General features: G+C 68.4%; 58 protein-coding genes and 1 tRNA gene (2 of these 59 only partly in view). 29 read left to right on the top strand and 30 right to left on the bottom strand.

Annotated elements, in window-relative coordinates:
• The 3 genes from IM776_RS04735 to IM776_RS04745 all read left to right on the top strand — a co-directional run.
• A protein-coding gene (locus tag IM776_RS04735) for an AAA family ATPase (RefSeq protein WP_194421867.1) crosses the window boundary here: on the top strand, window positions 1–567 show its final stretch. It extends 3,096 nt beyond the left edge of the window; the window shows 567 of its 3,663 coding nt (coding positions 3,097–3,663); the start codon falls outside the window, past its left edge; it ends in the stop codon at window positions 565–567.
• Window positions 560–772, top strand: coding sequence for a hypothetical protein (locus IM776_RS04740; RefSeq protein ID WP_194421868.1), 213 nt, complete (start codon window positions 560–562; stop codon window positions 770–772). The genes IM776_RS04735 and IM776_RS04740 overlap by 8 nt, the downstream gene beginning before the upstream one ends.
• A 151-nt stretch (window positions 773–923) precedes the next feature.
• Window positions 924–1,862 (top strand): hypothetical protein, encoded by a 939-nt coding sequence (locus IM776_RS04745; protein WP_194421869.1) that lies wholly within the window; start codon window positions 924–926, stop codon window positions 1,860–1,862.
• Between the two features lie 106 nt (window positions 1,863–1,968).
• Here the strand turns inward: IM776_RS04745 and mscL are convergent, their stop codons facing one another.
• Genes mscL through IM776_RS04760 form a run of 3 tightly spaced genes read right to left on the bottom strand, consistent with a single transcriptional unit; the run spans window position 1,969 to window position 3,306 of the window.
• Complete coding sequence (mscL, locus tag IM776_RS04750) at window positions 1,969–2,394, bottom strand: large conductance mechanosensitive channel protein MscL (protein ID WP_194422506.1); 426 nt, start codon at window positions 2,392–2,394, stop codon at window positions 1,969–1,971.
• Window positions 2,395–2,420: 26 nt separating this feature from the next.
• Window positions 2,421–2,693 carry an FmdB family zinc ribbon protein gene (locus IM776_RS04755; protein WP_194421870.1) on the bottom strand — a complete coding sequence of 91 codons (273 nt, stop codon included), beginning with the start codon at window positions 2,691–2,693 and terminating at the stop codon, window positions 2,421–2,423.
• A 16-nt stretch (window positions 2,694–2,709) separates the two neighbouring features.
• Entirely contained in the window at window positions 2,710–3,306 is a 597-nt protein-coding gene (locus IM776_RS04760) for a 5-formyltetrahydrofolate cyclo-ligase (protein ID WP_194421871.1), read from the bottom strand.
• 51 nt (window positions 3,307–3,357) lie between these two features.
• On the opposite strand from IM776_RS04760, the gene galU reads away from it, so the two are divergent.
• The 4 genes from galU to IM776_RS04780 all read left to right on the top strand — a co-directional run bounded on the left by galU (window position 3,358) and on the right by IM776_RS04780 (window position 5,974).
• A complete protein-coding gene (galU, locus tag IM776_RS04765) occupies window positions 3,358–4,245 on the top strand; it encodes a UTP--glucose-1-phosphate uridylyltransferase GalU (protein WP_194421872.1) in 888 nt (295 codons plus the stop codon).
• A gap of 22 nt (window positions 4,246–4,267) precedes the next feature.
• Complete coding sequence (locus tag IM776_RS04770; protein WP_194421873.1) at window positions 4,268–4,897, top strand: GNAT family N-acetyltransferase; 630 nt, start codon at window positions 4,268–4,270, stop codon at window positions 4,895–4,897.
• Between the two features lie 74 nt (window positions 4,898–4,971).
• Window positions 4,972–5,844 carry a hypothetical protein gene (locus tag IM776_RS04775; protein ID WP_194421874.1) on the top strand — a complete coding sequence of 291 codons (873 nt, stop codon included), beginning with the start codon at window positions 4,972–4,974 and terminating at the stop codon, window positions 5,842–5,844.
• 54 nt (window positions 5,845–5,898) lie between these two features.
• Window positions 5,899–5,974 (top strand) — tRNA-Ala (locus IM776_RS04780).
• 172 nt (window positions 5,975–6,146) lie between these two features.
• Here the strand turns inward: IM776_RS04780 and IM776_RS04785 are convergent.
• The 4 genes from IM776_RS04785 to IM776_RS04800 form a co-directional block, all read right to left on the bottom strand.
• The gene (locus IM776_RS04785; RefSeq protein ID WP_194421875.1) at window positions 6,147–7,970 is read right to left on the bottom strand and encodes a thiamine pyrophosphate-requiring protein; all 1,824 of its coding nucleotides are present in this window, start codon (window positions 7,968–7,970) and stop codon (window positions 6,147–6,149) included.
• Entirely contained in the window at window positions 7,967–8,272 is a 306-nt protein-coding gene (locus IM776_RS04790) for a hypothetical protein (RefSeq protein ID WP_194421876.1), read from the bottom strand. Before IM776_RS04790 ends, IM776_RS04785 begins: the two co-directional genes overlap by 4 nt.
• 86 nt (window positions 8,273–8,358) lie before the next feature.
• Window positions 8,359–9,264, bottom strand: a complete 906-nt coding sequence (locus IM776_RS04795; protein ID WP_194421877.1) for a metallophosphoesterase — start codon at window positions 9,262–9,264, stop codon at window positions 8,359–8,361.
• 30 nt (window positions 9,265–9,294) lie between these two features.
• Window positions 9,295–10,215, bottom strand: coding sequence for an AEC family transporter (locus IM776_RS04800; RefSeq protein WP_194421878.1), 921 nt, complete (start codon window positions 10,213–10,215; stop codon window positions 9,295–9,297).
• Window positions 10,216–10,359: 144 nt separating this feature from the next.
• Between IM776_RS04800 and IM776_RS15900 the strand changes: the two genes are divergently transcribed.
• A complete protein-coding gene (locus IM776_RS15900; protein ID WP_267237934.1) occupies window positions 10,360–10,494 on the top strand; it encodes a hypothetical protein in 135 nt (44 codons plus the stop codon).
• 88 nt (window positions 10,495–10,582) lie between these two features.
• On the opposite strand, the gene IM776_RS04805 is transcribed toward IM776_RS15900, so the two are convergent.
• A complete protein-coding gene (locus IM776_RS04805) occupies window positions 10,583–11,347 on the bottom strand; it encodes an IclR family transcriptional regulator (RefSeq protein ID WP_422730936.1) in 765 nt (254 codons plus the stop codon).
• A 52-nt stretch (window positions 11,348–11,399) separates the two neighbouring features.
• Between IM776_RS04805 and hutH the strand changes: the two genes are divergently transcribed.
• The 3 genes from hutH (at window position 11,400) to hutI (ending at window position 15,809) form a co-directional block, all read left to right on the top strand.
• Window positions 11,400–12,944, top strand: a complete 1,545-nt coding sequence (gene hutH, locus IM776_RS04810; RefSeq protein ID WP_194421879.1) for a histidine ammonia-lyase — start codon at window positions 11,400–11,402, stop codon at window positions 12,942–12,944.
• Window positions 12,941–14,581: a urocanate hydratase gene (gene hutU, locus IM776_RS04815; RefSeq protein WP_194421880.1), complete on the top strand. Its 1,641-nt coding sequence runs from the start codon at window positions 12,941–12,943 to the stop codon at window positions 14,579–14,581. The genes hutH and hutU overlap by 4 nt, the downstream gene beginning before the upstream one ends.
• A gap of 85 nt (window positions 14,582–14,666) precedes the next feature.
• Window positions 14,667–15,809 carry an imidazolonepropionase gene (hutI, locus tag IM776_RS04820; protein WP_228479917.1) on the top strand — a complete coding sequence of 381 codons (1,143 nt, stop codon included), beginning with the start codon at window positions 14,667–14,669 and terminating at the stop codon, window positions 15,807–15,809.
• Here hutI and IM776_RS04825 read toward each other — a convergent pair.
• The 5 genes from IM776_RS04825 to IM776_RS04845 all read right to left on the bottom strand — a co-directional run bounded on the left by IM776_RS04825 (window position 15,806) and on the right by IM776_RS04845 (window position 18,972).
• Complete coding sequence (locus IM776_RS04825; protein WP_194421881.1) at window positions 15,806–16,177, bottom strand: hypothetical protein; 372 nt, start codon at window positions 16,175–16,177, stop codon at window positions 15,806–15,808. The genes hutI and IM776_RS04825 overlap by 4 nt on opposite strands.
• A 2-nt stretch (window positions 16,178–16,179) precedes the next feature.
• Window positions 16,180–16,449: a hypothetical protein gene (locus IM776_RS04830; protein WP_323741053.1), complete on the bottom strand. Its 270-nt coding sequence runs from the start codon at window positions 16,447–16,449 to the stop codon at window positions 16,180–16,182.
• Window positions 16,446–16,679 carry a hypothetical protein gene (locus tag IM776_RS04835; RefSeq protein WP_194421882.1) on the bottom strand — a complete coding sequence of 78 codons (234 nt, stop codon included), beginning with the start codon at window positions 16,677–16,679 and terminating at the stop codon, window positions 16,446–16,448. Before IM776_RS04835 ends, IM776_RS04830 begins: the two co-directional genes overlap by 4 nt.
• Before the next feature lie 105 nt (window positions 16,680–16,784).
• Entirely contained in the window at window positions 16,785–17,693 is a 909-nt protein-coding gene (locus tag IM776_RS04840; RefSeq protein WP_194421883.1) for an agmatinase family protein, read from the bottom strand.
• A gap of 1 nt (window position 17,694) precedes the next feature.
• Entirely contained in the window at window positions 17,695–18,972 is a 1,278-nt protein-coding gene (locus IM776_RS04845; RefSeq protein ID WP_194421884.1) for a DUF445 domain-containing protein, read from the bottom strand.
• Window positions 18,973–19,123: 151 nt separating this feature from the next.
• Here IM776_RS04845 and IM776_RS04850 point away from each other — a divergent pair, with 151 nt between their 5' ends.
• Window positions 19,124–19,396: a metal-sensitive transcriptional regulator gene (locus IM776_RS04850; protein WP_147039656.1), complete on the top strand. Its 273-nt coding sequence runs from the start codon at window positions 19,124–19,126 to the stop codon at window positions 19,394–19,396.
• A gap of 76 nt (window positions 19,397–19,472) precedes the next feature.
• Here the strand turns inward: IM776_RS04850 and IM776_RS04855 are convergent, their stop codons facing one another.
• The 4 genes from IM776_RS04855 to IM776_RS04870 form a co-directional block, all read right to left on the bottom strand.
• A complete protein-coding gene (locus IM776_RS04855; protein ID WP_194421885.1) occupies window positions 19,473–20,630 on the bottom strand; it encodes an acyl-CoA dehydrogenase family protein in 1,158 nt (385 codons plus the stop codon).
• The gene (locus tag IM776_RS04860) at window positions 20,627–21,382 is read right to left on the bottom strand and encodes an alpha/beta fold hydrolase (protein WP_194421886.1); all 756 of its coding nucleotides are present in this window, start codon (window positions 21,380–21,382) and stop codon (window positions 20,627–20,629) included. The genes IM776_RS04855 and IM776_RS04860 overlap by 4 nt, the downstream gene beginning before the upstream one ends.
• A 143-nt stretch (window positions 21,383–21,525) precedes the next feature.
• Entirely contained in the window at window positions 21,526–22,452 is a 927-nt protein-coding gene (locus IM776_RS04865; RefSeq protein ID WP_194421887.1) for a sugar kinase, read from the bottom strand.
• A complete protein-coding gene (locus tag IM776_RS04870) occupies window positions 22,449–23,663 on the bottom strand; it encodes an MFS transporter (protein ID WP_194421888.1) in 1,215 nt (404 codons plus the stop codon). Before IM776_RS04870 ends, IM776_RS04865 begins: the two co-directional genes overlap by 4 nt.
• A gap of 367 nt (window positions 23,664–24,030) precedes the next feature.
• On the opposite strand from IM776_RS04870, the gene nrdH reads away from it, so the two are divergent.
• From nrdH to nrdF, 4 genes are read left to right on the top strand one after another with little or no spacing between them, the layout of a single operon-like run.
• Window positions 24,031–24,264, top strand: coding sequence for a glutaredoxin-like protein NrdH (nrdH, locus tag IM776_RS04875; RefSeq protein WP_120228032.1), 234 nt, complete (start codon window positions 24,031–24,033; stop codon window positions 24,262–24,264).
• Window positions 24,265–24,273: 9 nt separating this feature from the next.
• A complete protein-coding gene (gene nrdI / locus IM776_RS04880; protein ID WP_194421889.1) occupies window positions 24,274–24,723 on the top strand; it encodes a class Ib ribonucleoside-diphosphate reductase assembly flavoprotein NrdI in 450 nt (149 codons plus the stop codon).
• Window positions 24,720–26,864, top strand: coding sequence for a class 1b ribonucleoside-diphosphate reductase subunit alpha (gene nrdE, locus IM776_RS04885; protein WP_194421890.1), 2,145 nt, complete (start codon window positions 24,720–24,722; stop codon window positions 26,862–26,864). Before nrdI ends, nrdE begins: the two co-directional genes overlap by 4 nt.
• Window positions 26,865–26,900: 36 nt before the next feature.
• Entirely contained in the window at window positions 26,901–27,878 is a 978-nt protein-coding gene (nrdF, locus tag IM776_RS04890) for a class 1b ribonucleoside-diphosphate reductase subunit beta (protein ID WP_194421891.1), read from the top strand.
• Between the two features lie 55 nt (window positions 27,879–27,933).
• On the opposite strand, the gene IM776_RS04895 is transcribed toward nrdF, so the two are convergent.
• Window positions 27,934–28,854 carry an alpha/beta fold hydrolase gene (locus IM776_RS04895; protein WP_194421892.1) on the bottom strand — a complete coding sequence of 307 codons (921 nt, stop codon included), beginning with the start codon at window positions 28,852–28,854 and terminating at the stop codon, window positions 27,934–27,936.
• A 172-nt stretch (window positions 28,855–29,026) separates the two neighbouring features.
• Between IM776_RS04895 and IM776_RS04900 the strand changes: the two genes are divergently transcribed.
• From IM776_RS04900 to IM776_RS04910, 3 genes are all read left to right on the top strand, one after another.
• A complete protein-coding gene (locus tag IM776_RS04900; protein WP_194421893.1) occupies window positions 29,027–29,236 on the top strand; it encodes a hypothetical protein in 210 nt (69 codons plus the stop codon).
• Between the two features lie 3 nt (window positions 29,237–29,239).
• On the top strand, window positions 29,240–30,169 hold the full coding sequence (locus IM776_RS04905) for an aldo/keto reductase (protein ID WP_194421894.1): 930 nt from the start codon (window positions 29,240–29,242) through the stop codon (window positions 30,167–30,169).
• A gap of 143 nt (window positions 30,170–30,312) precedes the next feature.
• Window positions 30,313–32,718: a glycoside hydrolase family 3 protein gene (locus IM776_RS04910; protein WP_194421895.1), complete on the top strand. Its 2,406-nt coding sequence runs from the start codon at window positions 30,313–30,315 to the stop codon at window positions 32,716–32,718.
• A gap of 55 nt (window positions 32,719–32,773) precedes the next feature.
• Here IM776_RS04910 and IM776_RS04915 read toward each other — a convergent pair whose 3' ends face one another.
• Together IM776_RS04915 and IM776_RS04920 are read right to left on the bottom strand one after the other, a co-directional pair.
• Window positions 32,774–33,388, bottom strand: a complete 615-nt coding sequence (locus IM776_RS04915; RefSeq protein WP_194421896.1) for a flavodoxin family protein — start codon at window positions 33,386–33,388, stop codon at window positions 32,774–32,776.
• A 74-nt stretch (window positions 33,389–33,462) separates the two neighbouring features.
• The gene (locus IM776_RS04920) at window positions 33,463–34,056 is read right to left on the bottom strand and encodes a GNAT family N-acetyltransferase (RefSeq protein WP_194422510.1); all 594 of its coding nucleotides are present in this window, start codon (window positions 34,054–34,056) and stop codon (window positions 33,463–33,465) included.
• Window positions 34,057–34,101: 45 nt separating this feature from the next.
• Between IM776_RS04920 and IM776_RS04925 the strand changes: the two genes are divergently transcribed.
• Window positions 34,102–34,479, top strand: a complete 378-nt coding sequence (locus IM776_RS04925) for a PLD nuclease N-terminal domain-containing protein (protein WP_194421897.1) — start codon at window positions 34,102–34,104, stop codon at window positions 34,477–34,479.
• On the opposite strand, the gene IM776_RS04930 is transcribed toward IM776_RS04925, so the two are convergent.
• Genes IM776_RS04930 through IM776_RS04960 form a run of 7 tightly spaced genes read right to left on the bottom strand, consistent with a single transcriptional unit; the run spans window position 34,476 to window position 41,099 of the window.
• The gene (locus tag IM776_RS04930; RefSeq protein ID WP_194421898.1) at window positions 34,476–35,438 is read right to left on the bottom strand and encodes an epimerase; all 963 of its coding nucleotides are present in this window, start codon (window positions 35,436–35,438) and stop codon (window positions 34,476–34,478) included. The genes IM776_RS04925 and IM776_RS04930 overlap by 4 nt on opposite strands.
• Window positions 35,435–36,007, bottom strand: a complete 573-nt coding sequence (locus tag IM776_RS04935) for a DUF4166 domain-containing protein (RefSeq protein WP_228479919.1) — start codon at window positions 36,005–36,007, stop codon at window positions 35,435–35,437. Before IM776_RS04935 ends, IM776_RS04930 begins: the two co-directional genes overlap by 4 nt.
• Before the next feature lie 49 nt (window positions 36,008–36,056).
• Window positions 36,057–37,022 (bottom strand): NYN domain-containing protein, encoded by a 966-nt coding sequence (locus tag IM776_RS04940; RefSeq protein WP_194421900.1) that lies wholly within the window; start codon window positions 37,020–37,022, stop codon window positions 36,057–36,059.
• A complete protein-coding gene (locus IM776_RS04945; protein WP_194421901.1) occupies window positions 37,015–38,010 on the bottom strand; it encodes a Gfo/Idh/MocA family protein in 996 nt (331 codons plus the stop codon). The genes IM776_RS04940 and IM776_RS04945 overlap by 8 nt, the downstream gene beginning before the upstream one ends.
• A 4-nt stretch (window positions 38,011–38,014) precedes the next feature.
• Window positions 38,015–39,073, bottom strand: coding sequence for an LLM class flavin-dependent oxidoreductase (locus IM776_RS04950; RefSeq protein ID WP_228479920.1), 1,059 nt, complete (start codon window positions 39,071–39,073; stop codon window positions 38,015–38,017).
• Between the two features lie 32 nt (window positions 39,074–39,105).
• Entirely contained in the window at window positions 39,106–40,419 is a 1,314-nt protein-coding gene (locus IM776_RS04955; protein ID WP_194421902.1) for an O-acetylhomoserine aminocarboxypropyltransferase/cysteine synthase family protein, read from the bottom strand.
• On the bottom strand, window positions 40,416–41,099 hold the full coding sequence (locus IM776_RS04960) for an alpha/beta hydrolase (protein WP_194421903.1): 684 nt from the start codon (window positions 41,097–41,099) through the stop codon (window positions 40,416–40,418). Before IM776_RS04960 ends, IM776_RS04955 begins: the two co-directional genes overlap by 4 nt.
• A gap of 120 nt (window positions 41,100–41,219) precedes the next feature.
• Between IM776_RS04960 and IM776_RS04965 the strand changes: the two genes are divergently transcribed.
• The 6 genes from IM776_RS04965 to IM776_RS04990 are packed head-to-tail and all read left to right on the top strand — an operon-like array spanning window position 41,220 to window position 47,369.
• The gene (locus IM776_RS04965; RefSeq protein ID WP_194421904.1) at window positions 41,220–42,740 is read left to right on the top strand and encodes an ABC transporter substrate-binding protein; all 1,521 of its coding nucleotides are present in this window, start codon (window positions 41,220–41,222) and stop codon (window positions 42,738–42,740) included.
• Complete coding sequence (locus tag IM776_RS04970) at window positions 42,740–43,684, top strand: ABC transporter permease (RefSeq protein ID WP_194421905.1); 945 nt, start codon at window positions 42,740–42,742, stop codon at window positions 43,682–43,684. The genes IM776_RS04965 and IM776_RS04970 overlap by 1 nt, the downstream gene beginning before the upstream one ends.
• Complete coding sequence (locus tag IM776_RS04975; protein ID WP_194421906.1) at window positions 43,681–44,544, top strand: ABC transporter permease; 864 nt, start codon at window positions 43,681–43,683, stop codon at window positions 44,542–44,544. The genes IM776_RS04970 and IM776_RS04975 overlap by 4 nt, the downstream gene beginning before the upstream one ends.
• Window positions 44,537–45,433, top strand: a complete 897-nt coding sequence (locus IM776_RS04980; protein ID WP_194421907.1) for an ABC transporter ATP-binding protein — start codon at window positions 44,537–44,539, stop codon at window positions 45,431–45,433. The genes IM776_RS04975 and IM776_RS04980 overlap by 8 nt, the downstream gene beginning before the upstream one ends.
• Window positions 45,430–46,221: an ABC transporter ATP-binding protein gene (locus IM776_RS04985; protein ID WP_194421908.1), complete on the top strand. Its 792-nt coding sequence runs from the start codon at window positions 45,430–45,432 to the stop codon at window positions 46,219–46,221. Before IM776_RS04980 ends, IM776_RS04985 begins: the two co-directional genes overlap by 4 nt.
• 29 nt (window positions 46,222–46,250) lie before the next feature.
• Window positions 46,251–47,369, top strand: coding sequence for an LLM class flavin-dependent oxidoreductase (locus tag IM776_RS04990; protein ID WP_194421909.1), 1,119 nt, complete (start codon window positions 46,251–46,253; stop codon window positions 47,367–47,369).
• An 18-nt stretch (window positions 47,370–47,387) separates the two neighbouring features.
• Here the strand turns inward: IM776_RS04990 and IM776_RS04995 are convergent, their stop codons facing one another.
• On the bottom strand, window positions 47,388–48,332 hold the full coding sequence (locus IM776_RS04995; RefSeq protein WP_194421910.1) for a quinone oxidoreductase family protein: 945 nt from the start codon (window positions 48,330–48,332) through the stop codon (window positions 47,388–47,390).
• A 9-nt stretch (window positions 48,333–48,341) separates the two neighbouring features.
• Window positions 48,342–52,280 carry an ATP-dependent RNA helicase HrpA gene (gene hrpA, locus IM776_RS05000; RefSeq protein WP_194421911.1) on the bottom strand — a complete coding sequence of 1,313 codons (3,939 nt, stop codon included), beginning with the start codon at window positions 52,278–52,280 and terminating at the stop codon, window positions 48,342–48,344.
• A gap of 54 nt (window positions 52,281–52,334) precedes the next feature.
• Here hrpA and IM776_RS05005 point away from each other — a divergent pair, with 54 nt between their 5' ends.
• From IM776_RS05005 to IM776_RS05015, 3 genes are all read left to right on the top strand, one after another.
• Window positions 52,335–53,171, top strand: coding sequence for an aldo/keto reductase (locus IM776_RS05005; protein WP_194421912.1), 837 nt, complete (start codon window positions 52,335–52,337; stop codon window positions 53,169–53,171).
• Window positions 53,172–53,262: 91 nt separating this feature from the next.
• Window positions 53,263–53,829, top strand: a complete 567-nt coding sequence (gene msuE, locus IM776_RS05010; protein WP_194421913.1) for an FMN reductase — start codon at window positions 53,263–53,265, stop codon at window positions 53,827–53,829.
• 24 nt (window positions 53,830–53,853) lie between these two features.
• The gene (locus IM776_RS05015; protein ID WP_194421914.1) at window positions 53,854–55,656 is read left to right on the top strand and encodes a thioredoxin domain-containing protein; all 1,803 of its coding nucleotides are present in this window, start codon (window positions 53,854–53,856) and stop codon (window positions 55,654–55,656) included.
• Between the two features lie 102 nt (window positions 55,657–55,758).
• Here IM776_RS05015 and IM776_RS05020 read toward each other — a convergent pair whose 3' ends face one another.
• A protein-coding gene (locus IM776_RS05020; RefSeq protein WP_194421915.1) for a dolichyl-phosphate-mannose--protein mannosyltransferase crosses the window boundary here: on the bottom strand, window positions 55,759–55,834 show its final stretch. The gene runs 1,475 nt beyond the window's last position; the window shows 76 of its 1,551 coding nt (coding positions 1,476–1,551); its start codon lies off the right edge, out of view; the stop codon is at window positions 55,759–55,761.

Consider the following 55,834-nt stretch of genomic DNA (forward strand, 5'->3'; position numbering starts at 1 on the left):
AAGCACGGTCGTGTGCTCAGCGACTTCGGCGATCTCTCCACGCCGGACGGCGAGCGGCTGCTGACCGTCGGCATGACCAGGGCGCGTCGTTCCATGGTTCTCGTGTCCTCCATCCGTCCGTCGTCGTTCGACGATGGACGGCTCGCGCACGGTGCATCCACCCTCATGTCGATCCTGGGCGGCCTGGCGGCTCGAGGGAGGGACTCGCGCCTCGAGGACCTCGCCGATCCGCTGACGCTGGCACTGGCGCGCGAACTGCGCCGCCTGGGCGCGTCCGTCGATGTCGACTACCGCGGACTGCTGCCGCTGGTCGCCCAGCACAACGGCAAGGCCGTCGTCATCGAGTCGGATCCAGAGACTCTGGGGGAGTCGCTGCGCGAGACGCTGCGCCTGCGTCCGCACGTGCTGCGGCGCCTGGGCTGGCATTACGTGCGCGTGCACGCCTTCGACCTGTACAGCGACCCGGTGACCGCGGCATCCCGGATCGCAGCCGTGCTGGGAATCTCGGCCGACGCGGTGCGCGCCGAGACCGACACCCAGCCGATCGACCTGCCGGGCGATGTCTGAGCCGTATGCCGACGATTCGGATGCCGCTGCGAAGCAGCGTCAGCGGATCGAGAAGGTGCCTGGGCGCCGTCGCGCGCGTCTGACCCCTGCCCCCGGCACTGATCCGTCTCCGGAGGTCGCGCCCAAGACGGACGAACCGGCGCGTCCGGCGGGGAGGGGCCCGAACGACGAGCAGCTGCTGCGCGACATCCCGCCGCACTACTGAACGCGCTGACCTGACCTCCGGCGGCCGGCGAAGACCGCGAAAGGGCGGCTCAGCACTGTACGCGTCGTGGTGACCATGCTCAACCGCCCTCTCGGGGTCGGGCTGTGGAAGGATTCGGCGGGGATGCCGTCGAATCCGGGATGCTCGGACCATGAGCGCACGCAGGCCGCTGCCGTACTTCCTGGCGACAGGTGCGTTCGCCACGTCGACGGCGAGCGAGTTCGGAATCTCGCGGGGACGAATGCGGGCCGCCGACCTGGCCACGCCGTTTCGCGGTGTGCGTTCGGTAGGGCTCGACCTGTATGACCTGGTGCAGCGGAGCCGCGCAGCCGCAGTGTTCATGGGTGAGAACGAGGCGTTCTGCCACAGCACAGCGCTCGGGCTCTGGGGTGCCCCGCTCCCTCTCGCGCTGGAACTCGTGGACAGTGCACTGCACATCGGTACCCGGGGCACGACCCGTCGTCGACGAACGGGAGTCATCGGCCATCGCATCTCAGCAGACACATCCATGTGCCTGAGCCCGGACGGGCTGCGCACAGTCGTCCCCGCGACAGCATGGTGTCAGTTCGCCTCACAGCGCGATGGCCGGACAGACGCCGAGATGCTGCTGGCGCTGGTGTCGGCTGCCGATCATCTCGTCACGGGGCGTCGCAGGAGTGGCGGCCGAGAGCCCGCGATCTGCACGACGGATGACCTGGTCGCGGCCGTCGCCGCCTACGGTTCGGGTCGAGGTGCACGGATGCTCGCACAAGCGTTGTCGCTCGTGAGGAGCGGAGTGGACTCGCCGAAGGAGACGGAACTGCGTCTGATGCTGGGCGACGCAGGACTGGATGAACCGGTCGTCGGGCACGTGGTGCAGACACGGCTCGGCCCGCTCGAGCCCGACCTCGCCTACCCGCATCGGCGCGTGCTGATCGAGTACGAGGGAGATGCGCATCGCGAGAATCGTCGTCGCTGGCGCGGCGACTTCGAACGAGTGCGTGCGTTCCAGGAGGCGGGGTGGACCGTGATCCGTGTGAACGCGGACGACCTCGCAGACGAACGTCGTCGCGCCGCGCTGATCCTTCAGCTGCGGGCTCTGCTCTCGTAGCCCCACGACCGGAGAGTCAGCATCCGCGATGCGAAAGGGCGGTCCGGCACGGTCCGCGATGCGGGAACCGTGCCGAACCGCCCTCTCGGTCCGGGCGAGATGCGCGTCAGAGGCCGGTGCCGGTGCCCGTGCCTGCGCCCTTGCGCAGCGCGTCGCGGATCTCGATGAGCAGCTCCTGCTCGCTGGGCAGGGTCTCCTCTTCGACGGCCGGGTTCTTGGCGGCCTGGCGCTCCTTGTACGTGTTCATCGGCAGGACGAAGACGAAGTACACCACGACCGCGACGGCGAAGAAGCTGATGATGGCCGAGACCAGCTCGCCCAGCGGGAAGGTCACCGGGTCGCCGTAGATGCTCGTCAGCTGCGGACCGAAGTTGCCGGCGGCATCCGCTTTGAAGAAGAGCGAGACGAGTGGGTTGATGATGCTCGACACGACTGCGTTGACGATGGCCGTGAAGGCGCCGCCGATGACCACGGCGACCGCGAGATCGATGACATTGCCCTTGGTGATGAACTCTTTGAAGCCCTGGAACACGGGTACCCCCATCTTTCGAAGCCGCCTCAACTCGAGGCGGGAGCGGCCGCGGGTGCCGGGCTGGCGCTCGTCGACGTCTCCGACTTCGATGATGCCGATGAACTGGGCTTCTCACCACCGCCACTCCGAGAGTCCGTGCGATAGAACCCGGATCCGTTGAACGTCACCCCGATCGAGCCGTACTGCTTGCGCAACGATCCGCCGCATTCGGGGCAGAGGGTGAGGGCGTCGTCGGTGAAGGACTGGACTGCGTCGAAGGCGTGATCGCACGACGTGCAGGCATAGGCGTAGGTGGGCATGTGCTTCTCAGGGTGTTCAGGGTCGCTCGTGCGACAGGTGGAGCGTGCGAGTGGGCGTCACGACGCCGGTGACCGGCTGATCATGGAGCTCTCGCGGGAGGGAGTCGAGTACCTCGGAATCATAGGTCACGGCGTACACCGGAGGGCAGTTCTCCATCGAGCCGATGGTCTTGTCGAAGTAGCCGCGGCCCCAGCCGAGTCTGGTGCCCGCGGAATCCACGGCGGCCGCGGGAATGATCATGAGGTCGACATCGTTGACGGCGATCGGGCCGAGCACCTCGCCGGTCGGCTCCGGCAGGCCGAAGAGGCCTTCTGCGACGTCTTCGGTGTCGTCGGCGACAGCCCAGTCGAGCAGGCCGTCGGCCCGCGTGATCGGCAGCAGCACGCGGATGCCGCGCCGCACAGCATTGATGATGAACTCGCGGGTGTCCGGTTCGGTGGTCGTCGACAGGAAGCAGGAGATCGATCGGGCGTCATGAGACGCGACCAGTGCGTCGAGCTGTTCGGTGATCCCGGATGCCGCGACTTCGCGCTGCTGGTCGGACAGCAGCTGGCGGCGCTCGCGCAGGTCGGCGCGCAGTGCGCGCTTCTCTTGTTCGATGTCAGACGACATGCTGCGATTCTACGTGGCGGTCCTGCGCGGGACCCCCAGTAAGCTGGCCAGATGGGACATCAGTCAATCAAGGCAGTCATTCCGGCAGCGGGTCTGGGCACGCGCTTCCTGCCCGCCACGAAGGCGATGCCGAAGGAGATGCTGCCGGTCGTCGACAAGCCGGCGATCCAGTACGTGGTCGAAGAGGCCGCCTCGGCCGGCATCGATGACATCCTCGTGATCATCGGCCGCAACAAGAACATGATCTCCAATCATTTCGACTCGGTTCCCGAGCTCGAGGTCAAGCTCACCGAGAAGGGCGACATGCAGCGCCTGGAGCGGGTCATGAAGTCGAGTGACCTCGCAGACATCCACTACCTCCGCCAGGGCGAGCCGAAGGGGCTCGGTCACGCGGTGCTGCGCGCCAAGACGCATGTCGGCGACAGCTCGTTCGTCGTCATGCTCGGCGACGACCTCATCGATGAGCGCGACGAGCTGATCACGACGATGATGGCCGAGCATGAGCGCACCGGCGCCACCGTGGTGGCCCTCATGGAGGTCGACCCGGCGCACATCCACATGTACGGCGCCGCTGCGGTGGAGCCCACCGACCAGGACGGCATCGTGCGCGTCACGGGTCTCGTCGAGAAGCCGGCGCAAGAGGATGCCCCGTCGAACCTCGCCATCATCGGCCGGTACGTGCTGCCGCCCGCGGTGTTCCCGATCCTCGAGCGCACCGAGCCCGGCAAGGGCGGCGAGATCCAGCTGACGGATGCGCTGCAGGAGCTTGCGGCCGAGCCCGAAGGCCCCGGCGTCGTCGGCGTGATCTTCCGCGGACGCCGCTACGACACCGGTGACCGCGTCGACTACATCAAGGCGATCGTCCAGCTCGCGACCGATCGCGACGACCTGGGCGCCGACCTGCGCCCGTGGCTGAAGGAGTTCAGCGCGAGCCTCTGAGCGCGCGGACTGCGGGGATCGCATGGAACTGCTGCAGGGGCACCGTCACGGCCCGGTCGAGCTGAGGCTCATCCGGTCTCGTGACGCGCGCGTCCTCCAGCAGGAGCTGCTGGACAATCGTTCCTGGCTGCAGCGGTGGGAGGCGACGATCCCCGGCGGCGCGACGAGCTTCGACATGCGCCTGAGCATCCGCCGGCTCCTGCAGCAGTACCGCGACGGCGGCGGATACCCCTTCGTGATGCTGTATGACGGCGAGATCGCCGGCCAGCTGAATGTGTGGGGCGTGGCCCGCGGATCGCTGTGCTCTGCGACCATCGGCTACTGGGTCAGTGAGCGGTTCGCGGGACACGGCATCACGCCGACCGCCGTCGCCCTCGCCACCGACGCCTGCTTCACCGATTACGGGCTGCACCGGATGGAGATCTGCATCCGCCCCGAGAACGCAGCGAGCCTGCGGGTCGTGCAGAAGCTCGGCTTCCGCTACGAGGGATTCCGGCGCCGCTTCATCCACATCGACGGAGACTGGCGCGACCACTACGCGTTCGCGCTGACACGCGAAGACGTGCCGGAGGGCGTGCTGTCGCGCTGGCTGAGCGGGAACGCTCCGCAGGATGCCGCCAGCATCCCGCCCTCGGATCGTCTTCCGATCTGAATTTCCCGCATGTCGGATCCGACACGCGTTGCAACTGAGGGGCGCATGCCGCGCGGTCGCATACCGTTGAGGCTATGAATGGGCCGGTGCTGAGCGGGGGCGTCATCGTCCTTGTCGCGGTGCTGCTCTGGATGCTGTATCTGCTGCCCTCGTGGCGAGGCCGGTATCAGTACAACGCCGCCGAGCGGAACGCCGTGCGCCTGAACCAGGCGCTGCGCGTGCTCGCCGAGACCAGCGAGACGCCGGACGAGGTCCGGCTCGAGCTCAACGCCCGCACCGCGCTCGCACAGCAGAAGCTCGCCAAGCGCCTGCAGTCCGAGAAGGAGGCGGGTGAACTCGTCCGTCTTCGCGCCGAGCTCGCCGCGACGCGCGCGGATCCGGTGATGCGCCAGGCGCGCGCTCGCCGCCGCGTGCGGATCGCTGCTGCTTCGGTTCTGATCCTCGGGCTCTCGATCGCCGGGCTCGGCGTGTGGCAGCTCGTCAGCGGCGGTGCGCAGGTGCTGATCTGGATCGGGGGTGCCCTCGCCGTCGTGGCTGCGGTCGCGCTGCAGAAGATGGCATCCGTCGCCCGGCGCAGCCTGAGCCGACCCGCTGCGGAGGTTCTGCCAGAGCCCGCCCCGCGCATCTCGCCGCCGCTGCACGACCAGGGACGGGCATCGTGGACGCCGCGCCCGCTGCCGGCCCCGATGGTGCAGGTCACCGGATCGCTCGCTCATACCGCCCGAGCCGAGATCGAGGCCGCGCAGGAGCTGCGTCGTACTGAGCGGGTCGCCGAGCTGCGCAGGCGTGCGGCGCAGATGGCTCCGCCCGAGCCCGTCGCGCTTCCTGCCCCGCCCGCTCCTGCCGCTGCGCAGGAGGCGTCGCCGTACGCGCGGATGGGCTTCGTGGATGACGCGGAGATCGAACAGCACGTGCGCCAGATGCTGCAGCGTCGTGCCGCGGGCTGACCGCCGCCTCGGCGCATCGTGCCTTTGCGGCGTGATAATCTAGCTGAGGTTCATGGGCCTATGGCGCAGTTGGTAGCGCGCCTCGTTCGCATCGAGGAGGTCAGGGGTTCGAATCCCCTTAGGTCCACCAACGTGACACGGCTCCGGGCGAATGCCCGGGGCCGTATCGCGTTAATCGGCTGAGCGATTCGGGGAGGAGTCGCGGCGCAGCCGCAACGACGGAGTCCGCTTAGGTCCACCAACGTGATGCGGCTCCGGGCGAATGCCCGGGGCCGCATCACTTTCTCCGCGGTACGCGCGATTCACTCGCCCCTCTCGATGCGCACGTACTCCTCCAGCAGCCTGCGTGCACGGTCGCCGATGTCGCCCGGCTCCGAGTCGAGCGCCGAGCGCATCGTGTCGAGCTTGGATGCCGCCTGCGCCAGCGGCGGCACCATCGGCGCCGCCGGGTCCGTGACGATGTCGAGGACGTATGGTCGATCCGCGGCAAGAGCGCGCTGCCACGCGGCATCCAGCCTCGTAGGATCCGTCACCCGCTCGCCGTCGAGACCGAGCAGATTGCCGTACTCCGAATAGGGCACGTCCGGAAGCGCCTGCGTCTGACGGAAGCGCGCCATCCCCTCCATCTCGCGCTGCTCCCAGCTCACCTCTGCGAGATCCCTGTTGTTCAGGACGGCGATCACGAACCGGGGATCGGCCCAGGACTGCCACCGCGAAGCGACGGTGACGAGTTCGGCGAGCCCGGTCATCTGCATCCCGCCGTCACCGGAGAGGACGATGACGGGTCGCTCCGGGAATGCGAGCTTCGCAGCGATCCCGTATGGAATCCCGCATCCCATGCTCGCGAGTGTTCCGGAGACGTGCGCGGGCACGTCGATCGGAAGGCGCAGCTGTCGCGCGTACCAGTAGACGACGCTGCCGACATCCAGGGCCACCTGTGCGTCGTCGGGAACATGGGCGGAGAGGGCGCGGATCGCGGACTCGGGATTGATCGGGTCCATCGGCACATCGGCGCGTTCGCCGCGCACCCGATGCCACTCGGACACGAGATCGCGCACGCGACCAGCCCATCCCGCTCCCGACTTGTCCTCCAGCAGATCGAGCAGCGCCGTCAGCGTGCCCGACGCCTCGCCGGTGAGCCCCACCTCGACCGGATAGCGGTTGGCTATGCGTGAGGCCCGGATGTCGATCTGCACGGTGCGGGCCTTTCCTGGCGCCGGGTAGAACTCCGTCCAGGGGTCGTTCGAGCCGACGATGAGCAGCGTGTCGCATTCGGCGAACACCGCAGCGCTCGCCGTCGTCCCGAGATGGCCCATGACGCCGGCGGCATCCGGGCGCGATTCGTCGACGTACGGCTTGCCGAGCAGACTCGTGACGATCGCAGCGCCCAGCCGATCGGCGACCGCCTCGACCTGGATGCGGGCCGTGGCAGCGCCCTTGCCGACGAGCAGCGCGACGCGGTCACCGGCGTTGATGACATCGGCGGCGTTCTGCAGCTGCGCCTGAGACGGCCGAACGAGAGGGGGTGCGAACTCGGTCGACGTCACGATGACGCCATGTGTGTGCGGGAGATCGGGCGCGGGTGATGACTGCACGTCGTGCGGGACGATCACGACCGCGGGCGAGCGGGTGTCAAGGGCGGTCCGGAACGCACGGTCGATCGCCATCGGCACCTGATCGGGCGTCGTCACCTCCGTGATGTATTGCGAGGCGACATCCGAGAAGAGGGTGCGCAGGTCGATCTCCTGCATGTAGCCGGAGCCGAGGACGCTGCGGTGCTGCTGGCCGATGATGGCGACGACAGGAACGCCGTCGAGCTTCGCGTCGTAGAGACCGTTGAGGAGATGAACGGCCCCCGGCCCCTGGGTCGAGACCATGACGCCGACACCGCCGGCGTACTTCGCATGGCCGACGGCCATGAATGCGGCATTCTCCTCGTGCCGGGCCTGGACGAACTCGACGGCCCCGTCGGTCTTCTTGAGGGCCGCCAGGATCCCGTTCACGCCGTCACCGCTGTAGCCGAACACGCGGCGGACATTCCAATCGCCCAGGCGCTCGACGATGACGTCCGCGACGGTGGCTTCCGGATGCTGGTTCGTCGTGGTCTCCGGTCGCTGCGCGCTCATCGCGGCTCGTCGCTCGGGGCGTCGGCGTCGGGTGCGTCGATGTCGGGGGTGCTGTGCGGCAAGGGGGCATCGGGGTCATGAGGCGCCGGGTCGGCGGTCATCCTGGCCTCGGGATCCTCCTCGTTGCGCGTCGACCCGTCCGGCTGCCCAGATTCGCCCTCCGTGCCGACGGGGTCCGTATCGGGATTGTCGGCCGGGGCGACCGCGTCGCCGCCGAAACCCCTCTTCCGCGCAACATCGCTCGGGGTGACGTCGGTGGCGTGCGCAGCCGATTCGCCTTGGTTCTCGTCTTGATCGCTCATTGCTCGCTCCTTCTCTCGGGAGCAAGCGTGGTCGACGTGTGATGCGTACGACAGGGGGTGGATGCTGCGGAGGTGCTGACGTATCCTCAGGGCGCGAGAGACTCCGCGGGCTCCACCGGCCGCCCGGCATCCCGGATGATTTCGGCGACGACATCCGCGTCGAAGTGGAAGACGAGGTCGTCGGGCGTCAGTCGCTCGAGGAACGGCACGACGCGCACGCGGTCTTCCTCCACCGTCACGACCGATCCGCCGTAGCCGTCGATCGCCGCCTCCTCGGCGGGGTCGCCGAACGCGCACGAGATGTTCGTCACGCCCGGCGCCACGGTCACCGGGACACCGGCCACCAACTCCGTCACCGGCAGGTGGTAGTGGCCGGCGAGGACCACGCGCACATCCGAGCCGCGCACGATGTCGATGAGCTCGTGGCCGTCCTGTTCATCCAGCGCGAGCGCCTGCAGCAGATCGGTCTGCGCCCGTACCGGCGGGTGATGCACGACCACGACGGTGCCATGCTCGGCGGGGACGGCGAGAGTATCGCGCAGGAACTGCTTCTGCTCATCTTCGAGAGCGCCGTAGCCGACGCCGGGAATCGAGCTGTCGAGCACGATCACCCGCCAGCCGTCGTGCGTGGCGACGGATGCCACGGGGCGGTCCAGGTCGATCCCCGGGAGCTCGTGCTCACCGGCATCCGGTTGTCCACCACCCAGCACGGTGCGGAACGGCTCGCGCTTGTCATGGTTGCCCATCGCGAACACGACGCGCGCTCCGCGCGCCTGCGCCCACGGCGTGAGGTGCTCCTTGACGGATCGATACGACTCCTCGGTGCCGTCCTCGCTGACGTCGCCCGAGACGACCACGAGGTCGAACAGCAGATGCCCCACACGTGCGAGTGCGCGGCGGAGATGCTCGACCGTGTCGACCACCCCGTAGTGGCGCCCGCCGTCGCCGGAGAAGTGCGTGTCGCTGAGATGAAGGATGCGCAGACCGCTCATGCGTTCACTCTGCCAGAAGGGACCGACATCTCACCCGAGAATCAGTGTCGCGGCGAGCAGCACGGGAATGCATCCGACGGTCGTGATGAACACGGTGTCGCGCGAGATCGACTCGCCGATGTCGTAGCGCTGAGAGTAGTTGAAGACGTTCTGCGCGGTGGGGAGCGCGGCCAGCACCACGACGATCAGCACCTCGTGAGCTGAGAGACCGAACACGAACTCCGCGGCCACCCATGCGATCACCGGCATCACGAGCAGCTTCAGCGTGCTCGCCAGCAGCACGTCGCGGCGGTGCCCCGAGGTGCCGAGAACCTTCTGCCCGAACAGAGAGATGCCGTAGCTGATCAGCAGCACCGGCACGCACGCGTTCGCCAGCAGGGTCGCCGGCTCCATGACGATGGGCGGCAGCTGGATGCCGAGCACGGAGACGAGGGTGCCGAGAGCCGACCCGAGGATGATCGGGTTCGTGGCAGTGCGCAGGAAGGTGCGCCACGCCGAGGTCCGACCGCTGGTCACGGCGTCGAGGATCGTCAGGGAGATCGGCGTGAAGACCAGCAGCTGCAGGAGGATCACCGGTGCCGGGTAGGCGGCGCTGCCGAGCAGATACAGCGACAGGGGGATGCCGATGTTGTTCGAGTTCACCTGGCCTGCGGACAGCGCGCCGATCACGGTCTCGCCGACGTCGCGCCTCCAGAGCAGTTTCGCGACGAGCGCGTACAGGCCGATGACGGCAACCGCGGCGATCGCCGAGACCGGCAGCAGTGACGAGAACAGCACCCGCGCGTCCGCCTGCGCGAGCACCGTGAACAGCAGGAAGGGGGAGAGGACGAAGAACGTCAGCCGGCCCAGCACATGGCGGGCGTGCGGGCCGAGCAGATCGATGCGCCCGATGATGTACCCGACGGCGATGGCGAGCCCCACCACGGCGAATCCGGTGAGAGTCTCGAGCACTTTCCGAGCCTAGCGCTCGGCGGTTCCGGCATCCGGCAGAGGAATCCATTTTTTCCTTCTCACCGGGAAATTTGACTTCCCTGGGGAACCGGCTATGGTCGGGGTCACACCCGCCAGCCGATACGAGAGGGGAAGCGAGTCCCGATGGCAGGAAAGACACCGACAGCGAAGACAGGGAAGAAGACCGCGCAGCTGACGCTCAAGGAGAAGCGGGCAGCCAAGCGCGCCAAGCAGGAGCCGGAATCATTCATCAAGCCACGCAAGGGCGCGGCCGGCTGACCAGACGAAGATCCGGCCCCTGAGGGGTGAGGGAGCTGCGGGCGGGTGACCTGCGGCTCCCTCTTCCTCGTTCTAGCGCTTCCTCGTTCTAGCGAAGGCGACGCTGCAACTCGACCGCCGTCTCCGTCACGGCGGCCGCGGCATCCGCCTCCGTCGGTCCGGTGCCGCTCGACCATGTCACGGCGACCGCCGCGAGCGGCCACCCCGAGGTGTCGAGCACGGCGGCCCCGACAGAGCGCGTCCCATCGGTCACCTCACCGTCCTCCGACGCGTGGCCCGCGGCGCGGATGCTGCGCAGCAGCTCCCGCAGCTCACCGGGTCTGCCCGGTCCTTGACCGGTGCGCGTCGAGAACGCCGACGCGTTCGGATACAGGGCCCGCACCTGCTCGCGCGGGAGTGCCGCGAGCATCGCGCGTCCCGTCGCGGTGAGATGCGCCGGAAGGCGCACGCCGACATCCGTCACGAGGGCCGGACGACGCGGAGCGCGCTCCTCGACGATGTAGACCACATCCGATCCGCTCAGCACGCCCAAGTGCGTGCTCTCGCCCAGACGATCGGCCAGCGCCGCGACGAGCGGACGGCCGAGCCGCGCCAGGGGCTGCTGCCGGGCGAAGCCGCCCGCGAGCTCGGATGCTGCCGTGCCCAGCGCCCACCGGCGCTCCTCGCGCAGGTGCAGCACGAATCCGTGGTCGGCGAGGGTGTTCAGCAGGTGATGCACGGTCGAGCGGGGGATCTCCAGGTCCCTGGCGACGGCGGATGCCGCGACCGGCGCCGGGCGCGTGGCCAGGTGCCGCAGGATCCGCAGGGTCTGGTCGGCGGCCGGCACCTGCGGATTATCTGGGATCACAGACACAGGATGCCACGCGGCCCTGTCCGCCGCCACTGTGGGGGTGTGGAATCAGGTCATGCCTCATCACATCCGCATCGGCGCCGAAGTCCTCACCCCCGCAGACGTGGTGGCGGTCGCCAGGGACGGCGTGCAGGTCGAGCTCGCCGAAGAGGCGCTGGACCGCATCACCGAGACCCGCGGCGTCATCGACGGCCTCGCCGCCGACCCGCACCCGCACTACGGCGTCTCGACGGGGTTCGGCGCGCTCGCCACGACCTTCATCGCCCCGGAACGGCGCCGACAGCTGCAGGCGAGCCTGATCCGCTCCCACGCCGCCGGCACCGGTGCCGAGGTCGAGACCGAGGTCGTGCGCGCGCTGCACCTTCTTCGCCTGCAGACCCTCGCCTCCGGACGCACGGGCGTGCGGCCGATCGTCGCCGAGACGTACGCCGCGATGCTCAACGCGGGCATCACTCCGACTGTGCGGGAGTACGGGTCGCTGGGCTGCTCGGGCGATCTCGCCCCGCTCGCGCACATCGCACTCGCCGCGATGGGGGAGGGCGAGGTGCGCGTCGACGGTGCGCTCGTCCTGGCATCCGACGCGCTCGCCGCAGCCGGCATCGACCCGCTCGTCCTCGAGGAGAAGGAGGGGCTGGCGCTCATCAACGGCACCGACGGGATGCTCGGCATGCTGCTGCTCGCCCTGCACGACCTCGAGACGCTTCTCACCACTGCCGATCTCGCGGCGGCCATGTCGATCGAGAGCCAGCTCGGCACGGACGCCGTTTTCGCCGCCGATCTCATGGCGCTGCGTCCGCAGACCGGGCAGGCTGTCTCCGCCGCCAACCTGCGCGCGTTCCTCGCGGACTCGCCGATGGTCGCCAGTCATGCGGGGCCCGAGGACGGGCGCGTACAGGACGCATACTCGCTGCGCTGCGCGCCGCAGGTGCACGGCGCGGCCCGCGACACCATGGCGCATGCCGCGACGATCGCCGCGCGGGAACTCGCGAGCGTCATCGACAACCCCGCGGTCATGATCGACGGGCGGATCCAGTCCAACGGAAACTTCCACGGCGCGCCCGTCGCGGCCGTGCTCGACTTCCTCGCGATCTCGGTCGCCGATGTCGCCTCGGTGTCGGAGCGCCGCACCGACCGCGCACTCGACCCCGCGCGCAGCCACGGACTGCCGCCGTTCCTCGCGCACGAGGTGGGCGTGGACTCCGGCCTCATGATCGCGCAGTACGCCGCCGCCGGGATCGTCTCCGAGCTCAAGCGGCTCGCTGTTCCGGCATCCGTCGACTCGATCCCGTCGTCGGCGATGCAGGAGGACCACGTCTCGATGGGCTGGTCGGCGGCTCGCAAGCTCCGCCGCGCGATCGACGGACTGGCCCGTGTCCTGGCCATCGAGGTGCTCACCGGTGCCCGCGCCCTCGATCTGCGCGTGTCGCTCGAGGCAGGGTCCGTCACCGGAGCCGTCCGCGACCTCGTCCGCACTGTGGCCGAGGGCCCCGGCCCCGACCGGTTCCTCTCGCCCGAGATGGAGGCCGTGGCCGAACTCGTCCGATCGGGCGCCGTCGCCCGCACCGCAGTCGACGCCCGCACCGCCAAGGAGAACTCATGACCCGTCAGATCACGGCCGCACGCGGTCCCGAGCGAATCGCCAAGAGCTGGGGCGCCGAGGCCGCCAAGCGGATGCTGATGAACAATCTCGATCCGGAGGTCGCCGAGCACCCGGAGGATCTCGTCGTCTACGGCGGCACGGGCCGCGCGGCCCGCAGCTGGGAGGCGTACGACGCGATCGTGCGCACTCTCGACGAGCTCGAGCCCGACGAGACGCTGCTCGTGCAGTCCGGCAAGCCCGTCGGGGTGTTCCGCACCCACGAGTGGGCGCCGCGCGTGCTCATCGCGAACTCGAACCTCGTGGGGGACTGGGCGACCTGGCCGGAGTTCCGCCGGCTCGAGGCGCTCGGACTCACGATGTACGGACAGATGACTGCGGGGTCTTGGATCTACATCGGCACGCAGGGCATCCTGCAGGGGACCTACGAGACCTTCGCGGCCGTCGCACGGTCGCTCGAGCGCGACTCGCTGGCCGGCACCCTCACGCTCACGGGCGGCGCCGGTGGCATGGGCGGCGCGCAGCCTCTCGCCGTGACGATGAACGGGGGAGCGGTGCTCATCGTCGACGTCGATGAGACGCGGTTGGCCCGCCGCGTCGAGCACGGGTACCTCGACCGTTACACGGCCGACCTGGACACGGCCGTCACAGATGTCCTCGCCGCCAAGGACGCCGGCGAGGCGCTCTCCGTCGGGATCGTCGGCAATGCCGCCGACGTGTTCCCCGAGTTGATGCGCCGCCGCATCCCGATCGACATCGTCACGGATCAGACCAGCGCGCACGACCCGCTCGCGTACCTTCCACAGGGCGTCTCCCTCGCCGACTGGAAGGCCGAGGCGGAGCGCGACCCGGAGGAGTTCACCCGCCGCGCGCGCGCCTCGATGGCCGAGCACGTGGCCGCGATGGTCGGCTTCCAGGATGCAGGGGCCGCGGTCTTCGACTACGGCAACTCGATCCGGCGCGAGGCCGAGCTCGGCGGGTTCGAGCGCGCGTTCGCATTCCCCGGATTCGTGCCCGCGTACATCCGGCCGCTGTTCGCCGAGGGCAAGGGACCGTTCCGCTGGGTCGCGCTGTCCGGAGATCCGGCGGACATCGCTGCGACCGATCGCGCCGTGAAGGAGCTCTTCCCCGAGGATGCGGCCCTGCACCGCTGGCTCGACCAGGCCGCTGAGAAGGTGCGCTTCGAGGGGCTGCCGGCCCGTATCTGCTGGCTGGGCTACAAGGAGCGGCACCTCGCCGGGCTGAAGTTCAACGAGATGGTGGCCTCAGGCGAGCTGAAGGCGCCGATCGTGATCGGCCGCGATCACCTGGATGCCGGTTCCGTCGCCTCGCCGTACCGTGAGACCGAGGCGATGGCCGACGGCTCCGACGCGATCGCCGACTGGCCGCTGCTGAATGCGCTGCTGAACACGGCATCGGGAGCGTCGTGGGTGTCGCTGCACCACGGCGGCGGGGTCGGGATCGGGCGCAGCATCCACGCCGGCCAGGTGACCGTCGCCGACGGCACGGCGCTCGCGGCCGAGAAGCTCGAGCGCGTCCTTACCAACGATCCGGGCACCGGCGTCATGCGTCACGTGGATGCCGGGTACGAACGCGCCCGCGAGGTCGCCCGCACCCGCGGTCTGAAGATCCCGATGTAACCGCCTCCCCGTTCCGCGAGACTTCACATGTGTCTCGCTCCAGGGGCGAGCTCGTGACATATGTGAAGTTTCGCGGGAGGTAGATGTGCTCATCACCAACATCGGAGAGCTCAGCACGAATACACGGGCGGGCGTGCTGCGCGATGCGGCGGTTCTCGTCGAGGACGGTCGGATCGTGTGGGTGGGAACGGCTGCGGACACTCCTTTCCGGGCGGATGAGGTCGTCGACGCCGGCGGCCGCGCGGTCATCCCCGGGTTCGTAGACAGCCACAGCCACATCGTCTTCGGCGGCGACCGCGCGGAGGAGTTCGAGGCGCGGATGGCGGGCGAGAAGTACGCAGCCGGCGGCATCCGCTCCACGGTCTCGGCCACGAGAGACGCCACAGACGAAGAACTGGGCGCTCGACTGCGCGGATTCATCGACGAGATGCGCGCGCAGGGCACCACGACGGTCGAGATCAAGAGCGGCTATGGCCTCGACGTCGAGACGGAGGAGCGCCTGGTGCGACTCGCGGCCGAGGTGACTGACGAGGTCACCTTCCTCGGCGCGCACGTCGTTCCGGCGGAGTACGCCGATGATCCTGACGGGTACGTCGACCTGGTGACGGGCCCGATGCTGGATGCCTGTGCCCCTCACGCCCGCTGGATCGACGTGTTCTGCGAGACCGGGGCGTTCAACGTTGCACAGTCGCGTCGCGTGCTCGAAGCAGGGATCGCACGCGGGCTCGCCCCCCGCGTGCACGCCGGCCAGCTCGGCCCCGGTGACGGGGTGCGCATGGCGGTCGACCTCGGCGCGGCATCCGTCGACCACGGCACGTATCTGACGGACGACGACGTCGCGGCGCTCGCGGCATCCCGCACCGTGCTGACGCTTCTGCCTGGTGTCGAGTTCTCCACGCGGCAGCCCTATCCGGACGCGCGGCGGCTCATCGACGCCGGTGTGACCGTCGCACTGGCTTGCGACACGAACCCCGGTTCGAGCTTCACCTCGTCAATGCCGTTCTGCATCGCCGTCGCCGTGCGCGACATGGGTATGACCCCGGGCGAGGCGCTGTGGGCGGCGACCGCCGGAGGTGCCGCGGCGCTGCGCCGCGACGACATCGGCATCATCGCGCCGGGCGCCCGCGCCGACCTCGTGCTGCTCGACGCTACGAGCCACGTGCACCTGTCCTACCGCCCCGGCGTGCCGCTGGTCCGCAGCGTCTGGAAGGACGGCGTCGTCGTCTAGGACGCGACAGGAACCGCCGACCACTCGATCGCCGCGCAGGTCAGCAGGCCGATCAGCGCGACCGCGGCCATGGCGATCATCAGCCCCGCCATGATGCGCAGACGTCGCTCGCGGGCATTCACCGCCCAGCGGGTCGCGAGCAACGCCACGTACAGGGCGATCACGAGGACCGCTGTGACCCAGGCGACCGCGGCCGAGTCGCGCGGGTCGAACACCGTGAGCAGACTCAGCGGCACCAGGCAGATCAGCGCGAAGAGGCCGGCGACCACGATCCAGATCGTGCCGTCCGACGACCGCAGTGCGGGCTGATTCGCCATCCGCGTGGGGTCGCGCCGGGCGTCCACCCGGCGTGATCGGGGGTTCGCCATGATCACACCCGGTCGACCAGCTGATCCTCGCCTGACATGCGTGCGCAATGCGCGCAGCAGAAGATCTGCCCGTCCGCTTCAACGCCATGGCCCAGCACCTTGCATCCGCAGTGGGCGCACTCCGGTGCCATTGCATGGATCGCGCACTCGAAGCTGTCGAAGGTGCCGACCTTGCTGCCGGTGTTGATCGTGAACGAGCGGTCGTAGACGTTGCCGCAGACGTCGCAGGTGGCTGTGAAGGCGCCGACCATGTCAGGACCCGTCGTGGTCACGACGACCCCTCCTCCTCGAGGCGAGCGCGCAGCAGCTGCTTGCCCTGATCACCGGCCTTGACGCTGTTGTGCTGAATCTTGCGGAACCACTCTGCGAGCTCCGCATCGCCTTCGCGTTCGGCATCCTCGATGTAGGTCTGCATCGACCAGGCGTTGTGCAGCGATGCCTCCAGTACGCGTACGAGGTTGTAGTTCTTGTCCTTCAAAGAGGACTCGGGCGTGGTGTTCATGAATCTCTCCTTCGGTTGATGCCCTCAGGATCGGCCACCGTCTCGTCAGCGAGAAGGGGGTGGCATCATGGCCTGTGCAGGCGTATGGTCGACCCGCTCCGGCCCTCATGACCGGTGCGCGAGGCCCGCCAGCAGCTCGAGCACGCACAGCGCCGCCAGACGCACCGTGCGGCCGTCCTCGACGTCAGCTGTGGCATCCACCTCGGCGATGTCGGCGCTGACGACCCGTGCGTCCGACGCCACCGCGCGGGTGAGCGCCCGCAGCTCCCACGCCGCCAGGCCGCCGGGGACACTCGCGGGGCACCCGGGCGCGACCGCGCGGTCGCACACGTCCACGTCGATGTCGAGATGGACGCGTCCGCCAGCGCCGCCAGCGATCTCGAGCGCCTCGACCACCACATCATCGGCGCCGCGCCTGCGCACTTCGTCGAGCGTGATCACGCGGATGCCCCAGTCCGCGGCGCGCTGCGCGTACGCGGCCGAGTTCGCGAAGTCGGCTATTCCGATCTGCACGATCCGCCGCGGATCGATCCGGTCGGTGGGCACCGTCGCAGCGGCCGGGGCGTCCTCGACGAGCCGGCGCACCGGTGTGCCGTTCGAGACGCCGTCGCGCAGGTCGAAGTGCGCGTCGAACGTGATCAGGCCGGATGCCGCGGCGCCCAGCGAGACCGGGTAGGTCAGCGAGTTGTCGCCGCCGAGGGCGATCACGAACGCCGGTGCGAGCTCGCGCACCCTGGCGATCACGGCAGCCTCCCCGTCGTTCCCGTCGGGCTCCTCGATGTCGCCGGCATCCCGGATCGTCAGCACGGCATCGAGATCCACCGCGGGCGGGCCCATGAGCGTCGTGCTGTACCGCTGCAGCGCGTCGCGCACCGCGCGTGGGGTGGCGTGCGCGCCGGTCGGCGAAAGGGAGGTGCGCCAGGTGGGGACGCCGAGCAGCACGGCATCCGCCTCGTCTTGGAATGCCGGCCAGGCGCCGGCGCGCGGCCACAGCGGGTCGTGGGACAGGGGCATCTCACACTCCAGGGATCAGGGCATGCGCGATCGAGAAGATCGCCAGGCCCGCCAGGGCGCCGACGACCGTGCCGTTCAGCCGGATGTACTGCAGGTCGCGGCCGACCATCAGCTCGATCTTCTCCGTCGTCTCAGCAGGGTCCCACCGTTCGACGGTGTCGGTGATGATCGAGGCGATGTCGTGCCGGTAGCGATCGACGAGGAACACGGCGGCCTCCGACACCCAGGAGTCCACGCGGCGCTGCAGCGCGGCATCCGTCGTCAGCCGCTCGCCGACCTCCTCGATGGCCTGCACGGCGCGCACCCGCAGGCTGCTCTCCGGGTCGGCGAGCGAGCGGATCAGACCGTTCTTCGCGGTGTTCCAGGCTTCGGCGGCCAGTGCCCCCACGCGCGGACTGTCGAACAGCGACGCCTTCGCGTTCTCGAGCTTCTGACGCGTGACGGGGTCGTTCTGCAGGTTCTCGGCGAGCCTGCCCAGGTAGCCGTCGATCGCGAGCCGGGCAGGATGCCGCGGGTCGGCGCGCACCGCATCGACGAACTTGACCGCCTCGTGGTACACCGTCTCATCGACGAACCGGTGCGCGAGCTTCGGCACCCACCCCGGCAAGCGACGCGAGACGAGACCGGAGAACGCCTCGGCGTTGGCATCCAGCCAGGTCGCGATACTGTCGGCGGCGAGGTCGACCGCGCCGTGGTGCGCGTCGGACTCGACGATCTTCTCCAGCCAGGCGCCGGCCGGCGGACCCCACTCGGGCTGCACGAGATGCTCGCGGGCGAGGTCGGTGATGAGATCGCGGACCTCGTCGTCGCTGAGTGCGTTCAGCACGGCCGTCGCGATCGTCGAGGCCTCCGCGGCCACCCGCTCTGCGTGCGCGGGCTGACGCAGCCACTCGCCGGCACGCTTCGCGATCGCCGTGGATGCCAGCTTGGTGCGCACGACGTCGGCGGCGAGGAAGTTCGTCTCGACGAATTCGCCGAGCGTGCGGCCGATCTCGTCCTTGCGGTTCGGGATGATCGCGGTGTGCGGGATCGGCAGCCCGAGCGGGCGGCGGAACAGGGCGGTCACGGCGAACCAGTCGGCCAGCGCGCCGACCATGCCGCCTTCGGCAGCGGCCCGGACATACGCGAGCCATGGATGCTGCGCCTGCAGCCAGAACGCGATCACGAACACGATCGCCATGAACACGAGCGCGCCGAGGGCGATCGCCTTCATCACGCGCAGGGCGCGCAGACGTTCCTGATCGGCCGGGGAGAGCAGAGCCATCGGAGTGCGCGGCATGTCTGTCATCCTCGCACGCGGTCCCGGTCGTCACCCCGCACACCTGCAGGGCCGAAGCACGGATGGCTGAGAATTCTTCGGCGTTTCGCCCTGCATCCGTACGATCTCCCTGCAAGTGTCCCGGCCCGGCCGCGCGGGGTAGCCTCGACTCGTGATCGAAGACATCAAGAAGCGTGCGCTGCACCGCACGAGCATCCTCGAAGGTCAGCTGCGCGGCGTTGCGCGCATGATCGAGGGCGAGGAGTACTGCATGGACATCATCACGCAGTCCCGCGCCATCCAGAAGTCGCTGGAGTCACTGAACCGCCTGCTGCTCGAGAATCATCTGCGCACCCATGTCACCCACATGTTCGAGGAGGGCGGCGACGAACGCGAGCAGGCCGTCGACGAGTTGCTGAAGGCGTTCGACTTCGAGCGGAAGTGACTCGCACCCACGGGTCGTTGAGCGAGCGGAGCGAGACGAAACGGGATGAGCGAGCGTCAGCGAGCCGAAGCCGGGTTCAGCCGTCGGTCGGCCCGAGCAGCGCGCTCGCCGCGGTGGAGTGCGCCGACTCCGGGTCGGACGGGTGGAACATGCCCGCCAGCACGTCGCGGTACAGCCGGGAGAGCTCGTTCGAGGAGAAGTACGATCCGCCGCCCGCGGTGAGGATCGCCTGGTCGACGACGTGCTTGGCCATCACGACGGCACGGTGCTTCGTGCCCGACAGCAGCGTGAACCAGCGCGCTCCGTTGTCGACCTGCTCGTCCACGTCGCGGGACAGAGCGGCGATCTGTGGAGGCAGCGCGTCGTAGGCGAGGCTCATGTCGGCGATGCGCCAGCGGATGTCGGGATCCTGGCTGTACGCCAGGCCCGTCTTCTTCGAGGTGCGCTTCTGCACGGTCGACACGGCGAGATCGAGCGCCCGGCGGGCGATGCCGGTGTAGACCGAAGCGAGCAGCAGCTCGAACACGCTGAAGATGCCGAAGATGATCGGGTCGGGGGAGGGACCGGGGTCGATACGGCGGACGACCTGCGAGGCGGGCGCGACCGCGCCACTCAGGCGCGTGGTGCGGCTCTGCGTCGCGCGCATGCCCAGCGTGTCCCAGTCGTCGCTCGTGGCGACGGCATCCGTGCGGTCGACGAACGCGAACACGAGCTTGGGCGCGTCATCGCTGGTCGTGTCGAGGCCGTGGAGGCCGAGCTTGGTCCACACCGGCGCGAGCGAGGTGAAGATCTTCGTCCCGGTGAACGTATACGCGCCGTCGGCCCGAGGGGCGGCATCCGTGTCGCTGCCGAACAGCACGAGGTCGTTGCCGCCCTCGCTGATCCCGAACGCGAAGACGTCGCCGGCCACCGCGCCGTCCTGCACGAATTCGAGGCCCGATACGCCCCGATCGCTGAACACCTTCGCGACGCCGGTCCAGACCAGGTGCATGTTGATCGACAGGGCGGTGGCCGGGGATGCCGTGGCCAGCCGCTGCTGCAGGATCGCCGCCTGCTCGAGGCCGAGCCCCGCGCCGCCGCGCTCGGTAGGGACCAGGATCCTCAGATATCCGGCATCCCGGAGCTCTGCGAGGTCCTGCTCGGGGAACGTGTTCTCGCGATCGTGGATCGGCGCGCGCTCGCGGATGCGGTCGAGCAGGTCATCGGGCAGGTACTGAGCGGGATCGAATGTCATGAGAGTGCCTCCAGCAGCTGGCGGATGGTGTCCTCGGGCTTGTCGCGGTGCGGGGAGTGGCCGGCGCCGGTGACGATCGACATCGAGATCTGCTCGTTCGCCGCGAGCACAGCCTCGGCGACCTCTCCGGTGAACAGGCTGTAGACCTCGGGGTCGGCACCGATGATGTGCGTCGGTACGGTCAGGCGCGCGGCATCCGCACGAACGTCCCACGGCTGATTCTGCGCGCTGGTCTGCTCGACCGCCCAGCGGCTGCCGCGCGCGACCGCGTCGATCTTGAGTTCCTGGTCCTGCGGATGCCAGTGCGGATGCTCCGCCTGCACGACCTCGATCCGGTTGTCTGCGAACGCCCGCTCCTGACTGCGGCGCACGATCGACGCGTCGCGCCCGTCTACGAGGATCGCCGGGTCGATGAGGATGAGCTTGTTCGTCCAGCCGGGCTCGGATGCCGCGGCCACGGTGCCGGACGCGCCGCCGAGCGAGTGACCGATGACGGCATCCCATGGTCCGCCGCGATCGGGACGCGTGCTCGCGAGATCGCGCGCGTAGGCGGCGACGGTGTAGTCCGTCGCTCGCGGCGCGTCGCCGTGGCCGCGCAGATCGACCGCGACGGCATGCCAGCCGGCGTTCGCGAGGGCATCGCCGAGCAGCCACATCAGCGCGCCGGACGAGCCGAGGCCGTGCACGAGCAGTGCAGTTCGTTCGGATGCGGGATCGCCCCATGACAGGCGGGGCAGGGTCACGACGGTCACGAGATCAGCCTAGGAGCGCGGGCGGGTGCGGTGCCCGGAAAACGCAGACGATCTGGCGTGTCGGCGGCGCGCCGCGCTGTGACGCGCCGGTGCGGTCCGTGTTGCTCTCTGATTTCCGATCCGGCGTGCGAGAGCGAGCGAGCTCAGCCCAGGGGCGGCATGTCGGCGGCGATCCGGAGCACGCGGGCGGCGGCATCGTGCCCTGCTTGCAGGCGGTCGGCGAGCGGAAGGCCCTCGAGCGTCGCCGCGAGGAAGCCTGCTGCGAAGGCGTCTCCTGCGCCGACCGGCTCGACGACGTCGACGGCGGGGGCGGCGACGAACACCGGTTCGGCGTCGCCTTCGAACGCGGTGGCGCCGACGTCTCCGTCCTTGACCACCAGCAATGCGCAGCCGGGCAGGAACGCACGGATCTCGGATGCCGTGGCCGTGCCCCAGACGCGCTCGGCCTCGTCCCGGCCGACGAATGCGATGTCGGCGGCGTTCGCGAGTCGGGCGAGGGTGGCCGCGGCATCCTCGATCGACCACAGGGCACGGCGATCGTTCACGTCGAACGACACCAGGGCGCCGGCGGTGCGCGCGTCGTTGAACAGCTGATCGACCATCGCGCGGCAGGAGGGGGAGAGAGCCGGCGTGATCCCGGTGGTGTGCACGATGCGGACGCCGGTGAGTCGGTCTGCCGGCAGGTGGCCGGAGGACATGCGGGATGCCGCCGAGCCGCGCCGGTAGTAATACACCGACGAGCCCTCTGCGCCGGGATCCTTGAACATCACGCCGGTCGGGGCGTCCTCGTCGCGCTCCACCCACACCTGGATGCCGCGCCGGGAGAGCTCGGAGGCGATCCGGGTACCGAGCGGATCGTCGCCGAGCCGGGAGGACCAGGCCGCGCGGTGGCCGGCGGCGACGACGCCCGCGGCGACGTTCGATTCTGCGCCGGCCAGGCCGAGCGTTGCCTTGTGAGCATCTGCGAGGGCCGCATCCGCGGGCGTCAGGAGCGCCATCGTCTCGCCGATGCAGACGATCTCGGGAACGGTGGCGTCAGAAATGGTGGTTTCAGGCGTGGCAGAAGTCATGTGGGGGTGATCGTCGTTACGGGTTCGGTGTCGGGATACGGGCTCGGGTCGCGGTCGCGCAGATCAGGCAGGTACCGCACGAACGCGATCGAGACGATGACACCGACGATAGCGAACAGGACAGCGGCGAGGTACGCGCCCTGCGGGCCGCCGGTGCCGTCGACGAGGAACCCGGCGATCGCCGAACCCGCGGCGGCGCCGATCAGCTGCCCCGTGCCCGCCCACCCGAACGCCTCGGCGGTCTCGCTGAACTTCACGCTCGCGGTCGTGATCGCGAACAGCACGGCGAGGGCGGGAGCGATGCCGAGGCCCGCGATGAGCAGGGCACCGCCGAGCCAGAAGATGTTGAGCGCGAACACGGTCAGGGTCAGGCCGACCGTGAGGATCAGCATTCGCCGGGCGATCGCCCATGGTCCGATCGGGATGTGGCCGAACGAGAGCCCGCCGACCAGGCTCCCCACGGCGAAGACGGCCAGCACGATGCCCGCTTCCAGGCTGCCGTGGTCGAAGGTGGCGACGACGCCGACCTCGACCGCCGAGCAGGCGCCGATCAGAAGGAAGCCGATGATGGTCGCAAGCGCCACTGGTGGCTTGAGGAGCACCTTGCCGAGACTGCGGCGGCTGCGCGGGATGCGGACGCGGCCGAGCTCGGGAGCGGCGATGAACCAGCCGCAGCCGAGCACCAGGATGATCGCGACGAGGAGCAGGCCCTCAGTGGTGCCGACCTGGGTGGACACGAGCGTGATGACCACTGGGGCGAGGATCCAGATGATCTCCTGCAGCGAGGCATCCAGGGAGAACAGCGGCGTCAGCTGCGAGGAGTTGACCAGCTTCGGATAGATGGTGCGCACCGCCGACTGGATGGGCGGTGTGGAGAGGCCGGCGAGCATGCCGAACGCCATGTAGCCGGGGACGCTCAAGGGAAGCAGACCCAGCGCGAGGACGGCGAGCGTGCACACCACGGCAGTGAGGGTGATGACGCGACGCATTCCCCACACGCCCATCCACCGGCTGGTGACGGGGCCTGCGACGGCCTGTCCGATCGAGGTCGCCGCGAGCACGAGGCCGGCGGCGCCGTAGGAGCCGGTCTGCTGTTCGACGTGCAGCAGCACGGCCAGCGAGGTCATGCCGCTGGGGAAGCGCGCCGTCAGCTGAGCGGCGATCATGCGCCCCACGCCAGGGGTGCGAAGAAGGTCCCGATATCCCGCCACGAGACAACGCTACTGGGCCGCGATCATCGTGCGCGCACGGGGCTGCGAAGCGACACGCCGCGACACGCCGAGATGCACTTTCCACAGGAAACCGGATGTCCGAAACCCCGCGTAGCGTGCGACCTGTGGATGGATTTCTGAACGGATCCTGAGAACCGCGAGATCACGCGCGTTGCGGCCTTCGAAATCGGATCGCGATCTGTGGATGAAATGGTGGACAACCTGTGTTGTAACCAGTGGAGAACGGTGGAAAACTACACGGATGTAACTACTAGCCCTTGTGGTCACTCCCAATGTCCGTCCCCATATGTAGTATTGAGATCCCGGCGGGGGTCTGTCGGAAAAACTTGGATCTGAGGGGAAAGAAATGTCGATCACGGTCTACACCAAGCCTTCGTGCGTGCAGTGCAACGCGACCTATCGCGCACTCGACGCGAAGGGCATCGAGTACGAGATTCACGACCTCTCCGAGGACGCTGCGGCGCTCGAGCAGGTCAAGGCGCTCGGCTACATGCAGGCGCCTGTCGTCGTCACCGACGAGGGCCACTGGTCGGGCTTCCGTCCCGACAAGATCGACGAGCTCGCAGCCCGTCTGGCGTAAGGACCTCTCATGAGCGTCGTCGCGACGGCTGCGCCGCTCCTGGTCTACTTCTCGAGCACCTCGGGCAACACGGCCAGGTTCATCGAGAAGCTCGGCCTGCCGGCTCAGCGCATCCCGCTGTTCCGCGCGGACGAGCCGCTCGTGATCGATGAGCCTTTCGTCCTCGTCACCCCCACCTATGGCGGAGGCCAGGGCCGGGGCGAGGAGAAGGGGGCCGTTCCCAAGCAGGTGATCCGGTTCCTCAACGACGAGCGAAACCGTCGTCACCTCCGCGGCGTCATCTCCGCGGGCAACACCAACTTCGGTGAGGCGTTCTGTCTCGCCGGCGACATCATCAGCCGCAAGTGTCATGTGCCGCACTTGTACCGGCTCGAGGTATTCGGCACGCAGGACGACGTTGATCGCGTGAGCGACGGATTGGAACGATGGTGGACATTGCAGTTGAAGAGCAGGCAGTGACCGAGCAGGAGACGTTCAAGGTCAACCCCGCATACGAGGGGCTCGACTATCACGCGCTCAACGCGATGCTGAACCTGTACGACGCGAACGGCAAGATCCAGTTCGACGCCGACAAGCGCGCCGCGCGGGAGTACTTCCTGCAGCACGTGAACCAGAACACAGTGTTCTTCCACTCCCTCAAGGAGCGCCTCGACTACCTGGTCGAGAAGGAGTACTACGAGGGCGAGCTCATCGAGAAGTACTCGCTCGAGTTCATCCAGAAGCTCAACGATCTCGCGTACTCGAAGAAGTTCCGCTTCGAGACCTTCCTCGGCGCGTTCAAGTACTACACCAGCTACACGCTGAAGACCTTCGACGGCAAGCGCTACCTCGAGCGCTTCGAGGACCGCGTCGTCATGACCGCGCTCGGTCTCGCCGACGGCGACGAGCAGGTCGCGATCGACCTCGTCGAGGAGATCATCTCCGGCCGCTTCCAGCCGGCCACCCCGACCTTCCTCAACTCGGGCAAGGCCCAGCGCGGCGAACTCGTCAGCTGCTTCCTGCTGCGCATCGAAGACAACATGGAGTCGATCTCGCGCGGCATCAACTCCTCACTGCAGCTCTCCAAGCGCGGCGGCGGCGTGGCGCTGCTGCTCTCGAACATCCGTGAGTCCGGTGCGCCGATCAAGCAGATCGAGAACCAGTCCAGCGGCATCATCCCGGTCATGAAGCTGCTCGAAGACAGCTTCAGCTACGCCAACCAGCTGGGTGCCCGTCAGGGCGCCGGCGCGGTGTACCTGTCGGCGCACCACCCCGACATCATGCGGTTCCTCGACACCAAGCGTGAGAACGCCGACGAGAAGATCCGCATCAAGACGCTGTCGCTGGGCGTCGTCGTGCCCGACATCACCTTCGAGCTCGCCAAGAACGGCGAAGACATGTACCTGTTCTCGCCGTACGACGTCGAGAAGGTCTACGGCGTGCCGTTCGGCGACATCTCGGTCACCGAGAAGTATCGCGAGATGGTCGACGACCCGCGCATCAAGAAGACCAAGATCAACGCGCGCGAGTTCTTCCAGACCATCGCCGAGATCCAGTTCGAGTCGGGCTACCCGTACATCATGTTCGAGGACACGGTGAACAAGGCCAACCCGATCAAGGGCCGGATCAACATGTCCAACCTCTGCAGCGAGATCCTGCAGGTGAACACCCCGACGACGTACAACGAGGACCTCTCGTACGACACGATCGGCAAGGACATCTCCTGCAACCTCGGCTCGATGAACATCGCCCTCGCGATGGACGGGGGAGACCTCGGCGCCACGGTCGAGACCGCGATCCGCGGCCTCACGGCCGTCAGCAACCAGAGCCACATCTCCTCGGTGCGCTCGATCGAGGACGGCAACGACCGTTCGCACGCGATCGGCCTGGGCCAGATGAACCTGCACGGGTACCTGGCGCGCGAGCACGTGCACTACGGGTCCGAAGAGGGCATCGACTTCACGAACATCTACTTCTACACGGTGCTGTTCCACGCACTGCGCGCGTCGAACAGGCTGTCGATCGAGCGCGGCGTGGCCTTCGACGGGTTCGAGGACTCGAAGTACGCCTCCGGCGAGTTCTTCGACAAGTACATCGACCAGGCGTGGGTGCCCGCGACCGAGAAGGTCAAGGAGCTCTTCGCCGGCCACCACATTCCCACGCAGGCCGACTGGACCGAGCTGAAGGACAGCATCCAGAAGCACGGCATCTACAACCAGAACCTGCAGGCCGTCCCGCCGACCGGCTCGATCTCGTACATCAACAACTCGACATCCTCGATCCACCCGATCGCGTCGAAGGTCGAGATCCGCAAGGAAGGCAAGCTCGGTCGCGTCTACTACCCGGCGCCGTTCATGACGAACGACAACCTGGAGTACTACCAGGACGCATACGAGATCGGCTACGAGAAGGTCATCGACACGTACGCGGCCGCCACGCAGCACGTCGACCAGGGCCTGTCGCTGACGCTGTTCTTCAAGGACACCGCCACTACGCGCGACATCAACAAGGCGCAGATCTACGCATGGCGCAAGGGCATCAAGACGATCTACTACATCCGCCTGCGCCAGCTCGCCCTCGAGGGCACCGACATGACGGAGTGCGTCAGCTGCATGCTCTGATGCGCTGACCCGGTATCTCTCAGAACAGGAACGACGATGACACCCGAATCGCTCAAGCTGGTCGACCACGTGCAGGCGATCAACTGGAACCGCATCGAGGACGACAAGGACCTCGAGGTCTGGAACCGGCTCGTGAACAACTTCTGGCTACCTGAGAAGGTGCCGCTGTCGAACGACGTGCAGTCGTGGAACACGCTGACACCGGAAGAGCAACTGCTCACCATGCGCGTGTTCACCGGACTGACACTGCTGGACACGATCCAGGGCACCGTCGGTGCAGTGTCACTGATCCCCGACGCGATCACGCCCCACGAGGAGGCGGTGTACACCAACATCGCGTTCATGGAGTCGGTGCACGCGAAGAGCTACTCTTCGATCTTCTCGACCCTCGCGTCGACGAAGGAGATCGACGAGGCGTTCCGGTGGTCCAGGGAGAACGCGAACCTTCAGAAGAAGGCGCAGATCATCATGGACTACTACCAGGGTGATGACCCGCTCAAGCGCAAGGTCGCATCGACCCTGCTGGAGTCTTTCCTGTTCTACTCGGGCTTCTACCTGCCGATCTACTGGTCGTCCAAGGCGAAGCTGACGAACACCGCTGACCTCATCCGGCTCATCATCCGCGACGAGGCCGTGCACGGGTATTACATCGGCTACAAGTACCAGAAGGGCCTCGAGAAGGAGACCCAGGAGCGTCGCGACGAGTTGAAGGAGTACACCTTCAACCTGCTGTTCGAGCTCTACGACAATGAGGTGCAGTACACGCAGGATCTGTACGACGGCGTGGGCCTCACCGAGGACGTCAAGAAGTTCCTGCACTACAACGCCAACAAGGCGCTGATGAACCTCGGCTACGAGGCGATGTTCCCGTCCGATGTGACGAACGTGAACCCGGCGATCCTCTCGGCGCTCTCTCCGAACGCAGACGAGAACCACGACTTCTTCTCGGGCTCGGGTTCCTCGTACGTCATCGGCAAGGCTGAAGCCACCGAGGATGAGGACTGGGACTTCTAAGAGCTCCTCTCCGAGTCCCAACGGAACAGCTATTCAGAGGCCCGGATCTGCGAAATCACGCAGGTTCGGGCCTTTTCGTGCCCTTGTCGAGAATGCAAGAGGCTTCGACGTTGCTGACGAAATCGGTGATGAGGCGGGAACACTCCGTGTGGTGGGTCTCCAGGAGGAAGTGTCCACTGTCGAAGACATGGATCTCCAAGGAGTCGAGGACTCGGCTGTAGGCCATGATCTCGTCCAGGTCGAAGTACGCGTCGTGGCGGCCCCAGAGCAGGAGGCACGGCGGCTGATGCTCCCGGTGGTAGCTCTCGATGGCGGGGAAGCGGGCTACATGATTCTGGTAGTCGCAGAAGATCCGGAACTGGATCTCGACGTTGCCGGGTCTGCTCAAGCGGTCCCAGTCCAAGTGCCAACATTCCGGCGGGTACAGCTCAGCTAATCGCTCCGGCAGGCCTCCGATGTACTCGGCGCGGTTGCCCTCGAAATTCATCCACTCGCCCAACTTGGCTCTGTTCTCCGGCGTCGGGTCGGACCAGAAGGCCCTTGGCGCATCCCACTGCGGTCCCAGACCGGCTTCGTGCGCGTTGCCGTTCTGAACGATCAGACCGCGTATGCGGTCCGGATGCCGACTGGCGAGGTGATACGCGACAGGGGTGCCGAAATCGAAGTGGTAGACGAAGAAGTGGTTCACGGCGATCGCGTCGAGGAAGCGCTCGATGGTGTGGGAGAGGTTATCGAACGTGTAGTCGTACTGGTCAGCCGGCGGAGCGTCGGAGAATCCGAACCCGGGCAGATCGGGCGCGATCACGTGCATTGACTCGGCCAGCGGCTCGATGACGTTGCGAAACATGTGCGAGGAGCTGGGATACCCGTGCAGAAGCAGAATCGCCGGCTTCTCGGGGTCTCCCGCCTGCCGGTAGAAGATCTCGGTGCCGTCGATGTCGATGGTTCGATGACGCGTCTTGTAGGGGCTGCCCATGTCTGGCTCCCGTCCGGAGATTCGCCTGCAAACGGCAACCTTCCGCCATGCAACCGTTCATACCCGCTGTTCACACTACGTCGAGCGAAATCCGGCGACAAGGGGCGGGACTGCCGCACGGTCCTCCGGCGTCCGACTATCCTGGAGTGAGCATTCACAACAGGAGGCAGCCGTGATTCTCAGCTTCATCATCTTCTTGGTCATGTTCGTCGGCGGGATCTGGGTGATGGGCATCTCGTTCGAGGTCGCGGGCCTGGAAGCGCTCCTCTTCTGCGCGGGTCTCGCCCTCGTCTGCCTGTCGATGGCATGGATCATGCGCGCCGACCGCAGCGGTGCCACGCGCCGCTCGAACAATTGGGACGGTGGCCCCGCCACCAACTGACAGATGAAGTCAGTACCGTTCGGCCCCACGACAGCACCCGCGGTGATCGCGGGGATGATGCGCATCGACGACAAGGACGATGCGCACATCCGTGATCTTTACCGCACCGCGCGCGACGCCGGCGTCGATTTCTTCGATCACGCCGACATCTACGGCGGCAGCATGCACTTCTGCGAGCAGCGATTCGCGGATGCTCTGAAGCTGAGCGCCGGCGAACGCTCGGAGATCACGCTGCAGACCAAGTGCGGCATCGTCCCCGCCGACGGCGCCTTCGACTTCTCGTACGAGCACATCGTCACGCAGGTGGAGGGCTCGCTGCGTGCGCTGCGCACCGACTACATCGACGTGCTTCTCCTGCACCGGCCCGATGCCCTCGTCGAGCCGGATGAGGTCGCCCGCGCGTTCGATGAGCTCGAGGCATCCGGCAAGGTCCGGGCCTTCGGCGTCTCGAATCACACGCCGCGCCAGATCGATCTGCTGCGCACGTCCGTGCAGCAGCCGTTCGTCGCCAACCAGCTTCAGCTGTCGATCACGCACGCACCGATCATCACGCAGCCCGTCGCCATGAACATGGCCGCCGAGGAGCAGAGCGTCGTCCGTGACGGCGGCGGCATCGTCGAGTACTGCCGCATCAACGACATCACGATCCAGGCATGGTCTCCGTTCCAGGCCGGATTCTTCAGCGGAGTGTTCCTCGGGAACCCGGCCTACCCCGAACTGAACGCCGTCATCGATCGTCTCGCCGACAAGCACCGGGTCACGCCGATCGGCATCGCCACGGCATGGATCACACGGCATCCCGCGAACATGCAGGTCGTGCTCGGCACGACCACGCCGAAGCGGGTGAGCGACGCCGCAGCCGGCGCCGATGTCGTGCTCACCCGCCCCGAGTGGTACGAGCTGTTCCGCGCCGCCGGCCACCTGCTGCCCTGACCCTCATTCGGTTTCTCGCCGCGCTCCAGGCGCTCGCCGCGCCGGCCAGCCGGTCGTCGTGCAACAGACGGCAATCGCTTGTTGTCCGTGCGCGACCCGGACAGGCTTGCGGCGCACGCTAACCGTTCGAAGGAGAACTTTTGATGAGTGTTCATCCACGCAGGAGCCGCCGCCGAGGAATCGCGGCGATCGCTGTCGCAGTTCCACTGACCCTGGCGATGAGTGTGGGCGCGGCGGCAGCTGAGCCGCAGGCCGCTGGCGCCGACCTGGCGTCCTCCACCGCCGCGACCGGCAAGGGCAACGGTAACGGCCATGGAAACGGCAACGGCAACGGCCACGGCAACGAGGGCAACCACGGCAAGCCTCCGGTGCTCGAGGCGACAGTCAAGCCGCTGATCAAGGTGAAGGGTCGTCATTTCAAGGATCTCAACGCCAACGGCAAGCTCGATGTCTATGAGGACTGGCGCAAGCCGGTCGACGATCGCGTCGCGAACCTCGTGGATCAGATGACGCTCGAGGAGAAGGCCGGCCTCATGCTCATCGACACACTGAACGCAGCATGCGACCCGGCATCCGGTGAGTTCGGCACCGTGCCGGAACTCGCCGACGACTTCATCGGCGAGCAGCAGATGCATCGCTTCATCTTCCGCAACGTCGTCGCCGCCGGTGACCGCGGGGCTTGCGAGCCCGCGGGCGGAGGCTTCTCGACGAACGTCGTGGTCACCCCCGCAGAGGCCGCGGAGTTCATGAACCAGATCCAGGAGAAGAGCGAGGCGACGCGCCTCGGCATCCCGGCGCTGTACAAGTCGAACGCCCGCAACCACATCGACCCACAGGCACGAGCCGGCATCAACGAGTCGGCCGGTGCGTTCTCGCCGTTCCCGAAGGAGGCGGGCATCGCTGCCGCAGCTCTCGGCGAACAGGCGCTGAACGACGGCGAGGCCACTGATGGCGACATGTCGGTCGTCGAGGACTTCGCCGAGGTGATGGGCGACGAGTGGTCCTCGATCGGACTGCGCGGCATGTACGGCTACATGGCAGACCTCTCCACGGAGCCGCGCTGGTACCGCACGCACGAGACGTTCACCGAGGATGCCGATCTCGGCGCGAACATCATGGGCGAGCTCGTCGAGTCCCTGCAGGGCAAGGTCGACCGAAACGGCGTCTCCCTCAGCCCCAAGACCGACGTCGCCCTGACGATGAAGCACTTCCCCGGCGGCGGACCGCAGGAGCTGGGGCTCGACCCGCACTACGCCTTCGGCAAGGCGCAGGTCTATCCGGGCGATGCCTTCGGGTACCACCTGAAACCCTTCGAGGCTGCGATCGAGGCGGGAGTCTCGTCGATCATGCCGTACTACGGAGTTCCGGTCGACGTCACCTACGAGGGGGTCGACTACGAAGAGGTCGGCATGGCGTTCTCCGACCAGATCGTCAATGGTCTGCTGCGCGATCAGATGGGCTTCCAGGGCTACGTCAACTCCGACACCGGCATCATCAACGACCGCGCATGGGGTCTCGAGGATGCCACGGTTCCGGAGCGCGTCGCCGCCGCCATCAACGGCGGCACCGACACCCTCTCCGGGTTCAACGACGTCGCGACGATCACGGATCTCGTGGATGCCGATCTGGTCAGCGAGGAGCGCGTGACGCTCGCGGCGGAGCGCCTGCTCACGCCGATGTTCCAGATGGGGCTGTTCGAGAACCCGTACGTCGACCCCGAGGTCGCCACGGAGACGGTCGGCAGCGAGGAGAACCTCGCCACCGCCCTCGACCTGCAGCGCAAGTCCACCGTGCTGTTGCAGAACGACGATTCGCTCCTCCCGCTCTCCGGTGGCGAGACCGTCTACGTGCTCGGCAACGTCGACGCCGCCGAGGTCGCAGCCGCAGGCTTCGATGTCATCGACGGGAACAATCCGGACGAGCAGCGCACTGCAGCCGAGGCCGACGTCGCGCTCATCTCGATGACGGCGCGCAACGTGAACACCGGCGGCTACGTCAGCAACGACCCCGCGAGCGGGCTGAACCCCGAGCACGTCAACCCCAGCGTGATCGAAGGGTTCGCAGGGCTCGACGGGCAGAGCCCGTACGGCGCGGCCGACGCCTGCGTCGCGACGGGCGCTGCGGCGTGCACCGACAACGGTCTGCGCTTCGGCGGATCGCTGCCGTGGGAGTCGAGCGTGATCGACTTCTCCGGCATGTCCGAGGCCGAGTCGTGGGAGGTCACCCCTGGCCTGGACACGGTCCAACAGGTGATGGCCGAGGTGGGAGCCGAGAACACCGTTCTCGACATCTACTTCCGTCAGCCGTTCGTGCTCGACGAGGAGAGCGGCCTGCGTGACGCCGGCGCGATCCTCGCCAACTTCGGCAACACCACCGCGTCGCTGATGGATGTCGTCTCGGGCGACTTCAACCCGCAGGGCAAGCTGCCGTTCGCCCTCGCCGGAACGCCGGAGGCCATCCTCGAGCAGAACAGCGACACTCCTGGATACGAGGAGACCACCGACGGGGAGCTGTTCCCGTACGGGTTCGGCCTCAGTTACCAGGACTGACGACGGTACGAGAAGGCGCCGCCCGGGACCAACCCGGGCGGCGCCTTTCGTGCGTTCAGGACGACACCGGATACCGCCGCTCACGCAGCAGTTGCGCCAGGTGCGCGGCATTCGCGGTTGCCGTCATGGTCGACTGGGCGACCTTCTCCGGAGTGCTGTCCAGATCCTTGTAGTCCGTGCCGTGCATCGCCTCGCCGTTCCAGTACACGACCCCCTGTGCAGGAATCGTGAATCCGACGTCGCCCAGCGCCTGGTAGAGGATGCCGGTGATGTGATGTGCACCGTCCTCATTGCCCACGATCCCGGCGAGCGCGACCTTGTCGAACAGCGTCGGACGACCTTCGTCGTCGGTCTCGCTGAGCTCGGCATCCAGCCGCTCGAGCACGCGTTGCGCGACGCTGGAGTGCTGCCCGAGCCACGTCGGCGTCATGAACACGATGATGTCGGAGGCCAGCACACGGTCGCGGAGCTTCGGCCATTCATCGCCGTCGCCCATATCGGCCTGGACGCCCGGCCGTATGTCGTGGTCGACGGCGCGGATGCTGTCGATGCCGACGCCGTGGCCTGCCAGAGCGGACAGGATCTGCCGTCCCAGAAGGTCGGAACTCGACTCAGCAGGTGACGGTTTGAGCGTGCAGTTGATCATCAGTGCGGTCAGTTGTGTGTCCATGCGGGCAGGCTAGACCGCGCCTCTCCGGTGCGTGGAGGGGGTTCCGCGAGGCGTGCGGAAGAGGTAGTGGGGCCTCAGCGTCGCTTGGCGAGACGTGCTTCGAGGTTCGCCTCGACGGCCGGCCACTCCGGCTCGATCACGGAGTACTCCACGCTGTCTCGCAGCGCCCCGTTCCGGAAGCGCGTCATCGCCCGCATCACGCCGTCCTGCTTTGCGCCGAGACGCTCGATCGCCGTGCGGGACTGGAAGTTCACCCACTGCGTGGTGAAGCCGACACGGAAAACGCCCAGCGTCTCGAACGCGTGTCGCATCAGCAGCAGCTTCGACTCGGCGTTCGTGCCGGTGCCGTGCGCCGACGGCCGGTTCCACGTGTACCCGATGTGGAGCCGGGGCACCGATTCGTCGAGGTCGTAGTACGTCGTCATGCCGATCGCCCGTCCTGCGGCGTCGAACGCGGTGAAGGGCACCATCTCGCCCTTCTCGCTCAGCGCGAGACGCCGCTCGATCTCCTCCGCGACGCCGTCCGGCGCGGGAACCGAGGTGTACCAGGCTGCCTGCCACAGGTCACCCTCCCGCACGGCGTCGACGAGGCCGTCGTGGTGGCTGCGATCGAGTGGGCGCAGCTCGACGAAGTCACCGGTCAGAACGAGCGGGGCGGGAGGGGTCAGAAATGCCACCTGCCCATTCAACCAGTGCTCGTCTACGCTGAGAGCATGCCGTTCGTCTCCATCCTCATCGTCGCGCTGATGGTGGGCGCCCTGATCGATGTCATCATGCGCGACGAGTCGCAGGTCAAGCGTCTGCCGAAGATGGTGTGGGTGATCCTGGTCGTCCTGATCCCCCTGATCGGCAGCATCCTGTGGTTCACCCTCGGGCGCGAGTACGGCGATGGCGGCGTCTCGCTGCCGAGGATGCCGCGCCGCGAGGCGCGTGCGAACGGTGCGGCGCATGCGTCGGCGCCCGCCCGGCAGGCTGCGCCCGCCGACGCGCGGACGACCGAGCAGCAGATCGCCGACCTCGACCGCGAGATCGAGGAGTGGCGGCTGCGCGAGGAGATCGCCAAGCGCCGGCGCGAGGACGACGCGCGCTAAGGCCGCTCGCGGTCGAAGGACTCCCGCAGCGCGGGTTCCAGCGTCGGGTACGAGAACTCGAACCCCGCGTTCGTGAGCGTCTCCGGCAGCACCCACCGGCTCTTGAGGATCAGCTCGGTCTCCGTGCGGATGCCGATCGCGCCGATCTCCAGCATCCATCGCGGCATCGGCGGGCCGATGCGCGCCCCGAGGACCCGGCGCACGGTCGCCATGAAGGTGCGGTTGTCCACCGGATTCGGGGATGCCGCGTTGATCGGTCCCTCGAGCTGCGGATGCTGCTCGACGAAGTCGATGATGCGGGCGACATCATCGATGTGCACCCAGCTGAAGCGCTGCGTGCCGCGCTTCGCGCCGGGGCGATGCGCGGTGCCCGCAGCTCTGCGCGCCCGGCTGATCGGCCACCAGCCGTCGTGCTGCGCTCCGCCGAGACCGATCCGGGCGAGGTTCTTCAGCGGACCGAGCACGCCGCCATGGCCCAGTACGATCGTGCTGCGCAGCGCCACCCGGCGGGTGCGCGGGAGTACGTCGGCGAACAGCGCCTCCTCCCAGGCCTTCGCGACCTCGACCGAGAAGCCGGTACCGAGCTCGCCGGTCGATTCGGTCATGGGTCTGTCCTCGGCATGCCGGTAGATCGTCGCGGTCGACGAGTTCAGCCACAGCGCCGGCGGCTGCGCCGCCGCGGCGATCGCGCGGCTCAACGTCGCCGTCGTCTGCAGGCGTGAGCGGAAGATCTCCGCCCGGTTCTCCGGGGTGTACCGGCAGTTCACGCTCTTACCGGCGAGCCCGATCACCAGCGCCGCACCATCGACCGCCTGATCGATGCCGGGCTGGTCGTCCCAGGTCAGATCGGCGCCGGAGCGGGAGATCGTGATGACCTCGCGCCCTTCCGCGCGGTACTTCTCCTGGAGCCGACGCCCCATGAACCCGGACGATCCTCCGATGACTATCCTGCCGCTCATGCGCGCTGCTCCTCGATGCGATAGCTGAAGTCTCCGACGTACTCGTAGATGCGCCCGAGCAGCGGCATGTCGATGACGACCGAGACGCGCTGGCGTCCGACCTCATCGTCGAACGCCTCGGTGAGGCGTACGACGGGCGAGACGAGCCGCGGCAGCCGCAAGCGCAGCCGACCCCAGCGGATGCCGATGGCATGACTGGTCATCGACAGCGCGCCCGCATCGACCTCGACATCGAAGCTTGCCGCCACGACGCCGGGTTCGCCCAGCTCGTCGACCACGCGGCCATGCGGATTGAGCGAGACGGCGTCGCGCATGATCCACTGTTGACCCGGCAGCAGGAACTCGCGCTCACTGACGGCGCGTCCGGCGACCAGGCGGTTCGTGACGCGGAACGGCACGCTCAACTGCCAGCCGGCGTAGACCACCCCGCACTCGTGCAGCGGGCGCAGCAGTGGCCACAGCCAGCGCCTGGGCGTGCCCACCCTGCGGAAGGTGCCCTCACCGATGCCGACGTGCCCGTCGGGGAGCGGGGAGAAGTATTCGCGCAGTCGGGGATGCAGGTCGTTCATGCGCTCGCCGAGGACCTGCGCGTACGGAGAGCGCGGGCTGGGCCCCATCTCAGCGTTCGCGGAGCCGGACGAGCCGCTCGTGTCCGGTCTCCTCGAGCTCGGCGATCTGATCCCGGGACTTCAGGAAGTCCGAGAACGAGCGGTAGCCGAGGGCCTTCTCACTGAAGGAAGGGTCCATGCGGCGCATGTGCGTCTTCACGGCGGAGCTGTGCAGCCACTCGTCGGCGTCGGCCTTGTCGTGCCCGAGGCGCAGGGCGCGCTGCAGCAGAGCCGTTCCCTCGTCCTGTGCGCTGAGCTGCGAAGTGTCGGCGTCGGTGTCGGCCGGCTTCGTGCTCTTCTTCGCGCGGCTGCGGCTCGCCGGCTTGGTCTTGACCGGGCTCTCCGCGTCTGCGGCCGTGTCCGCCTCGGCATCCGCCGGTGCCGTCGTCACCGTCTTCTTGGCCACAGGGCGCGCGACGCCCGGAAGCGAATCGTACGATTCGAACTCGTCGCACGCGGCGGCCAGCGACTTCGCCGTGGAACCGGCGACGCCGACGCCGATCACGTAGCGTCCCAGCCGCTTGCAGCGCTGGGCGAGCGGCACGTAGTCGCTGTCGCCGCCGACGAGCACGACGTGGGTGAGGTCGGACAGCCGGAACATGTCCTCCACGGCATCCACGGCCAGGCGGATGTCGGCTCCGTTCTTCGCGTACGCCGCGGCGGGGAACAGCTGCACGAGGTCGACGGCGCGGGCCACGAGCTGCGAGCGGTACTCGGCATTGACGGGAGACGACCAGTCGGCGTAGGCGCGGGTGAGCACGAGCGTGCCGAAGGAGGACGCGTAGTCGATGATCGCGCCGACCTCGATCATGGCGTCCTTCAACCGCTCGGCGACCTCGGGATCGTGCGGGTTGTCGGCGATGCGCTGACGATCCTTGCCGTACGCGTTTCGCCCGTGCACGCGGTCGTACCAGGAGATGACGATGTTGTCGAAGTCCAGGTAGACGGCGACGCGGGTGTCCTGGGTGTCAGCCATCGGTGCGCTCCTCACTCGGGTAGCGCACGCCGATCTGCGCCCTGACCTCGTCCAGCGTCCCCATGATCGCGACGCTCTCGGCAAGCGGCAGGATGTCGCCGGCGAGGATGCCGTCGCGCACGAGCCGCTCGGCGGCCAGCGCCTGATACTGCATGCCGCGACCGTCGATGTGCGACTCATAGCTCTCGCGCACCTCGCCGTCCGGCGTGACGACCCGGAAGGAGGTCGGCGCGTACCAGACCCTGTCGATCTCGATCCGTGCGTCGGTGCCGATGATCGCGGCCGAGTTTGGACCTGCGGCCCTGGACGAGGACAGGGTCGTCGAGATCGCGCCGCCGGCGTGGGTCATGAGCGTCGCGACCTCCGCGTCGGCCCCGGTGTCGCCGAGGCGCGCGCTGGCCTGCACGGTCTCGGGAGCGCCGAGGATGTCCCAGACGAACGAGACGGGGTAGATGCCGAGATCCAGCAGCGCGCCGCCGCCGAGCTCGAGGGCGTTGAGCCGGTGCGCAGGGTCGTCGGTGATCTTCTGGGTGTGATCGGCGGTGACGGCGCGGAGTTCACCGAGCGTCCCGGCTGCGATGATCTCGCGGATGCGGATCATGTGCGGCAGGTAGCGCGTCCACATCGCCTCCATCGCCAGCAGCCCGCGTTCGGAGGCGATGCGCTGCAGATCCTCGGCCTCGGCCCTGTTCACGGTGAAGGCCTTCTCGACGAGCACGTGCTTGCCGCTCTCGAGCGCGAGCTTCGCGCCGGCGTGATGCATCGGATGCGGGGTGGAGACGTAGATGATGTCGACGTCGGGGTCGGCGGCGAGCGCCTCGTAGGACGCGTGCGCACGCGGGATGTCGAATTTGGCCGCGAACGCGTCGGCGGATGCCTGCGAACGCGAACCCACCGCGACGAGATCGAGATCTGCGGTGCGCAGGTCGGAGGCGAAGGCGGTGGCGATGCCACCCGTGGCGAGGATTCCCCATCGAAGACCGGTCATGCTCTCAGCGTAGAGCAGACACCAGCGCCTCCTGGGGGACGAGCGGGAAGACCTGCTCGGCGATCCGCTCGAGTTCCTCGTCCAGCGGTGATGCCTGGATGAGCAGCAGCGTGATTCCGGCATCCGCGTATTCGGTGATGCGCTCGGCGACCTGCTCGGCGGTGCCGACGAGGTTCGGGCGCAGCCCTCGGGTGCCGACCGAGTATTCGCGGCGGCTGACGTCGAGCGAGAGGTGCGAGTTGCGGCGGAACTCCTCGAAGGACGCGTAGCCGGGGGAGTTCTCGTCCACGGTGGTGATGCGGTCGAGCTCGCGCTGCGCCTCGGCCTCGGTGTCGCGGACGATCACGTACGCCGGCATCCCGAACTCGGCGATCGGGCGGCCGTGCAGCCGCTCCGAGCGCGCGTTCATGTCGGCGACGTTGCCGCGCACCTCGTCGAGCGTGCCGCCGTGCATGACGTAGGCGCCGGCGAAACCGGCGATCGCCTCACGCCCTGCTTCGCTCTCGCCGCCGGCGAAGACGACAGGCAGCGCTGCGGGCTTCGGCTCGACGATCGTCTCCTCGAACTCGTAGTGGTCTCCGCCGAAGGTGAACGGGGTCTGCGACCACAGCCCGTTCAGCACCTCGACGAACTCCGTCGCCTGCGCGTAGCGGGCGTCGTGAGTCGGGAAGTCGCCGCCGAACTGACGCGCCTCCTCGGCCCACCATGCGGCGACGACGTTGAGCGCGACGCGGCCGGGGGCGATGCTGTCGAGCGTGCTGACGGTCTTCGCGAGGACGGCGGGGAGGTGGAAGCCGGGGCGGACCGCGGTCATCACGCGAAGCCGCTCCGTGACGGCGAGGATCGCGGCCGACAGCGACCACGCCTCGAGGCTCGGTGCCTCCACGCCCTTGCGGTCGTTGAGGTAGAGCTCGGGGACGAGAGTGGTGTGGAAGCCCAGCCGGTCAGCCTTCACCGACACCTCGCGGATGTACTCCCAGGTGGCGGCCATCCGGCCCTCATCGGTGACGTTGCGGAGGAATCCGCCGTAGACGGGGGTCCAGTATCCGAGGTTGATGCCCATGATGCTCCGGTCGGTTGCGCGCGCGAGCGCTGTCAGATGCCCGCGAGGGCGCTGTCGAGGTCGGCGATGAGGTCGGCGGGGTCTTCGAGTCCGGCGCTGAGCCGGATCGTGTTCAGCGAGATGCCGGCGGCGGCGCGCTGCGCGGCGTTCAGGTGCGAGTGCGTCATGGATGCCGGATGCGAGACGAGGCTGCGGGCATCGCCGATGTTCGCGACCAGCCGGAAGATCCGCAGCGCGTCGACGACCTGTGCGACCCTCGCGTGCGCGTCGGTCGCGCTGCCGGCTTCGTCGTCCACGAGATCGAACGAGAACACGGAGGGCACGCCGCGCGGCAGGTAGCGCTCGGCGAGTGCGTGCCAGCGGTTGCCGGCGAGGCCGGGGTGGTGGACGGCCGCGACTCGAGGATGCTGCGCCAGGTGCTCTGCGACGGCGAGCGCGGTCGCAGCCTGGCGCGAGACGCGCAGGTCGAGCGTCTCGATGCCCTGCAGGATCTGCCAGGCGTTGAACGGGGACAGCGACGGGCCGAGGTCGTGGACGTACTTCGTCTTCACGAGTACGGCGAACGCCTGCCCGATCCCGAAGCGCTCCCACAGCACGAGGTCGCCGAACCGCGGATACGGGGCGGTGAACTGCGGCCAGCGGTCGGAGTCGGCGCCGAAGTCGAACGTGCCCTGATCGACGACGACACCGCCGAGGGAGGTGCCATGACCGGCCAGGAACTTCGTGGCCGAGTGCACGACGAAGTCGGCCCCGTGCTCGCCCGGACGCACCAGGTGCGGGGTTCCGACGGTGTTGTCGATCACGACGGGGATGCCGGCATCGTGAGCGATCTGCGCCACCGCCTCGAAATCGAGCACCTGCGCGATCGGGTTCGCAATCGACTCCGCGAACACCGCCCGGGTGGTCGGTCGGATCGCCGAACGCCAGGCATCCGGGTCGTCCTGATCGACGAACGTCACCTCGATGCCGAGGTCGGCGAAGGTGTCCTGGAACAGGTCGACGGTGCCGCCGTACAGCTGATGGGCCGACACGATGTGGCCACCTCGGCCGGCGAGCGCCAGCAGCGTGACGGCGACCGCGGCCTGCCCCGAGGCGACCGCGACGGCGGAGGCGCCGCCCTCGAGGGCGGCGACGCGCTGCTCGAGGATCAGCTGGGTCGGGCTGGCGCTGCGGCTGTACAGGTTGCCGATCTGACGCAGCGCGAAGATGTCGGCCGCGTCGGCGAGCGAGGCGAACTCATACGCCGCCGTCTGATGGATCGGCGGCACAGCGCTGTTCTGCGGGGCGCGGGAGTCGTAGCCGGTCTGCACCTGCGCCGTAGCGAAGCCGGCCTTCGTCCCTGTCATACCGGCGCTCCCTGTCGGCGCGGGCGCACGACGGGCTCGCGCACGTCGCCTGAGCGCAGACGCTCAAGCCACAGCACGATCGTGGCGGCGACGCTGCGGTGCGACTGGTCGTTGAGCGCATCATGCAGGCCGTCCACGGTCTCGACGAGTTCGAGATCGGGGACGGCGCCGAGCACCGCGGAGGCTTCGACGATGGGGGAGACCGGGTCGGCGGTGCCGTGGAACGCGAGTACTGGAACCGAGACCGCGGCGAGGTCTGCGGCGTCGGGCACCGGTTCCACCGCGACGCCGGCCGTGCGGGACTCCGGCGTTCCGAGCACGCCGAGGTGCAACGGGCAGGCCGTGCGCTCGGCATCGGCGGGCTCCGCGGCGGCGGCGTCGACGGGCGTGCCGGCGAGGAGCGCGGCGTCCGCCTCCGCTCCCTGTGCGAGCGCTCGCAGGACCGACGCCGCGCCGGTGTCGGAGCCGGCGAGGACGCGGGGCGCGTCGGCGGCGGCGATCCAGGATGCCGCGGCGTCCGCATCCGCCTCGAAGACGGCGACGGTGTACCCGTCCGCGCTCAGGCGGCGGCCGAAGCGCTCGTAGACGGGGGCCAACTCGCCGCGTCCGGTGACGAGCGCGATCGTGCCGCGCACGCGGGCGGCGGGCCAGACGGCGGCGGGGGACAGGTCGGTGCTCATGCGGTCCATCCTCGGGGCGGGGCGAGGGCGGCGTGGGCGATGTGTCGAACTGTTGCAGTCTGTGTCGCCCCGCATCGGGACCCCTCGCCGGCGGAATCGCGCCGTTCTACTTTCGCATCCATGACTTCACGACACCGACTCGCACCACTCGCCGTGCTCGCCGCGGCCGCGCTCGCCCTGACCGCCTGCTCCACGGCGCAGGCCACCGGTGACGCCGGCGCCGAGGATACGTCGCTCACATGGGGGTGGAATCTCCCCACCAGCTGGGATCCGGTCACCTCGACCGCGGGCTGGGACACGCACGCGCTCGCCCTGGTGTACGACGGGCTGACCCAGCTCGATACTGAGGGGGAGCCGGTCCCGGGTCTCGCCGAGACGTGGGAGTACAGCGCGGACGGCACCTCGATCACGTTCCACCTGCGTGACGATGCCGTATTCAGCGACGGGACGCCGGTCACCGCCGAGGCCGTGAAGCTCAACCTCGAACGCGGCCGCGACCAGGAGAACTCCACCCTCGCGGGACAGCTGCGCATCGTCACCGCCGTCGACGCGGTCGATGACCACACCGTGACGGTGCATCTCGACCAGGCCGATTACCAGGTGCCGTACCTGTTCGCGGGCAAGACGGGGTTCATCGTGAACCCCGCCGCCTTCGACGATGTCGAGGCTCTCGCCACACAACCGGAAGGGGCCGGCCCGTTCGCCCTGACCGAGTACGTGCCGAACGCTCACGCGACGCTCGAGAAGAACGAGGAGTACTGGAACGCCGACCACATCTTCATCGATGACCTCTCCGTCGTCCCGGTCGCCGACCCTGCGACCGCGGTGGCCGGGGTCAGCTCCGGCCAGTGGGATGTGTCGATCATCCCCGCCGCTCAGGCGGAGGCGGCCGAGAGCGCAGGGCTCGAGGTCGAGGTGATCAAGGCGCTCACGGTGCGCACCCTCGACGTGAACAGCACCGTGGAGCCGTTCGACGACCAGCGCGTGCTGCAGGCGATCAGCCACGCGACCGATCGGCAGGCGCTCATCGACGCCACCTACTTCGGGCACGGCACCCCGAACTGGCAGCCGTTCCCCGATGGCTACGTCGCACACAACGACGAGCTCGACGACCTGTACCCGCACGACATCGACGCGGCGAAGGACCTGCTCACGGAAGCCGGCTACCCGGACGGCGTCGACGTCACGCTCACACTCGGCGAGGACGACACCGCCCTCGCCGAGCTGCTGCAGGCGCAGTGGGCCGAGGCAGGCATCCGCGTCACGTTGAATGTGCAGGCCGCCGGCGCGCTCGCACAGAACTACGTGCAGCGCACGTTCCCGCTCGCGCTGGACAGCTACTCGGGACGTCAGTCGCCGTTGCAGGCTCTGGAGGTGCTGTACGGCCCGGAGGGGCTGATGAACCTCGGCCGGCAGACCCCCCACGAGCTCACGACGGCGATCGACGTCGCCCGGGCGACTCCGACGGACGACCCCGAATACGCTCAGCGACTTCAGGATGCCGTCGAGGTCGGCGTGCGCCTGCAGCCGAACACATTCCTGTTCAGCTGGCCGCGCATCCTCATCCACCCCGAGGGCGTCACCGGCATCCAGCACTGGCTCGACGTGCAGCGCTGGGAAGACGTGAAGATCGAGGACTGATGCGCACCCTCCTGGTCACGTTCGGCACGGCTGTCACGGTCTTCGTGCTCGCCACCTTCGCCACGTTCGCGCTCGGCGCGGCGAGCGGGTCCAATCCCGCCGCCGTCGCGCTCGGCGAGGTCGCCACGCAGGAGGACGTCGACCGGCTCAACCACGTGTTCGGGCTCGACAGGCCCTTCCTCGTCCGCTACTTCGATTGGATCTCCGGCGCCGTCACCGGAGACCTCGGCAACAGCTGGTTCACCACGATTCCCGTCGCCGACAGCATCGCGCAGGCGTTCCCGGTGAGCCTGTCCATCGCCATCGGCGCGATCGTGCTCGCGCTCTTGTTCGGCTTCGTCGGGGGCGTGCTGGCAGCCGTCACCCGAGGAGGCTTCGTCGATCGCGTGGTGACGCTGCTGACCACGGTATCGGCGACCGTTCCCGCGTTCGTCGCCGCGATCGCGCTCATCCTGGTGTTCGCGTACGCGATCCCGATCTTCCCCGTGGCGGGTTACGTGCCTCCGAGCAAAGACCTCGGTGGCTGGTTGCTGTGCCTCGTGCTCCCGTCCGTCGCGCTGAGCCTCGATGCCGGGGCCGACATCGCCCGCCAGCTGCGCACCTCGCTGGTCGGCACGCTCCAGGAGAACTACATCATCGGGGCGCGGGTCCACGGCCTCGCGCCGGGGCGGATCGTGCTGCGCCACGCCCTGCCGGTCGCGTCGACTCCGGCGCTGTCCGTGCTCGGCGTGCATGCGCCGAGACTCATCGGCGGCGCGGTCATCACGGAGGTGATCTTCGGGATGCCGGGACTCGGTCAGCTGGCGAACCGGTCTGCACTGCAGGGCGACATCCCGGTCGTGCAGGGGGTGCTGCTGGTCACGATCGCGATGGTCGTCGTCATCGGCGCGATCATCAATCTCGTCATCGCCCGCACCGGCGGCACCGAACGGAGCGCCGCATGAACGTCATCGCACGTCTCTGGGCGGCCGGCTGGACGGTGCGTGCCGCGTTGCTCGTGATTCTCGGCGTCGCAGCGATCGCCGCATTCGGGCCACTGCTCGCGCCGTACGACCCGCTCGCGCAGAACACCTCGATCGCCCTGCAGGATCCCTCTGTCGCTCACGTGTTCGGCACCGACTATCTCGGTCGGGACGTGTTCTCCCGCCTGCTTGCAGGTGCGCCGGCATCACTGCTCAGCGCACTCGGCGCCGCTGTGATCGGTCTGGTGCTCGGGGCGATCCCCGGTGCGCTCAGCGCGTTCGTGCCGAAGATCGGCGAGTGGCTGTCTCTTCGGGTCGTCGACGCGCTGCTGTCTCTGCCATTCATCCTGTTCGCCATCGTGTTCGCGGCGCTGCTGGGGAACGGGCTGTTCCAGGCGACCCTGGCGATCGGCATCCTCATCGCACCGGGCTTCTTCCGGATAGCCCGTGCTGCCACACTGCGCGTGCGCGACTCGCAGTACGTCGAGGCGGCCGTGTTCCTCGGCGGATCGTCCTGGTGGGTCCTCCGAAGGCACATCTGGCGGCAGGTCGCCCCGAACCTGGTCGTCGCCTCGGTCTCGGCTCTGGGAGGGGCACTGCTCGCCGTCGCGTCGCTCACCTTCCTCGGCATCGGCGTGCAGCCTCCGGCGCCGACCTGGGGCGGGATGCTCTCCAGCGACCTCGGATACCTCAGCCAGCGCCCGTTCGGTCCCGTTGCCCCGGCGCTCGCGATCATCGTCACCGTCGGTGCGTTGAACCTGCTCGCGGATGCGGCGCGCGAGGTGCTCGGGGCGGATGCCGTCAGCACCCGCCCGCGCCGGAAGGAGAAGTTCCATGTCTGAAGTGCAGACCGCCCCGACGCGCACACGGAACGCGGCGCCGCCCGTGAACGAGGAGCCGTTCGTCCCGTCGTTCGACGAGAGTTCGCTGACGCGGCCTCCTGCCGCGTCAGCGGAGAACCTCGTCGTCACAGCCGCAGACGGCACCGAACTCGTGCACGGCGTCTCGGTCTCGGTGCGGCCCGGGGAGGCTCTGGGCATCGTCGGCGAGTCCGGCAGCGGCAAGACACTCACCTGTCGCGCGCTGCTCGGCATTCTGCCTCCCGGCCTCCGCGTCGCGGGCGGCACGGTGAGCATCGACGGCCAGAATCTGACGGATGCCGGCGAGAAGGAGTGGCGCCGCGTACGCGGCACCCACGTCGCGGCGGTCTTCCAGGACCCCGCCTCGTACCTGCATCCCGCGATCCCTGTCGGGGCGCAGCTGGAGGAGACGCTGCGGATCACGGCCGGGCTGTCCCGGAAGAGCGCGCGCGAGCAAGCCCGTGCGCTGCTCGATGATCTCGGTATCCGCCGCGTCGACCTCGTGCTGCGTCAGCGCGTGGCCCAGCTCAGCGGCGGGATGCTGCAGCGCGTGCTGATCGCGATGGCGCTCGCCGCCGACCCGGCGGTGCTCATCGCCGATGAGGCGACGACAGCACTCGACGTCACGGTGCAGGCCGAGCTGCTCGAGTTGCTGAAGCGTCTTCGGATCGAGCGAGAGCTTGCACTCATCCTCGTATCGCACGATCTCGCGGTCGTCGCGCAGGTGTGCGAGCGCGTCCAGGTGTTCCGCGACGGGCGCGTCGTGGAAGCCGGAGCGACGTCGCGGGTGCTGCGCGCTCCCGGGCACCCGTATACGCGGGAGCTGTTGGCAGCCCACGCCGCCTATGGACTGGAGAGGTTCCTCGGATGACGTCGAATCGTGTGCTTCAACTCGACGCAGTCTCGGTCGACTACGACAAGGTGCGCGTGCTCGACGGCATCTCGCTGACGATCCGTCCCGGAGAGGTCGTCGGCGTGGTCGGCGAGTCCGGGTCCGGGAAGACCACGCTCGCACGGACCGTGCTGGGGGCGGTGGCACCCGCGGCGGGGCAGGTGCACGTCGCGGGACGCGACGTCAACCGCCTCCGTGGCCGGGCTCTTCGCCGCTGGCGTCGTTCGGGTGCCGTGCAGTATGTGTTCCAGGACCCGCTGCGCTCTCTCGATCCCGGCATCCCCGTTGCCGACTCGATCGTCGAGGGGCTGAAGATCGCCCGCATTCCGGCAGCCGAGGTCGCGCGCCGTCGGGCAGCTGCTCTCGAAGCGGTCGGCCTCGACGAAGACCTGGTCACGCGACTGCCGTCCGGACTCTCCGGCGGCCAGCGACAACGCGCCGCGATCGCCAGGGCGCTCGTGGTCGAACCGAGGCTGCTGGTGCTCGATGAGCCGGTGAGCGCGCTCGATGCCGCCAGCCGCGACCACGTCGTGCAGGCGCTCATCGCGCTTCGCGACCGTCGTGGCAGCGATCTGGCGATGCTCGTCATCTCGCATGACATCGGCTCGCTCGCCGCGATGAGCGACCGTCTCGTCGTCCTCGATCACGGTCAGATCGTCGAAGACGGTCCGACCCGCGGCGTGATCGCCCAGCCACAACACCCGTATACGCAGCGGCTCATCGCCTCTGTACCCGTCATCCACACCACTTCCGCAAACCGTCCCTGAACTCTCATTGATCGACCATTGGAGCTGACATGCCCATCGAACTTCTCGGAATGATCGCCACGACCGCAGGGTCTGAGTCGAAGGCCATCTCTGGACCCGTCGTCGACGCCGACTATGTGCGCGAGTTCTCCCGCGCGCACGAGGACGCCGGATTCGACCGCGTGCTGATCGGATACAGCGCGAGCTCGCCCGACGGCTTCGCGGTGGCATCGGCCGCATTGCACGCCACAGAGCGGCTGAAGGTGCTCATCGCACATCGGCCGGGATTCGTGCCGCCCACGATCGTCGCCCGCAAGCTCGCCACCCTCGACCACCTCACCGGCGGTGGGCGGGTCGCGATCCATCACATCACCGGCGGCAGCGAGGCCGATCAGCGTCGCGACGGCGACTTCAGTGAGAAGAACGACCGTTACCGGCGCACTGGCGAGTTCATCGACGTGTTGCGTCGAACGCTCACTGCGGATGAGCCCTTCGACCACGACGGAGAGTTCTATCGTTTCGAAGGTGCTTACTCGGGCGTGAAGCCCGCCACCGATGCAGGGATCCCGATCTTCTTCGGCGGGCTGTCGGACGGCGCCGTCGAGGTGGGCGCGAAGGGCGCCGATGTGTACATGCTGTTCGGTGAGCCGCTGGACGACGTCGCCGAGCACGTACGCACGATCCGCGCTGCCGCGGCCAAGGAGGGACGCCGGATCGAGTTCAGCCTGTCCACCCGGCCGATCATCGCAGACACCGAGGAGGAGGCGTGGGCCAAGGCAGATCGGATCTATGCGCGCACCGAGGAGCTGCTGGCCGCCCAGCAGGACGGCAACACACTGGCGTTCGCGCGACCACTGCGCCGCGAGCGGACGGCGGTCTCGGCCGATCGTCTGCAGGAGCACGCCAAGCGCGGCGATGTGCATGACGAGCGGCTCTGGCTCGGCATCACCGGGCTCACCGGGCCGTCCGGCAACTCCACGGCACCCGTCGGGACGCCGGCGCAGGTCGCCGAGGCGCTGCTGAAGTACTACGACCTCGGCGTGACCCGGTTCCTCATCCGCGGATTCGACCCGCTCGGCGACGTGCGCGACTGGGGCAAGGAGCTGGTGCCGCTGCTGCGCGAGGGCGCGCGGCAGCGTGACGAGAGGAGCGCGGAACAGGTCGCCTGAACCCGGCGACCGCGGCCGTCACGGCACGAGGGTGATCTTGCCGCGCGCCTGATGTGCCTCGATCAGCCGGTGCGCCTCGGCCGCCTCGCTGAGGGGAAGCTCCGCGCCCAGTTCGACCTGGAAGTCGCCGGTCGCGATGCGGTCGATCGCGACCCGCACGCCCTCTTCGCGCCAGGCGAGCTCCTCGGCGGTGAGCGGCTCGGGGGAGCCGCCGCTGAATGCGCGGATGCCGAAGTCCGCAGCATCCGGCCCGCGCACGATCGTGGCGATCCGGTTGCGGTCGGCGACCAGTTCGAGTGAGGCCTCGATCGCCTCGTCGGTGCCCGCGCAGTCGAGAGCGACCGTGATATCGCCGTCGACGGCCTCGCGCAGGCGGTCGGTCAGACCTTCGCCGTACGCGACCGGGATGGCGCCGAGTTCGCGAAGCTGCTCGTGACGGGCCGGGCTGCCGGTGGCGACGACGGTCGCACCCCAGGCGACGGCGAACTGGATCGCCGCCTGCCCGACCGCACCGGAACCGGCGTGCACGAGCAGGATTTCGCCCTCACCGACCTGGAGCGAGCGCAGGCACTGGTAGGCGGTGCCGACCGGGATGGCGAGACCGGCAGCCTCGGCGGCGGTCACCGCGTCGGGGAGTGCGTAGAGACGGTCGGCCTTGATGGCGATGTGCGTCGCGTACGTGCCGATGGCGTCGCGGACCGCCACGCGATCGCCGATGGCGAACCCGGTCACGCCGTCGCCCACCGATTCGATGACACCCGCGCCGTCGAACCCGACGCGGCGCGGTTCGGTGATCGGGGGCATCGGCCGCTTGCCGCTGCGCCGCTTCGCATCGAGCGGGTTCACACCCGCGGCCTCGATGCGGACCACCACTTCGCCCGGACCTGCGACGGGGTCGGGGATCTCCACGAGCTGGAGGACGTCTGGGGAACCGAGTTCTGTGTAGACGATCGCGCGAGCCATGCGGCCAGGCTACCCGCCGCGCAGGACCTTGGCGATCCGCTGCGGCGACACCGGCTGCGCCGTGCCCAGCCGCTGCGCGAAGACGCTGATCCGGTACTCCTCGAGCAGCCAGCGCACGTCCGTTATCGCAGGCGGCGCATCCGCGGGAAGCGGGACCGTGCCGCCGGCATCCTGATATGCCTGCGCGACGCGCTCGTACTCGGTCATCCGCGCGCGATCCCGGCCCGCATCGTTCTCGAGCGTCTTGAGCCGGTCGAGCATGCCGTCGAGGTACCGCGGGAAATGCGCGAGCCGCTCGGTGCCGGCCGCCGAGATGAAACCCGGATGCAGCAGACCACTGAGCTGCGAGCGGATGTCGTTCAGCGGACCGAGGAGCGCGAGCGAATTCTGCGACTTGATCCCGCGCTCGACGTCGCGTGACTTCGTGAGGATGCGGGCGACGAGCGACACGGTCTGGAACAGGTCGTCCACGAGCCTGGCATTGACGGCATCCCGTGCCTGGATGAATGCCGCCTCCGTTCGGATCGTCGTCTCGGGCAGGAGTGCGCGTGCGACGGCCATCCTCGCGTCCTCGATGAGTGCCGCGACCGACGGATACGGAGACGCCGCCAGCGCGAGCTTCTCCTGCGAGGTGAGATGCTCCTGCACGTACGACGCCGGCGAGGGGACGTTCAGCAGCACCAGCCGCAGCACGCCGTCACGGGTCGCCTTCTCAGCGGCGTCTGCCGTCGCCTCGACGCGCACCGACACGCTCTTCCCGCGATCGACGATCGCCGGGTACCCACGCACGACCCCGCCGGCGACCTTCGTGTCGAGTACCTCGGGAAGCTCGCCGAACGTCCAGTTCGTGAGGCCGTCCTGCTCGATCGGACCGCGAACGGATGCCGCCGCAACGGCCTGCGCATCGGGCTTCGTGCGGTCGGCGCCGGTGGCCGGTCGCGCGATCGACCGTGCGACACTCGCCCTCGCGCGATCCGACAGCGACCGCTGCAGTTCGCTCAGGTCGCGTGCGGATCCGGCGACGCGGCCGCGCTCATCCACGGCGCGGAAGTTCATGCGCAGGTGCCCCGGGACGCGCTCGTCGTCGAAGTCCGCGGCCGACACCGGCTGATTGGCGAGGGGCTGGATGAGCCGCGCGAGCGCCTCCTTCAGCGAACGCTCCGGGAGGCCTGCGCGGCCCTCCGGGCCCTGCTCGGCCAGCGCCTCGCCGAACCTGTCGGCCCAGTCGGCGGCGGGGACGACGTGCCGCCGGATCGCCTTCGGCAGCGCTCGCAGCAGGGCGGTGACGAGTTCGGCTCGCAGCCCCGGCACCTGCCAGTCGAACCCGCGATCCTCGATCTGGGCCAGCAGCGCCAGCGGCACGACGACGCTCACGCCGTCGTCGGCCGCGCCCGGCTCGAACCGGTAGGCGAGACCGAGCACCTGGTCGCCCTGCGTCCAGCGCGTCGGGAACTCGTCCTTGTCGGCACGATCCTCGTCCTCGACGAGATCGCTCTCGCGCATGACGAGCAGCTTCGGCGTCTGCTGGAGCGCATCGCGCCACCAGCTCTCGAAGGAGCGGACGTCGAACACCTCGGCGGGAATCCGCTCATCGTAGAACCGGAACACCGCCTCGTCTCCGGCGAGGATGTCGCGCCGCCGCTCGCGCTCCTCGAGCTTCTCCAGGCGCCGGCGCAGTTCGAGGTTGCTGCGCCAGAACGCGCTGACCCGCTTGTCGATCCGCCCCGGATCCCACTCGCCCTCGACGAGTGCGTGCCGGACGAACAGCTCGCGGGATGCCGCGCGGTCGATGCGCGCGAACTGGATGCGTCGCCGGGGGATGATCTCCACCCCGAACAGCGTCACCTTCTCGTAGGCGACGGCGGCGCCGGCATCCTTCGACCAGTGGGGCTCGGAGACCTGGCGCTTCGCGAGGTCTCCGGCCAGTGATTCCGCCCAGGCAGGATCGATCGCCGCGACGGTGCGAGCGAAGGTGCGCGAGGTCTCGACGATCTCTGCGGCCATCACCGCGCGCGGACTCTGCTTGCGCAGGCCGGAGCCGGGGAAGATCGAGAACCGGATGCCGCGTGCGCCGCGGTACTCCGACATACGGCGCTTCGGGTCCTTCTGGCTCTTCGCCTGGCCCTTCGGGGGCGTCTTGGTGTTCCGCTCGTCGAGGATGCCGATCTGGGACAGCAGCCCGGACAGCAGCGCGCGGTGGATGGCGTCGGCCTGGTGGCCGGGGAGGGACGTTTCGACTCGCTGCGCTCGCTCAACGCGTTTCGTCTCGTCCTTCTGCTTCGGGACGAGGGATCGGAGCTGGCGGTGCACGTCGAACCACTCGCGCACGCGCACGTAGTTCAGGTGCTCCGAGCGGCACAGGCGGCGGAACGCGCTGGAGCCGAGCTCGCGCTGCTGCTCGCGCAGGTGGTTCCACAGGTTCAGGACGGCCAGGAAGTCGCTGGTCGGGTCGGTGAATCGTGCGTGCATCCGGTCGGCGGCATCCCGCACTGCCTGCGGGGCGTCCTGCGACGGACGCTCGCGGACGTCCTGGATCGTGAGGCCGGCGACGATCGCCAGGACATCACCGGCGACGCCGGTGCGCTGGGCTTCGACCAGCATTCGCGCGAAGCGGGGGTCGATCGGCATCCGGGAGATGTCTCGCCCGATCTTCGTCAGCCTGGGGGTGTCGCGAGAGGTATCGACTGCGCCGAGTTCGGTGAGCAGATCGAACGCCGCCTTGATGCCGCGCGAATCCGGTGGCGTCAGGAACGGGAACGCCGTGATGTCGCCGAACCCCAGTGACAGCATCTGCAGCACGACCGAGGCGAGGGAGGTGCGCAGGATCTCGGGCTCGGTGAACTCCGTCCGCTTCTCGAAGTCCTCCTCGGAGTAGAGGCGGATCGCGATGCCGTCGCTGGTGCGGCCAGCACGTCCGGAGCGCTGGTTCGCCGATGCCTGCGAGATCGGTTCGATCGGCAGGCGCTGCACTTTGGAGCGGTTGCTGTACCGCGAGATGCGCGCGGTGCCGGTGTCGATGACGTACTTGATGCCGGGGACCGTGAGGCTGGTCTCGGCGACGTTGGTGGCGAGGATGACGCGACGGCGCACCCCCGCCACGCGGCTCGGCTCGAAGACCCGGTGCTGTTCGGCCGCGGACAGCCGCCCGTAGAGGGGGAGCACCTCCACCGGAGCCTTGGTCGACGTGTAGGCCGCGCGCACAGCATCCGCGGCATCCCGGATCTCGGCCTCGCCGGGAAGGAACACGAGCACGTCGCCCGGGGCCTCGCGATCGAGTTCGCGCAGCGCCGCGACGATCGCGGAGACCTCGTCCTCGTTCTCGTCCTCCGACGGACCCCGGTACCGGATCTCGACCGGATACGTGCGGCCCGAGACTTCGATGACGGGTGCGGGAACGGGATCGCTCCCTGAGCTCGTCGAAGGGGCGGCGAAGTGCTTCGCGAAACTCTCCGGGTCGATGGTCGCCGAGGTGATGATGACCTTGAGGTCCGGCCGCTCGGGGAGGATGCGCGTGAGGTAGCCCAGGAGGAAGTCGACGTTCAGCGAGCGCTCGTGCGCCTCATCGATGATGATCGTGTCGTAACGGCGGAGCAGCCGGTCGCGGTGGATCTCGTTGAGAAGGATGCCGTCGGTCATCAGCGCGACCTTCGTGTCGGCCGACACCTGATCCGTGAAGCGCACCTTGTAGCCGACGAGTCCGCCGAGTTCGACCTGCAGCTCCTCCGCGACGCGTTCGGCGATCGTGCGGGCGGCGAGGCGCCGGGGCTGCGTGTGAGCGATGCTCGTGCGCCCGAGCTCAAGGCAGATCTTGGGCAGCTGCGTGGTCTTGCCGGAGCCCGTCGCGCCCGCCACGACCACGACCTGGTTGTCGCGGATGGCGCCTTTGATCTCCTCCCGTGCGGCGCTGACCGGCAGCTCCGGGGGATAGGAGATCAGAGGCGAAGACATAGCCCTCCATCGTATGACGAACGAACCTGTCATCACAGGTTGTACGCTGGCCGAATGACGATTCCCCTCACTACTCTCAACGACGGACACACGATTCCTCAGCTCGGCTACGGCGTCTTCCTGGTGCCGGCCGACGACGCTGAGCGTGCGGTCAGCGAGGCCCTCGAGGTCGGCTACCGCCACATCGACACCGCTGCGATCTACGGCAACGAGGAGGGCGTGGGAGCTGCGATCGCCAAGAGCGGCATCGCGCGCTCGGAGCTGTTCATCACCACGAAGCTGTGGAACGACCGCCACGACGGCGACGAGCCGGACAAGGCGATCGCCGAGAGCCTCGAGAAGCTCGGCATCGAGCAGGTCGACCTGTACCTCGTGCACTGGCCGACGCCCGCGAAGGACAACTACGTGCACGCGTTCGCGAAGCTCATCGAGCTGCGCGAGCAGGGGCTGACGCGCAGCATCGGCGTCTCGAACTTCCTCGTGGAGCACCTCGACCGCGTGGTCAAGGAGACCGGCGTCACCCCCGCTGTCGACCAGATCGAGCTGCACCCCGCGTACCAGCAGCGCGAGGTCACCGCGTGGGCCGCCGATCACGACGTCCGGATCGAGGCGTGGGGCCCGCTCGGCCAGGGCAAGTACGACCTGTTCGGCACCCCGGCCGTCGCCGACGCCGCCGCGACGCACGGCAAGACGCCGGCGCAGATCGTGCTGGGCTGGCACCTGCAGAAGGGCAACATCGTGTTCCCGAAGTCGGTGCGCATCGAGCGCCTGCGCGAGAACCTCGATGTCTTCGACTTCACCCTCAGCGACGCCGAGATCACGGCGATCGACGGCCTGGACCCGCTGGACGGCTCCGGCCGGGTGGGCTCGCATCCGAACGAATTCAACTGAGACGTCCTTCTCTGAGACGCTGCATTGCGTTCGATGACGCCCTGTGTCGCTGCGTGCGACGCAGGGCGTCGTCGTCGCTAGCGTCGCCTGTATGACAGCTCCGTACCGCATCGTCGCCGTGTCCGGCTCGCTCCACGAGCCCAGCAAGACGACCGCACTGATCCGCGCGATCGCGGATGCCGTCGCCGAGCGTGCCGACGCCGAGGTGCGGCTCATCGAACTCACGGCGATCGGGCCCTCGCTCGCCGGCGCGCTGCGCCGCGAGGAGCTTCCCGCTCAGGTGGAGGAACAGCTCGTCGCGATCGAGCAGGCCGACCTGCTGATCGTCGGCAGCCCGGTCTATCGTGCCTCGTTCACCGGACTGTTCAAGCACCTGTTCGACTTCGTCGGGCAGTACGAGCTCGTCGGCAAGCCGGTGCTGCTCGCGGCGACCGGCGGAGGCGAACGGCACGCGCTGATGATCGAGCATCAGCTGCGCCCGCTGTTCGCGTTCTTCCAGGCGCTGACGCTCCCCGTCGGCGTCTACGCCAGCAACACCGACTTCGGCGGATATCGCGTGAACTCGGAGGTGCTGGAGGCGCGCATCGCCCTGGCCGCCGATCGTGCGCTGCCCTTGATGGGCTACGCCGCATCGCGTGCGGTGGAGGCCCTCGTCTGACGATCTCGGCGTAGCGTGTGGGGCATGACCAATCGCCTCGCCGACACGCTCAGCCCGTATCTGCGCGCGCACGCCGACAATCCCGTCGACTGGTGGCCGTGGGGAGCGGACGCTTTCGCCGAGGCGCAGCGCCGCGAGGTGCCGCTGCTCATCTCGATCGGTTACTCGACGTGCCACTGGTGTCACGTGATGGCGAGGGAGTCGTTCTCCTCGCCTGAGATCGCCGCGCTCATCAACGCGAACTTCGTCGCGATCAAGGTCGATCGCGAGGAGCATCCGGATGTCGACGGCGCGTACATGGCGGCGGCATCCGCGTTCACCCAGAATCTCGGCTGGCCGCTGACGGCTTTCACGACGCCGCAGGGGCGTACGTTCTATGCCGGTACGTACTGGCCGCCGGAGGCTCGGGGGCAGATGCCGGGCTTCCGAGACGTGCTCGCCGCCGTGCAGGAGGCCTGGACGATGCGCCGCGAGCAGGCGATCGAATCGGCGGATGCCGTCGCCGCAGCGCTCGCGCAGGCCGCGCTGGTCGCGCCGTCCGATCTGCCCTCGGCGTCCGCGCTCGTCGCGGCCGCCGAGGCTTCCGCCGCGCGTGAGGACAGGATGTTCGGCGGTTTCGGCGGAGCGCCGAAGTTCCCGGTCGCGACGACACTGAGCTTCCTGCAGCAACCGCTGGTGCGCCGCGAGACGCCGGATGCCGCGGCCGCCGCCGACCGCGCGCTCGCCGCGATGGCGGCATCCGACCTGCGCGACGAAGACGGTGGCTTCTTCCGGTACGCGACCCAGCGCGACTGGACCGTGCCGCACTACGAGCGGATGCTGACCGACAACGCGCAGCTGCTCGATGTCGCGGTGCGCGCAGGAGACGAGGCGACGGCACGGGGGATCGCGGACTTTCTGCTCGACGTGCTTCGGCGCGACGGTGGCGGCTTCGGCGCCGCGCAGGACTCTGAGTCGATGATCGACGGAGCGCGCAGCGAGGGCGGCTATTACCTGCGCCCCGTGGCCGACCGCTCTGATCTCGAGCCGCCCGCGGTCGACGGCAAGGTCATCACGGGCTGGAACGGTCTTGCGATCGCCGCTCTCGCGCGGGCCGGTGCGGCCTTAGGGGAGAGAGTGTGGGTGGATGCCGCGGTCGAGGCCGCGGCGTACGTCTCGACTGTGAATCGCTCGGTGGAGGGACGGCTGGTGCGCTCGTCGCTCGACGGATTCGCCTCAGCCGCAGTGGCGACGCTCGCCGACCTGGCGCTGTTCGCCGAGGGGCTGTTCGCTCTCGCCGCGGCCACGGGCGAGGCCGAATGGGCGGTGCAGGCCCGCGACATCCTCGACGAGGCGCTCACCTCAGGCGCAGAGCCTGACCCGGTGCTGGCGGGGCAGGGTGTGGCATCTGCGCCGGATGAGACGGACGGCGATCTGCCGTCCGGTGTCGCCGCGCTCGCCGGCGCGGCGCTCACGGCGTGGCGGCTCGGCGCGGGGGAGCAGTACCGCGAGGTCGCCGAAGCGCAGGTGCAGGCGGTTGCGGCATCCGCTCTGCAGCACCCGTTCGGGCACGGATCCCTGCTCGGGATCGCGGCTAGCCTCGTCGAGCCGCCGCGCCAGGTCGTCGCGGTGACCGCTGATCGTACGGGTGCTCTCGCGGCGGCATCCCGGCGTCTGGATGCCGATGTCATCGCCGTCGTGACGCCCGCCCAGGCGCACGCGTTCGAGGATGCCGGGTTCGAGCTGTTCGCGGGGAAGTCCGCTGCGGCAGAGCTGGCGTACGACTGCCGGGCGTTCGTGTGCCGGCTTCCTGTCGCGGATGCTGCCGAGCTGACCCGCGGGCGCTGAGGGCCCGCGGGTCCCTCAGCGCCCGCCATGCTGTATGGGTTCGGTCGGTCATCCACGCCTTAGAACCGACGCAATCGATACAGCATCGTCGGTCGGCCGGTACTACACCCAGGTCGGCAACCAGTTGTGGATCAGCCAGAACTCGTACGGCACGCTCATTCCGGTCCACACGGGATAG

Origin of the sequence: Microbacterium abyssi (assembly GCF_015277895.1) — a bacterium.
GTDB classification, from domain to species: domain Bacteria; phylum Actinomycetota; class Actinomycetes; order Actinomycetales; family Microbacteriaceae; genus Microbacterium; species Microbacterium abyssi.

Coding starts and splice junctions, on each gene's coding strand:
- IM776_RS04740 (WP_194421868.1), top strand. CDS start 560: ATGTCTGAGCCGTATGCCGACGATTCGGATGCCGCTGCGAAGCAGCGT.
- IM776_RS04745 (WP_194421869.1), top strand. CDS start 924: ATGAGCGCACGCAGGCCGCTGCCGTACTTCCTGGCGACAGGTGCGTTC.
- IM776_RS04755 (WP_194421870.1), bottom strand. CDS start 2,693: ATGCCCACCTACGCCTATGCCTGCACGTCGTGCGATCACGCCTTCGAC.
- IM776_RS04760 (WP_194421871.1), bottom strand. CDS start 3,306: ATGTCGTCTGACATCGAACAAGAGAAGCGCGCACTGCGCGCCGACCTG.
- galU (WP_194421872.1), top strand. CDS start 3,358: ATGGGACATCAGTCAATCAAGGCAGTCATTCCGGCAGCGGGTCTGGGC.
- IM776_RS04770 (WP_194421873.1), top strand. CDS start 4,268: ATGGAACTGCTGCAGGGGCACCGTCACGGCCCGGTCGAGCTGAGGCTC.
- IM776_RS04775 (WP_194421874.1), top strand. CDS start 4,972: ATGAATGGGCCGGTGCTGAGCGGGGGCGTCATCGTCCTTGTCGCGGTG.
- IM776_RS04785 (WP_194421875.1), bottom strand. CDS start 7,970: ATGAGCGCGCAGCGACCGGAGACCACGACGAACCAGCATCCGGAAGCC.
- IM776_RS04790 (WP_194421876.1), bottom strand. CDS start 8,272: ATGAGCGATCAAGACGAGAACCAAGGCGAATCGGCTGCGCACGCCACC.
- IM776_RS04795 (WP_194421877.1), bottom strand. CDS start 9,264: ATGAGCGGTCTGCGCATCCTTCATCTCAGCGACACGCACTTCTCCGGC.
- IM776_RS15900 (WP_267237934.1), top strand. CDS start 10,360: ATGGCAGGAAAGACACCGACAGCGAAGACAGGGAAGAAGACCGCGCAG.
- hutH (WP_194421879.1), top strand. CDS start 11,400: ATGCCTCATCACATCCGCATCGGCGCCGAAGTCCTCACCCCCGCAGAC.
- hutU (WP_194421880.1), top strand. CDS start 12,941: ATGACCCGTCAGATCACGGCCGCACGCGGTCCCGAGCGAATCGCCAAG.
- IM776_RS04825 (WP_194421881.1), bottom strand. CDS start 16,177: ATGGCGAACCCCCGATCACGCCGGGTGGACGCCCGGCGCGACCCCACG.
- IM776_RS04835 (WP_194421882.1), bottom strand. CDS start 16,679: ATGAACACCACGCCCGAGTCCTCTTTGAAGGACAAGAACTACAACCTC.
- IM776_RS04840 (WP_194421883.1), bottom strand. CDS start 17,693: ATGCCCCTGTCCCACGACCCGCTGTGGCCGCGCGCCGGCGCCTGGCCG.
- IM776_RS04845 (WP_194421884.1), bottom strand. CDS start 18,972: ATGCCGCGCACTCCGATGGCTCTGCTCTCCCCGGCCGATCAGGAACGT.
- IM776_RS04855 (WP_194421885.1), bottom strand. CDS start 20,630: ATGACATTCGATCCCGCTCAGTACCTGCCCGATGACCTGCTCGACCGC.
- IM776_RS04865 (WP_194421887.1), bottom strand. CDS start 22,452: ATGACTTCTGCCACGCCTGAAACCACCATTTCTGACGCCACCGTTCCC.
- nrdH (WP_120228032.1), top strand. CDS start 24,031: ATGTCGATCACGGTCTACACCAAGCCTTCGTGCGTGCAGTGCAACGCG.
- nrdI (WP_194421889.1), top strand. CDS start 24,274: ATGAGCGTCGTCGCGACGGCTGCGCCGCTCCTGGTCTACTTCTCGAGC.
- nrdF (WP_194421891.1), top strand. CDS start 26,901: ATGACACCCGAATCGCTCAAGCTGGTCGACCACGTGCAGGCGATCAAC.
- IM776_RS04895 (WP_194421892.1), bottom strand. CDS start 28,854: ATGGGCAGCCCCTACAAGACGCGTCATCGAACCATCGACATCGACGGC.
- IM776_RS04905 (WP_194421894.1), top strand. CDS start 29,240: ATGAAGTCAGTACCGTTCGGCCCCACGACAGCACCCGCGGTGATCGCG.
- IM776_RS04910 (WP_194421895.1), top strand. CDS start 30,313: ATGAGTGTTCATCCACGCAGGAGCCGCCGCCGAGGAATCGCGGCGATC.
- IM776_RS04915 (WP_194421896.1), bottom strand. CDS start 33,388: ATGGACACACAACTGACCGCACTGATGATCAACTGCACGCTCAAACCG.
- IM776_RS04925 (WP_194421897.1), top strand. CDS start 34,102: ATGCCGTTCGTCTCCATCCTCATCGTCGCGCTGATGGTGGGCGCCCTG.
- IM776_RS04930 (WP_194421898.1), bottom strand. CDS start 35,438: ATGAGCGGCAGGATAGTCATCGGAGGATCGTCCGGGTTCATGGGGCGT.
- IM776_RS04935 (WP_228479919.1), bottom strand. CDS start 36,007: ATGAACGACCTGCATCCCCGACTGCGCGAATACTTCTCCCCGCTCCCC.
- IM776_RS04940 (WP_194421900.1), bottom strand. CDS start 37,022: ATGGCTGACACCCAGGACACCCGCGTCGCCGTCTACCTGGACTTCGAC.
- IM776_RS04945 (WP_194421901.1), bottom strand. CDS start 38,010: ATGACCGGTCTTCGATGGGGAATCCTCGCCACGGGTGGCATCGCCACC.
- IM776_RS04950 (WP_228479920.1), bottom strand. CDS start 39,073: ATGGGCATCAACCTCGGATACTGGACCCCCGTCTACGGCGGATTCCTC.
- IM776_RS04955 (WP_194421902.1), bottom strand. CDS start 40,419: ATGACAGGGACGAAGGCCGGCTTCGCTACGGCGCAGGTGCAGACCGGC.
- IM776_RS04960 (WP_194421903.1), bottom strand. CDS start 41,099: ATGAGCACCGACCTGTCCCCCGCCGCCGTCTGGCCCGCCGCCCGCGTG.
- IM776_RS04965 (WP_194421904.1), top strand. CDS start 41,220: ATGACTTCACGACACCGACTCGCACCACTCGCCGTGCTCGCCGCGGCC.
- IM776_RS04970 (WP_194421905.1), top strand. CDS start 42,740: ATGCGCACCCTCCTGGTCACGTTCGGCACGGCTGTCACGGTCTTCGTG.
- IM776_RS04975 (WP_194421906.1), top strand. CDS start 43,681: ATGAACGTCATCGCACGTCTCTGGGCGGCCGGCTGGACGGTGCGTGCC.
- IM776_RS04980 (WP_194421907.1), top strand. CDS start 44,537: ATGTCTGAAGTGCAGACCGCCCCGACGCGCACACGGAACGCGGCGCCG.
- IM776_RS04985 (WP_194421908.1), top strand. CDS start 45,430: ATGACGTCGAATCGTGTGCTTCAACTCGACGCAGTCTCGGTCGACTAC.
- IM776_RS04990 (WP_194421909.1), top strand. CDS start 46,251: ATGCCCATCGAACTTCTCGGAATGATCGCCACGACCGCAGGGTCTGAG.
- IM776_RS04995 (WP_194421910.1), bottom strand. CDS start 48,332: ATGGCTCGCGCGATCGTCTACACAGAACTCGGTTCCCCAGACGTCCTC.
- hrpA (WP_194421911.1), bottom strand. CDS start 52,280: ATGTCTTCGCCTCTGATCTCCTATCCCCCGGAGCTGCCGGTCAGCGCC.
- IM776_RS05005 (WP_194421912.1), top strand. CDS start 52,335: ATGACGATTCCCCTCACTACTCTCAACGACGGACACACGATTCCTCAG.
- msuE (WP_194421913.1), top strand. CDS start 53,263: ATGACAGCTCCGTACCGCATCGTCGCCGTGTCCGGCTCGCTCCACGAG.
- IM776_RS05015 (WP_194421914.1), top strand. CDS start 53,854: ATGACCAATCGCCTCGCCGACACGCTCAGCCCGTATCTGCGCGCGCAC.